The following is a 57,671-nucleotide window of genomic DNA, read 5'->3' on the forward strand; positions in this document are numbered from 1 at the left end:
TGTGTTCTCTCCGTTGAAGGAAGCAAACTGGCGGAGCAGGTCCTTCTGCTCATCGCTGAGCTTGCTAGGTGTCACTACGATGACGCGGACATGCTGATCGCCGACGCCGTTGCCGCGAAGATGCGGAACCCCTTTGCCTTTGAGACGGAAGAAGGTTCCGGTCTGAGTGCCTGCCGGGATCTTAAGCTTCACCTTCTCGGTCAGCGTTGGGATCTCAATCTCGTCACCAAGCGCCGCCTGAGCGAACGTCAAGGGAACCTCGCACATAATATCGTTGTTCTCGCGCTCGAAGAAATCATGATTCTTCACGCGGATCACAATGTACAGGTCTCCGGCCGGGCCGCCGCGTGTGCCGCCTTCGCCTTCACCAGTCATGCGCAGCTGCGCGCCGTCATCGACACCGGCAGGGATACGCACATGGATCTTGCGCTGTCTCTTCACTTTGCCTTGACCTGCACAGGTGGTGCATTTCTCTTTGATGATTTTGCCTGTGCCGCTGCAATGGGAGCAGGGACGGCGGTTACGCATCTGTCCAAGCGGTGTATTCTGCACGAATTCCTGTTGCCCGCTGCCATGGCAGACGGAACAGGTCTCCGGCTTCGTACCCGGCTTGGCTCCGGAGCCAAAGCAGGTATCGCAGGTCTCCGTGCGCGGAATGGTAATATCGGTCTCTTTGCCGAACACCGCTTCCTTGAATTCAATGGTCATTGTATACTGCAAATCGCCGCCGCGCTGTGGTGCATTCGGATCACGCCGTCCACCGCCGCCGCCGAAGAACATATCGAAGATATCACCAAGACCGCCGAAATCTCCACCACCGCCGCCAAAGCCGCCGCCCATTCCCTGATTAGGGTCAATATGCCCATATTGGTCATACCGCGCCCGCTGTTGTCCGTCACTCAGGACATCATAGGCTTCCTTAACCTCTTTGAACTTGGCCTCAGCATCACTGGCTTTATTCACATCGGGATGGTACTGGCGCGCCATCTTGCGGTAGGCCTTCTTCACTTCGTCTTCTGAAGCATCTCTTCCGAGGCCCAGAACCTCATAATAATCACGTTTATCTGCCACTGCTTTCACCTCCGTACATCGTTAATTTCCCCTATATACATGGTAAAAGGAAAGCCAAAACCCGGGATGCCCCGGTCTTGACCTTCCCTCTCACCACATTAGAATTTATCGTCTAAGGTTACCCTTGATTCTTCTCATCGTCAACCACTTCGTAATCCGCATCTACCACGTTATCCTTCTTGGCATTGCCTTCAGAAGCATCCTGACCCGCTTCAGCGGCCTGCTGTTCCTGTGCAGCCTGCTCATACAGTTTGACGGACAACTGCTGTACAATCTCATTCAGCGCCTCTGTAGCGGCAGTGATTTCTTCCAGGTTGTCGGTTTCCAGCGCAGCCTTCACCTTGTCCTTGGCTTCATTAGCTTTGTCGATCTCGGAAGCATCGACCTTGTCGCCCAGATCCTTGATTACTTTATCTGTGGAGTATACGAGCTGGTCAGCACCGTTCTTGGCTTCAACCAGTTCTTTACGCTTACGGTCTTCTTCAGCGTGCAGCTCGGCATCCTTCATCATCTGTTCCACTTCTGCGTCACTCAGACCGCTGGAAGAAGTGATGGTGATCTTCTGGCTCTTGTTGGTACCTTTATCTGTAGCAGAGACATTAACGATACCGTTGGCGTCGATGTCGAAGGTAACTTCGATCTGCGGTACGCCGCGCGGTGCCGGTGGAATCTCGTTCAGCATGAAGCGTCCCAGCGTCTTGTTGCCGTTCGCCATCTCGCGTTCACCCTGCAATACGTGGATTTCCACGCTAGGCTGGCTGTCTGCGAAGGTCGAGAACACCTGCGATTTGCTTGTAGGGATCGTAGTGTTGCGCTCAATCATCTTCGTGAACACGCCGCCTGCAGTTTCGATACCGAGGGACAGCGGAGTTACGTCGAGGAGTACTACGTCTTTTACATCCCCAGTCAGTACGCCCGCTTGAACAGCAGCACCCAGGGCTACTACTTCATCCGGGTTAACACCTTTGTGCGGATCTTTGCCTGTAAGTTTCTTAATCGCATCCTGTACGGCAGGAATACGAGTCGATCCGCCGACCAGTACGATTCTGTGCAGATCAGCAGGCGTCATACCAGCATCCTTCAGCGCTTGACGGGTAGGTCCCAGCGTGCGCTCAACCAGGCTTGCAGTCAGCTCGTCGAACTTGGCACGGGTCAGGTTGATCTCCAAGTGCTGAGGCACTCCGTCAACTACCGTGATGAACGGAAGCGATACTGTAGTTGTAAGTACGCCGGACAGCTCTTTCTTCGCTTTTTCCGCAGCATCCTTCAGACGTTGAACAGCCGCTTTGTCCTTGCTCAGGTCAATGCCCTGCTCTTTCTTGAATTCAGCTACGAGGTAATCCATAACCAGTTGGTCAAAATCATCCCCGCCCAGACGGTTGTCACCGCTGGTAGCCTTTACTTCAAAGAAGCCGTCGCCCAGTTCAAGAATGGATACGTCGAAGGTACCGCCGCCAAGGTCATAGACCAGGATGGTGTGATCTTCGGATTTCTCCAGACCGTAAGCAAGAGCAGCTGCTGTTGGCTCGTTGACAATACGCAGCACTTCAAGGCCAGCGATTTTGCCTGCATCCTTGGTAGCCTGACGCTGGCTGTCATTGAAATAAGCAGGAACTGTAATAACCGCCTGAGTTACCGTCTGGCCCAGATAGGCTTCAGCATCGGATTTCAGCTTCTGAAGAATCATAGCCGAGATTTCCTGTGCAGAATAGTCTTTGCCGTCAATGCTTTCTTTGTGGCCTGTACCCATGTGGCGCTTGATCGAAGCGATCGTACGGTCCGGGTTCGTGATGGCCTGGCGTTTTGCCGTTTCACCGACGATACGCTCGCCGTCTTTCTTGAAGCCTACAACCGATGGGGTTGTACGCGCGCCTTCCGGATTCGGGATAACGACGGCTTCGCCGCCTTCCATAACGGCAACGCAAGAGTTCGTGGTTCCTAAGTCAATACCGATAACTTTACTCACTGTAATGTGCCTCCTCAGAAATAATGTGAAGCCCGGGGCTTCATCCATTTTTTATTATCTTATATAGAACAGAACTACATGCTGACTTTGACCATGGCCGGACGAAGAACCTTATCCTTCAGGAGATAGCCCTTCTGGACCTCTTCCGTCACGATGCCTTCCTCGTGCTCCTCGCTCTCCACCTGCATGATCGCCTGATGATATTCAGGGTTAAATGGCTGTCCTACCACTTCCATGGCTGTAAGTCCTTCAGACATAAGGACTCCCTCCAGCTGCCGGAAAATCATATTCACGCCTTTGATGAACGCTTCAGCGTCTGCACCTGCTGCAGGAGTCGCCAGTGCGCGTTCAAAGTTATCCATTACCGGAAGCAGCTCGGTTACAAGCTTAGACGTTGCGTACTTCGCCAGCTCTTCCTTTTCTTTCTGGGTCCGGCGGCGGAAGTTATCGAAATCAGCCTGCACACGCAAAGTGCGCGCCTGATGTTCATCTGCAAGCTCCTGCAGCTTTCTGTATTCCTCATTGTCTGAAGCCGCCTCGCCGGCCTCTTCAGCCGTAAATGAGCCGCTGTCTGCTCCAGCTTCAGCCTCATCGGCCGCCTGGTTCTCATTCACCTTAGGATCATTCTTCTCATTCATTTCTTGAACCTTTTCCTCTTTCAAGTTGTCTTCACCTCCTTAATATCATTCACGATGGACTAGTACACTCTGTTCACTTATACCAGTGTGCCAGCATCGCTGTCAAATCCCGGGATAGAATCCCCAGAATACCCATTACTCGCGCGTACTCCATACGGGTCGGGCCGAGGATGCCGATGCTCCCAAGCGGCTTACCGTCCAGTGAATAGGTCGCGGTAATCAGACTACAGTTGGCAAAAGCCTCATGCTTATTCTCTGTACCTATGCGCACTTGCATTCCTGTTCCGCCGCTGGCCGGGGTAAGCATTTTGAGCAGGGTAGGTGTCTCTTCCAGCAGATCCAGAATAGTCTTCACCTTATCGACGTCCTTGAACTCCGGCTGGGTGAGCATATTCGTAGCTCCGCTTAGGTAGATACGCTGTTCATGGTCGCTCTCAAGCGCCGTATCCAGCACCTGCATTAATTCTTCATAGTGGGAGATGTGGCGCTGCATTTCTTCACCCAGCTCGGAATAGAGCTGACTCTTCAGCTTGTAGAGCGGTACATTGACCAGCTTGCTGTTCAACAGATTAACGACCTTCTCCATCTCGGATACTGATATCTCCGGAGGAAGGCTTACGGTCTTGTTCTCTACCTGCCCGGTGCTGGTAACGATAATCGCCACAGCGGTCTTGTCATCGAGCGGAAGCAGCTGGAAATGGCGCAATGAAGTATGAAAAACCTCCGGTCCAAGCAGGATGGAAGTATAATTCGTCATATTGGAAAGAATCATTGCCGCATGTTGGATGACCTGCTCCGTAGCATTCAGCTTCTCTGCGAAAAAAGCGCGGATCGTGCCCAGTTCGGCCGTTTCGGCGGAATTCCACGGTACCAGATGATCCACATAATAGCGGTAGCCCTTATGGGACGGGATTCTCCCCGCCGAAGTATGAGGTTGCTCCAGATAACCCAGATCCTCCAGATCGGCCATTTCGTTGCGGATCGTGGCAGGACTGTAGCCCACATCCCCGCGTTTCGAGATACTGCGCGAGCCTACCGGCTCAGCGGAAGAAATATAATCATCGACAATGGCATTCAATATCATTCTCTGGCGTTCAGTTAACATGTTATTCCCTCCTATCCGGCTGTGGCTCCGATTCGTTAGCACTCTAACGAGATGAGTGCTAACCACTAATACAAAAATACCAAACTGACCTCGGCATTGTCAAGTGAGTTCAGCAACTTGATTGCGCCTATTTTAGTTAAAGCAATATAACATCCATACATCCATCAGGCATCATTGTTGTACGTTGTGCTTGTATCTGCAAAAAACCACTGTCACCCTGAAGCATCAGCTTCCCGGAGAACAGTGGTTTCTTATTATATAGTTTACCGGGGCTATGGCCCGCCGGATTAGTCCAGTCTCTTCAGCACGGCGATCTCGTCGCAGGCATGCTGCTTCTTGCAGTTCACACAATCGGTCCAGACCTTCTCGGGGAAAATCTCCTTCTGCACCACATCGAAGCCGTTCTTAAGGAAGAAGTCCACGGCATAGGTCAGTGCCATAATCTTCGGGATTCGCTGCCGTCTGGCTTCTTCAACCAGCTTCTCCAGAATCATCGTGCCTACGCCCTTGCCCTTGCCTTCATCACGCAGTCCAATGGAACGGACCTCAACAAGATCACTTCCGAGCCGGAACAAGGAACCGCAGCCGACAAATTTGCCGCCGATCTCGGCGATCACGAACTGGTCGATCTGGCGGGTCAGTGCTTGCCTTGAACGGGGCAGCATAATCCCCTGCCTGGCATACTCCTCTATCATCAGATACAGCGGCTCTACATCTTCCACCGTAGCATTTCTGCATATCACTTGCTGCTCCCCCGCAGGAGAAGCCTTTTGGAAATGATCCGTTTTGACAAGCACCTTGACTCACCCCTCGTTGTTAATATGAATAAATATACAACAGAGTGAATTACAATTCAAGAGGTATTTCAAAATTAAACCTCTGTCAAAGCACCGACAAATTCCCCGAAAACATCGTTGCCAAACAGGATTCCCTGCTTGCTCAGGCGATAGGTGTCCCCGGCCTGCTCCAGCAGTCCTGCCTTCAGCATTTTATGCAGCGGTGCGGCAAAAACAGCCTCCAGCGGCTTCCCGAACTGCGAGCGGAACGCTGCATCCGATACCCCTTCGCGCATCCGCAGGCCGACCATCATGAAATCCTCCATCGCCTCCTGCTCGGAGATCTCAAAGCTGTCCAGACGCGGCAGCCCGCTGCGCGAAGCCTCGTTATACGGGTTCACGCCCTTGATATTCATGTGCCGCTGCCGGCCCACATATCCATGTGCACCTGCTCCAAGGCCATAATAATCCTCGTTGCGCCAGTACGTGATATTGTGGCGGCTCTCCAGCCCCGGCTTGGCAAAGTTACTGATCTCATACTGCGTATACCCTGCGGCCTCCATAGTAGACATAAGCAGCAAATACATCGCCAGCTCATCCTCTTCATTCGGCAGCGGAAGCTTGTTCTTGTTGAACAGGGTGTGGAACAGCGTGTTCTCCTCCACCTTCAGGCTGTAGATGGAATAATGCGGAAGATCCAGCGCCAGCGCCTTGTCAATGCTCTCTCTGAGCATATCCACCGTCTGGTTCGGCAGGCCGAACATCAAATCCAGCGACAGGTTATCCAGACCAACCGCACGGGCATTCTCCAGACTGCGGTATACGTCGTTCACATCATGAATCCGGCCGATTCCGCTCAGCAGCTCATTCTGGAAGGCCTGCACCCCAAAGCTGACCCGGTTGACTCCGCCTTCCTTCATGACTCTGAGCTTATCAATATCGGTAGTGCCGGGGTTAGCTTCCATAGAGAACTCAATATTCTCGTCCCACTGGGGGAAATGCCTGCGGACCGACTGGAGGAAATACGCCATCTCATCCGGCTTCAGTACAGTAGGCGTACCCCCGCCGACAAAAATCGTCTTGATCACACCAGGAGGCGTATGTTGCACGGTCAGTTCCATTTCACGGTCAAGCGCATGGAGATAGTCCATCACCGGCTGGTCCTTCAGCACATAAGAATTGAAATCACAATAGAAGCATTTATTGGTGCAAAACGGAATGTGAATATATACGGCCTCAGGGGGACGGCCATTGTGTGCAGTGTTCGTAGCTGTATTCATGAGCTGTCTCCTTTGTTCTATTAATATACAGGCCTTCCACAGCACCTGCTGCTGAAAAGCAAGAAGAAACGGCTGCACCGCCCTGCGTAGGACGGCACCCGTTTCTGCGATAAACCGAAAGCTCCGGGGGAGCTTATATGCTGCTACTCAATCTGAAGCACAGCCATGAACGCTTCCTGCGGCACCTCGACGCTGCCGACCTGCTTCATGCGCTTCTTGCCTTCCTTCTGCTTCTCCAGCAGCTTCCGCTTACGCGAAATATCGCCGCCGTAGCATTTGGCTAATACGTTCTTGCGCATCGCCTTAACAGTCTCACGCGCGACCACCTTCGTGCCGACGGATGCCTGAATCGGCACCTCGAACATCTGGCGCGGGATAATGCCGCGCAGCTTCTCACAGATGACCCGGCCGCGGTTATAGGCGCGGTCGCGGTGAACGATGAAGGACAGTGCATCGACCTGCTCATTATTCAGCAGGATATCCATCTTGACGAGATTGGACTGGCGGTAACCGGAGATCTCGTAATCATAGGATGCATAACCCTTCGTGCCGGATTTCAGCTGGTCGAAGAAGTCGTAGACGATCTCGGATAACGGAATCTCGTACGTAATGGTTACACGGTTGCTGTCCAGATACTCCATATTGACGAATTCGCCGCGTTTGTTCTGGCATAGCTCCATAACAGTACCCACGAAGTCGTTAGGCACAATAATTCCCGCTTTGACATACGGCTCTTCGATGAAGTCAATCGTCCCGATCTCCGGATAATGCGACGGATTGTCGATCTGGATGGTCTCCCCGTTGGTCAGCTTAATGCGGTAAATTACGCTCGGCGCGGTAGTAATCAGCGGCAGATTGAACTCGCGTTCGATCCGCTCCTGAATAATCTCCATATGCAGCAGTCCCAGGAAGCCGCAACGGAAGCCAAAGCCCAGGGCACTGGAGCTCTCCGGCTCGAAGCTCAGGGAAGCGTCGTTCAGCTGCAGCTTCTCCAGCGCTTCACGGAGATCATTATAATCGGAAGTCTCAATCGGATAGAGACCGCAATAGACCATCGGATTAATCCGGCGGTAGCCCGGCAGCGGTTCAGCGGTCGGATTCTTGGCATCCGTCACCGTATCCCCGACACGGGTGTCACCTACGTGCTTGATCCCGGCCACAATGAAGCCGACATCGCCGATGTTCAGCTCCGGCACAATGGTCATGCGCGGCATGAAGGCTCCGACCTCGATAACCTCAAAGGTCTTGTCGGTAGCCATCATCTTAATCTTGGAACCGGCACGGATACTGCCGTCCATTACACGGACATAGACGATAACGCCCTTGTACGGGTCAAAATGGGAGTCGAAGATCAGTGCCTTGAGCGGCTCTTCCGAGTTGCCTGTCGGCGCCGGAACCTGCTTCACGACCTGCTCCAGGATCTCCTTGATGCCGATGCCTGCCTTGGCGGAAGCCAGCACAGCTTCACTGGCATCCAGCCCGATGACATCTTCAATCTCCTGCTTCACGCGTTCGGCGTCTGCATTCGGAAGATCAATCTTGTTGAGTACCGGAAGAATCTCCAGATTGTTGTCGAGTGCCAGATACACGTTAGCCAGCGTCTGGGCCTCAATCCCCTGCGCCGCATCCACTACCAGCAGTGCGCCTTCACAGGCCGCCAGACTGCGGGATACCTCATAGGTGAAATCGACATGCCCCGGTGTGTCAATCAGATTCAGATAATAATCCTGTCCGTCATCGGCACGGTACGTCAGGCGTACGGCCTGCAGCTTGATAGTGATGCCGCGCTCGCGCTCCAGATCCATCTGATCCAGAACCTGCTCCTGCATTTCACGTGAAGTGAGCGCACCCGTATACTCCAGAATGCGGTCAGCCAGTGTCGATTTGCCATGGTCTATATGTGCAATAATCGAGAAATTGCGAATTTGTTGTTGTCGTTTCTGAACGTCAGTCATTCCTTACCCCCACAGACAGCCTAATGTTAATCCACTTATTATAACAGTACGGGCTTCGCCCATCAATCCCGCCAGCCACTGGAAAAGAAAGAAACCGCCTGGACCCTCTACAATCGCAGGCGGAATCCTGCAAAAAAAACACACAAACGGAGGCGGGCTTCCATCCTCCGCAACCGTTTGTGTCCTAAACCTCATTCCGGCCCGGGGGATTCCGGGCAATTCCCGCTCACTCCTCCGAAGAGTCGAAGAGTGAGACCACCCAGCGGATGCCCTTCTGCGAAGCCTGCTGAAGCAGGCCGGCAGTCTTATCCGCCAGCACATCCACAGTCGGCTTCTGCTCCTCCGGGATCAGAATCTGCTCGGGACTGAGCGCAGAGTAGTCCTTCACCTCCTGCTGCGGGAGACTGCCTGTGCCGCCAGCCGTCTGCGCCGGTGTACCTGCAACCGGCTGCTGTATGGGCAGTGCGGTGTAAGCACCCGTTACAGGATCAATAGTTACGGGCACGTATACATAAGCCTGACCACCCGGGGCCGTACTGGCAGCCGGAACATACGCTGTCCCGGCCGTGCCGTTCTGTCCAGCCGGAAGCTGCCTGCCAGCCGCGCTGCTCCCGGCTGGCTTGCTCCAGTCAGGCATGATGCCGGAGACTCCCGAACCGCCGCCGAACTGCAGGCCGACCAACAGCCCCACGCCCGCCCATATTCCGACCATTACCAGCTTTTTACCGAACCGTGTCATAGTCTCCGCTCCTTTTCAGTTATAATCCGTTCAGGAACCTGTTGATGTCTCTGCCCCGGTTCCCCCAGACTGCGTACCGCCCTGATCTGGCGCAGCCGCCTTCTCGGCATCCCGGCTGCTCCAGTACACATCAGCAATCGCATCCGCCAGAAGATCCGCCGTCCGCTTCAGCTCATCTGCGCTGTTGTCAATTCCGCCTACCTCAATCAGCACACTGTTTGGGGACAATGTCTGGTTATATTCCCCATTATTCCCGTTTCCGGACGATTTCCCCCATATCCCGCGTGAAATTCCAGGATAATTTTTCTCCAGCAGCTGATGGATTTTATTGGCGAAGGCCTCGTTTTGTTTCCAGTTTTTATTCGCATGCCCCAAAATAAAATACACCTGGGCATAATTTTTCCCGTTAATCACGGCCGTTGTTTTGCCGTGCCTTTGAGAATCGCGGTGGATATCAATCAGCTCACTCATCTTCTGATTGGAGGCCATGGCCGACTTCACGGTCATACGTGAATATTTATAAGAGAAGTTCCAGTTGTAGCCCGGCACCGCCGTAGCATAATCCTCCTGCGCATGGACCGTCCCGATCCCGCGTTCTTCCAGTCTCTTGGCAATATAGGAGCCTACCAGCATGACATTCTTGGAAGGAACCGCCGAGCTTGGGTTGTCGCTCTGTGCGCCAAGCAGTGGATTATACGCCTCCCGGGGATGGGAATGATAGACGAGAATACGCTTGACCGAAGTATCTCCCGTGCCGTTCTCGGCATCTCCGCTTCCGGAGTAACCCTCGTCAGGTTCTGTACCGGGCGGGTCTGGAATAGGCGAAGCCTCGGGCTGTACCACTCCTTCCCCTGGACTGTCATGGCCATTACCAGTCTCTGTACCATTCCCTGAATCCGGGAGGGCTCCAGGGTCGCCCCCTGCTCCCGGCTCTTCTCCGGTAGCCAGTTCATCTCCCCCCGGATGATAGTCCGCCGGCGCTCCTGTACTTCCTCCTGAGCCTTGCCGCAGCAGGAAGGGATCTTCGGCAGCTAGTCCGGGCATCTCACGCGAGACCAGACTCTTGGGATCACCGGGATCGACACTGGTCAGCAGCCGGAATACGAAGGAGGTCACCTTGTCCCCGGAGAAGGCTGAAGGCTCCTCGCCCTTCGGCAGATGGGGAACCTCCATGCCCAGCAGCTCCATGAAGAATCCGCTGGACAGCGAAGCAGCGAGACCCTTCATAGAAGGAATGGGTGAAGAGTTCAGCTTTTGCCCGGCCAATCCGCCAGCTCCAAGCAGCATGAACAACACAAGCGAACCTCCGGCCAGCAGCAGCATCGTCCTTCCCAGCGACAGAATATCCATCAGCCGTCCGCGCAGCCGCCCTATATTCCATAGCTGAAACCATTTTCTGTTCATGATTGTTATGTCCTCCTCTAAGCCCTCTGTAATCTCTCATACTCCAAATCTATGAGCGGAAGGGTTATGCTAGAACCACAGAATGAGAGATAGCAGGGAGCATAATAGAGAGGCGAAGCGTCGACACTTGCAAAAAGCCCGCAACCGGCTCTGCCTTGCGGCAGACGGTGCGGGCCAGGTGATAAGTTACAAATCAGTGAGTGTAAGCTCCGACATTGCCCGGATCTACCGCTTCATGCAGTGCAGCGTTAAGGCCGCTTGCCACAATATTGGCGATATCTTCAATAAATTCATCAATCTCCTTGGGGGTAACAATCAGGTCATGCCCCAGAGGTTCGAGCACTTCCTTCACCAGGGCCAGCCGCTCTTGCTCGGAGATATCATCAAGCAGTCCCATAATCTCTTTGGTGTGGGCACCCCCGTCAGCCATCTGCCCGAAATGCGTCCGCATCATCTCAAGCACATTGTTGACGATGGTGGAGGCATAGCAGACTGTAGGAACGCCAATGGCGATGCAGGGAACACCCAGAACTTCCTTGGTCAGCCCCCTGCGCTTGTTCCCGATGCCTGAGCCGGGGTGAATACCGATATCGGCAATTTGGATCGTTGTATTAATTCTTTCCAGCGAACGGGAGGCCAGCGCATCAATGGCAATAATGACATCCGGACGGGTCCGGTCCACAATCCCCTGAACGACTTCACTCGATTCAACCCCTGTCAGCCCAAGCACTCCGGGTGCTATCGCACTCACATTCCGGTAACCGGGCGAGATCTGATCGGGCATCAGCTCATAGAACTGCCGGGTAATCAGCGCATTCTCCACGACCAGCGGCCCCAGCGAGTCTGGCGTCACATTCCAGTTGCCGAGGCCTACGATCAGCACCTTGGAATCGCGGCCGATGCCGATTTTGTCCAGGAACTGCTCGAATTCACGGGCAAACACAATGGAGACCTTCTGCTGCAGACCGGTGTCCCCTCCGCGCAGACCAGGCACCTCAAGGGTCACGTAATTGCCGATGGCCCGTCCGATAGCCTGAGAACCGGCAGGGTCCGCTACAGAAAGCCTGGTAACCTTGATGCCATCCGCTTCTTCCACTTCTTCATTAACGCCGGGGATCGGAGCATTGGCGTGCCGCTCTGCCATTTCCTTCGCTTCCACCGCCAAATCCGTCCGTACCGAATACAGCTGAAGATCCAGTTCCATTCTTAGTTCAGCCTCCTTTTGCATATTGCTGATAGTGTGCGAGAGAAAGCCTCTGTTTATACAAACCGCTCTGAGGGAATTACAATGCTTTTTATATTGCTTTTTGCCACCCTTCATGCTAAACTATTTTAAGTTGTGAATCATTTGTTGATTTCGAATGTCTTTCAGGAGGTGAATGCAATGCCAAATATCAAATCCGCGGTAAAACGTGTCAAGACGATCGAGAAACGTCGTGCACTGAACGCTTCCCAGAAGTCCGCGCTTCGTACAGCTGTGAAAACTGCTGATGTAGCACTGACAGGTACGGAAGTTGAAACTGCTCACGCTGCTTTCCAAGTGGCTTCCAAAAAGCTGGACAAGGCTGTTTCTAAAGGTCTGGTTCATAAAAATGCGGCTGCCCGCAAAAAATCCCGCTTGGCTAAGAAATTGAACGCTCTTAAGGCTCAAGCCTAAGCCAAGGGCGACAATCATAACGAGCAATTGAAGAACCTGACCGCTATGCTGCATACGGTTAGGTTTTTTTATGCTCGTTATGTTCATTCATTGAATTCCGCCCTACAATCAAAGAGCCTGCCCGCCCGCGTCTATCACGGGATGGGCAGGCTCTTTGATTAACTACAGGAGATGCCGCCTTCGCTTTATTCAGGCTCCAAGGCGTAGCATGAACATCTCCAGCCCCAGCACCTTATCGATGGCCCCCGTCTTCATCTGATAATCCAGATCGGCCAGAACACTCAGGATCTGCCGCAGCCGCTGGCTTCCGAACTTATGGGCCTGCTCGCCGGCCAGTTTCACTGCATACGGATGCAGTCCAAGCTGGGAGGCAATCTGTCCTTGCGAATAGCTCAGGGCTGACAAATCCTTGACCTGCAGGATGATTCTGAACTGCCGGGCAATCAGCGAAGCGATCTTGATCGGCTCCTCCCGCTGCTTGAGCAGCTCATAGAGCGTATTCAGCGCCTTGTCCAGGCGCAGATTTGCAATATCCTCCACCAGCGTGAAAATGTTCTGCTCAGTCCCCCGGTGAACCAGACTCTCCACTGCTGCCGCATCCACCCGCCCGCCAGTACCGGCGAACAGGCACAGCTTGTCCATCTCCGCAGACAGGCCCTGGAGTCCGGTTCCGCTGCTTGCGATCAACGCTTCCGCCGTCCCCGGCGCAAGGGAGCAGCCGCGTTCGCGGAAGCCTTTCTCCACCCAGCGCAGCAGCTCCTCTGCACCCAGGGGATTGAAGGCCAGCACGGTGCCGGTGGCCTTGATGCTTTTGACGATTTTTTTGCGTTCATCCAGCTTATCGCCGTTCACCATAAATACAATCACGCTGAATTCGGCAGGGTGCTGCATATATTCGCTCAGCATCTCCACGTTATGTTCCAGCTTGGCCTTCTCCTTACCTGCCGTGAACAGGGCCGCATCCCGCACCAGCAGGAGCTTGCGTTCTACCATGAACGGAACCGTCTCCGCCTCTTCAATGACAGCCTGAACCGGAGTTTCGGAGAGATCGAACGGGATTACCGCGAAATCGCGGTCTTCTTTGGCTATCAGGTGTTCCTCCAGCATGGCCGCGAATTCATTCATCCGGAACTTCTCACTGCCGTACAGCAGGTACAGCGGGGAGACCTTTCCTTGCTTGATGTCTTTGGCCGCCGTTTTGGCATCCATCCTGCCACTTCCTTTTTTATTTTCTTGAGTGATACATTCGTACATTTTAACAAAAAAACGGCTGAAAACATAGGCATCTTTATCACGCTGCCCAGCCTCACGGCGCAAGCAAAAACGGAGCAACCTCGGCAGCCAGGGCCAAAGTTACTCCGTTTCAGCGGCGCATCTATATAAACGACGGAGGGAGCAGCTCTAGAAACTCTCCCGGCCGCCGGTCATACCGATGATGATACTCGCAAAGCCTGTAATTCCTGTCCTCTTGCCTTAGCATATTCCGCAGGCCGGAAGAACGTTCCGGTTATTTAACGGACGTTGCCGCGTCCGGGGAGATAGCCGGGCTGGGGATGGATGAAGGAGAAGCCGCCGGAGAAACTGTTGGCGCCGGGGAAGCGGCCGGGGCCGGAGAAGCGGATGGAGCAGGTGTTGCAGCCTCTGCCGGAACCGTGTATACGTTAGTCGCCTGCGTACCATCCTCAAGCTGTGACACATAAGTGAACTGGGTGCCATCCTCTGACCAAACTCCTGAGACCCAGGTGCCTTCTATAGGAAGAGAGGTCAACGCAGTCCGTTCTCCCGCACTCTCTGCGGGCGAGCTGTAAATCACAACCTCTTGGCCTGCCAGCTCAGCCGTATGCTGCCCGTCGGGTGATGTCCACGAGGACTCCGCAACCATCAGCGACATGGCTCCTGACTCTGCCGGGGATGGAGTCGGCGCCATCCGCACATCGCCCGCAGCTGCCCTATCGTCCGCCGCATTCTCTTGTGTTGGCGCACTCGACTTCATACTATTGGAATCTACCGACCGGCTATCCGCTTTCTTGGTGCTCTTGGGGCGATCCGCCGGAGGCGCAGTAGCAGTACGCTTGCTGATCGGAGCTTCGCTTACCGCAGGCTCCTTGTCTGAAGCCATACCGCCGCCGGCTGCGGCTGATTGATCAGCGCCCTCACTGGGAGCAGGCGGTGCAGATTTCAAATTAACGTCTGCAGATTCACTAGGCGTGGCCTGGTCCATCTTATTAAGATCACTGCTGCTGCCGCTGTTATTCTGTCCGTCCGCCTGCGGGGTATCTGCACTGTCTGCACTGCTCTCCGTACTCAGGCTGGAGTTCGCCGCTCCGCCGCTCATTAATTGGGATGACATATCCACATCCGCGCCCGGCAGGCTCTTCGGCATATTGAATACGGCGATGAGCAGAATCACCGCTGCCGCCGCAGCACCAATGCCTGTCCGCGAAGCCAGTGAAGCGCCCTTGGACTTCTTGCCCCGGGTGCTTGCACGTGTAAAGGGAATAATCTTCGGATCTTCCGGCTCCATTACCGCAGGCTCTTCCGGAACACCACGGTCCAGCAGTTCAAGCTGAGGCAGGATAGAGTCAACCAGACTGAAGGGGGGCTTCACATCCGGAAGCTGCTCCAGCTGCTGGGAGAGCAGCGTCAGCCGGTCCAAGACTTCCGCGCAGGAAGGACAATCGTCGATATGACGGAACATTTCAAGCATTTCTTCCTGACTGAGATCATGATCTAAATAGCGATGCATCCATTCCATCACCTCCGCGCATTTCATCCTGACACACCACCTTTCTGATACTCCTGAAGTCTATTCTGCAGCTGCTGCCGCGCCCGGAACAGGTACGATTTCACCGTGTTCAGAGGCAGATCCAGACAGTCTGCAATCTCGTTGTAAGAAAAATCCTGTAAATAGCGGAGCACGATTACCGTCCGGTGATGCTCCGGAAGCTGGTCGATGGCCTCACGGATATCCTCCGCCAGATAACCCGACATCACTTCGCGCTCTACGTTATGTTTTTTATCCTGGAACACCATTTCGTGTTCATCGATAGAAACGGTAGGCTTCGTTCTCCGGAATTTGTCTATACATATGTTGGTTACTATTCGCTGAACCCATGTTTTGAACTGCGCCTTCTCCTCATAGGAGCCGATCTTGGTGTACACCCGGATCAACGCTTCCTGGGAGGCATCCAGTGCATCCTGTTCATTATGCAGAATGTAGAAGGCCGTCTTATATACATGCCCTTCAATTTCTCGCAATAGGGTGATTAGAGCGTCGCGATCGCCCGCTTGAGCGGCTCTGATGAGTCCCTGCTCCACCACGAAGGTTCCCCCTCTCTATGCAATCTTACTGACGCGCAAGACTGCGAATTTGTTGCAAGCTGTAATCATTTTTTTATAGTCCACAATCCCTACTAAGCATACAAGGGATGCTGCAATCATTCAAATACTCTTTTTATAGAAGTTAGTTACAGAAATGACATGACAAGCCGTCCGCTCCGTACCAGACCTGGCTAGGAAGAAGACGGCTCCTTCAATGTATATAATGTTGTGGCACACAGCAAGAGCACGGTATAATTCTCTCTGAAATCATCATCAAGCACATATACTTCACCCTGCTCAAAAAGTTGCGGATGACTATAGTTACGGTGCAGTTGATAAATCGCTCCCACGCTCACCCTGCAGCCGTGCACTGTAGTTCTGATTCCCACATAATCGGCTTCTTCCATTATTAGTGTCGGGTACAGCTTGCTGCGAAGCTCATCGCCGGTCATGGCATCACCTTTCAGGTCAACTTCTCAAATATTGGCAGGCGCTTAAGCACCCTCCCTATAGGCTAAGTATTGCCCTGATCGGCAGCAATTCCATCATTTACAGCCGCTGTTTATCTCCTCCGCCCGGAGGCTCGTCCAACGGTGAGAAACAGCAACCCTTGAGAAACGGAAGGAGACACAGCCCCCCGGCAACAAGCAAATGGAAAAACGTATCTTAATTCCCTGATTTCCGAGCATGATAGGTAAGAAAGTGGAAAAAGAGCACCTATTGTTATTGATTTTACCCTTTCAGCATAAATCATGAGAAATTAAGTGCTGTTTATCCAACTGCTGTCCTATCAGAGTTCTTCCATTCATCAGCAAGTGTAGAAAATCCAACTACTGCCCGCTTCCTTAGCTCTCACGAACAGTCAAGTGGAAATGGCTTTGCCGTCCTTTAATGGATGGTACCGTTTCAACAAAAAATGCCCTGCCCCATAAGGCAAGACATTCCTATTATAGATGAGTCACCAGATCCGCGAACGAGTCCGGCTCAGTTCTAGGTTACAGGCCTTTGATCTCCTTGAACTTCGCTACATACTGTGCAGCCAGCTCTGTGATCTGGTCATAACGGCCTTCCTTGGCCGGTGCGGTCAGGTTGCCGCCGATGCCGACAGCGATGCAGCCGTTCTTGATCCATTTCTCCATATTGTTCAGATCCACGCCGCCGGTAGGCATAATGTTCACATGCGGCATCGGCCCCTTAACCGCCTTGACATAGTCCGGTCCGAACGCACTGCCAGGGAACAACTTCAGCACATCCACACCCAGCTTCAGGGCTTCCTTCATCTCATTCAGCGTCATGCAGCCCGGCATATAAGGAATGCCGTACAGATTACACATCTTGGCGGTATCCTCTTCAAAAGAAGGACTGACCACAAATTCCGATCCTGCCAGAATAGCAATTCTTGCTGTCAACGGGTCAAGCACGGTACCGGCACCAATCACGGCGCGTCCTCCATATTCAGCCACTAGGCGCTTGATCGCTACATCGGCTCCTGGCGTCGTAAAGGTAACTTCGATATTGTTCAGTCCACCCTCGATACAAGCCACTGACATGGCATAAGCATCATCGGCATTATCCGCACGGATAACAGCTACTACACCAACAGAGGTAATATTCTGCAAGACTTTGATTTTCTTCATGGTAGTTACTTCCTCTCTGATTATATTCCAGTTAAGAATATTTATTTAGATAAACTAATTTATCTATTTTACTAACATCAGGCTTTATCCTGCTAATAAAATAGTAATAATATTGCCGCTAACAGTCAATATATATTTATTCGGGAAGCGGTAATAAACTCTAAACACTCGCCAAAAATGCCTATTTATCAACGATTTTCGAACCACACCGGCTATATACCGTACAAAATAAGCCCGCTGAATGAGCATTGCTATATTGTACAAAACCGTTTTATGTGATAATTTCAACTTATATTCTATCCCAATACCATAATAACGTGTTCATTTTAGGAGGAACTATTCATGAATAAACAGCTGGATGCAGTCACCTTCGGGGAGCCGATGGCTATGTTCTACGCCAATGAAGCCGGGCCCCTGCATGAGGTCACTTCCTTCTCCAAGGCGCTGGCAGGTGCGGAGAGCAATGTAGCCACCGGATTATCACGCCTGGAGCATCTGACCGGTTATGTGACTAAGCTTGGCGAAGACAACTTCGGCCAGTTCATCACCTCGGCGCTGAATAAGGAGAAGATTGATACCGCGAGCATCACAACGACCAAAGAATTCTCCACCGGCATGCTGATCAAATCCAAGGTACTGAGCGGAGATCCCAAGGTTGAATATTTCCGCAAAAATTCCGCCGCCTCCAAGCTGAATCTCGCCGACTTCGATGAAGATTACTTCGCTTCCGCCGGCCATCTGCATGTGACCAGCATCTCTTCCGCACTCTCGGCCTCATGTCACGAATTCTCGCTGCATGCCATGGAGTTCATGAAGCAGCACGGCAAGACTGTATCGCTCGATCCGAATCTGCGCCCGACCCTGTGGCCGGACACTGAAACTATGGTTAATACAATCAACGACCTGGCTACCCGCTGCGACTGGTTCCTGCCCGGCCACGGAGAAGGCAAAATCCTCACCGGCCTTGAGACTCCGGAGGAGATTGCCGGGTACTATCTGGAGCGCGGCGTATCCCTTGTAGTCATCAAGCTCGGTCCTGAGGGCGCTTACTATAAGACCTCCGCTGGTGAAGAGGATTATGTGGACGGCTTCAAGGTCGAGCAGGTTATCGATACAGTCGGCGCCGGAGACGGCTTCGCGGTTGGGGTGATCAGCGCCATGCTGGAGAAGCTCAGCGTAGCGGAAGCCGTGAAGCGCGGCAATGCGATCGGCGCACTCGCCGTGATGTCGCCTGGCGATATGGACGGACTGCCAACCCGCGACGCGCTGGAGGAGTTCATGAGGGCAGGCGTATAGCCAATGGTGCTCTGCTGCCGGCAGCGCCAGGCTTCAGCATGAACACATATTAGCACAGCAAAAAGGGTGTCCCTGAGCCGACAGACGGCTGGGACACCCTTTTGCATATGTAGCATGAGAGAGGTGTGGCTGAATTGCAGGTAGTACAGCATGGTTATGGCTCACTTATGGCTCACTTATGGCTCAGTTACAGCTCAGTTACAGCTCAGTTACAGCTCAGTTACGATAAGTCAGTTTCATCCGAGCATTGTTCCTGCGAACCGGCAAGTCGTCATTCCCAGCAGTTCGCGCGGCAAAGTACATAGTCTTGCTCAATGTACATAATCCTGCTCTCAAACTATAGACTTACGGACCGGAGAGCCGTTATTTGGGGAATTGCTGCACTATAGCAAGCCTAACGGACTCAGATGACGTTAAGCCGCACTTCACGGGCATCTAGCGCCCTAAACAGCAATTTAACGGCTCCTGAGTCCGTAAAACTAACAAAACCCTTCTTTTCCGCACAATAACGGCCCCTGGGTCCGTAAAGCCGTGGATTCCTGAGCAGATTTCCTATAAGTTGTCACCACGATGGACCTTTCGCCGCCCCGACCTGCTCTATTCCGGCTTAGCCGGCGGCTGCACCGACTCCCCCTGCTGCAAGGAAGGCGGGAACCTGTAGGTGATGGGCATCGCGCTGTCCGCATCGTTGATCAAAGAGAGCATGATCTTGGCCGCCTGCATCCCCATCTCGTAAGCCGGCTGGCGGATCGTTGTAATATCAGGATTATAGATCCGGGCGAATTCGGCATCGTCGATGCCGATGACCGACAATTGTCCGGGGATGAAGATGGCCTTGCGGTTCGCATATTTAAGAATCTCGCCCAGCACCAGATCATTGGCGGCAAGCAGCGCTGTCGGCGGCTGGGGCAGCTGTAACAGCTCATCCAGTGCGGAAGCGATATCTTCGCGCGACACACTGCGCATATACGAATCCTGCAGCGGCAGACCTGCTTCCTCCATCGCTTTTTTGTAACCGCTCATTCGCTCTTTGCGCGGGGTGATCGCATGGACGCCAAGCGGCAGAGATAGAATAGCAATCGCTTCATGGCCGTGGTCCGTCAGCTCCCGTATGGCGGTCTTCACCGCCATTTCGTTATCCAGCAGCAGGCTCTGGGTGGTAATCCCGTCAACCAGCCGGTCCATGAACACCAGCGGATATTCCGCTTCAATTAACCGGGTGTAGGGCGCAGGCTGATCACCAGCTGGAAAAATAATCAGGCCATCCACCTGCCGGGCGACCAGGGTCTCCACATAAGTATTCTCCTTATCGGCGTTCTCGTCCGAGTTGCAGATAATCACCTGTATCCCATGGCGCTGCAGCTCGTTCTCAATGGCCCGGATACACTGAATGGACAGCGAATAATCTATATTGGCCACAATAATGCCAACCATATGCGTGCGGTTCTGCTTGAGGCTGCGGGCAAGTCCGTTGGGCTGGTAGTTCAGCTCATCGATAACCTCGGCAATGCGGTTTTTGGTCGCCTCACTCATATACTTGAACCGTTTATTCAAAAATTGCGAGACTGTGCTTTTCGATACGCCCGCCTTCTGGGCCACATCCTCAATAGTCAGCTTCTTCATTAATCCCGCTCCACTCTTCGATATCGAACTCCAGAAGTAAACACAAACCAAGTTTACTTAGAGATATTATCAAAAAGTATAGCTTTTTTTTAGTAAATTATCTATAGGAATTGGATTGGAGGCTTCTTTAATGTCATCTGCTAAATTTTTTGATGGTACTGTCATCAATTTTTTCACCGTATTCCTCATACCACCAGTCGTAGAACCACTGGCCGCCCGTCTTCATATCAACCTCTGTGCTCCGCTGCTCTCCGTTAACTTCGTAATGGACAATGGTCACCAGATCTTTAGAATCAAGGGTAAGCGCTCCATAATGGAGCTTGGAGGGTCTTTCTGCATTTTCAGTAGTGATTTCGCCCGAAAGTACCTGAGCACTGCCAGTTGCAATATCATACAGCTTATTATGCTGTGTATAACTGCCCCTTCCATCATCCGTATAATAAACAACCAAAAACTCTCCTTTTTCGGGATTAACGGCCATAAAAGATTTATAGACCTGATACGTTTCATCTAGGGGCAGTAATTCTCGGGGAACAGGAATCTTACCCTCTCCTGCCTGTCTGACATCCATCACATGCAGCTTGGCCCCTGACCTTTTCTCATTCTCTCCAATAGTATAGCTGCTGCTGAAAAACAAAAGATAATCTCCCGCTCCAATTAAGCCTCCCAGCGACAAATAAGACTGCGCACCTCCGGCATACAAAGGAAAGACATACAAGCGTTGTGCTGAATCCGCAGATAGCTCTGCATGCCCTTTTGGAGTCAAGTAAAGAGTATATGGCTCTGTATTGTGTGTGTATTTAGGCTTTAGATAGTCAACCACTGGCGGCGGAGGCGACCAGACGATTCCGGCGGAAGTCTCAACAGCCATCGCAGCACTCTTATTACGGTCTAGCGGAAGGGGCATATAATACTTAAGCCCGCCTAGTTCAAATTCTGCCGATATCTTGTACAGGCCCAGTCCTGGCGGAGAAGCCGAAGGAGACACCGACGGCGTAACCGCAGCAGCTCCCGAGCTAGGCTTAAAGACCGCTGCCAGCCTCCCTGACGGATCAAGCCCGGCTCCTGGGCCAAATGGCCAGACCAGTGCGCCAAGCAGCAAGATGGCTGCCAGTCCGCCGAGGGCGGCCATACGGCTGAAGCGGCGGTGTAGTCCGCTTGTCCGGGTAGAGGTTTCATTAGCAGCCTCTTCAATCCGCGCCATGAGCTGTGGCGTGAATCCCGGCTCTACAAGCGGGTTGCGCCCGGCTCGCTTATACCAGTCCTTCTCCCCGCTCATCACCTTCACTTGTTCATCCTCATATCTCGTCTTCACAGGTCTTCCTCCTTTATCGCCGTTCTCACTTTCTCTCTGGCCCGTCCCAACCGGGATTTGACCGTGCCTTGCGCAATACCGAGCAGCGCGGACAGTTCAGAGACCGACAAATCCTGCTGGATATCCAGCACCAGTATCTCCCTGTACTTGTCAGGCAGCTCCATGATGATCTCCCAGATGCGGTTGGCGTACTGATTGCCGATAGCCTCTTGTTCTGCGGACAAGGTGCCTCCCTGATCCTGATGGCTTCCCAGCGGAGTGAATCTCCGCCAGAAGCTGCTCTTCCGTAAGCTGAACGCGGTGTTGCGGGTAATGGTAAGCAGCCAGGTTTTCAGAGTGGACTGCCCCCGGTACTTGCCGATGCTCTTGTAGGCCTTGAGGAATACCTCCTGGCTGATATCGTTCGCCTGCTCCCGACTGCGGGTTAAGAAAAAAGCATAATTCCATACATCCGGTCCGTAAGTCTCCATCATCTCGCGAAGCGATACCGATGAGGCACAGGTCATGCTATACATTAGTTCTTTACTTTGCATGTTCTCTCCCCTCTCGCCCAATAAGACTCACGCGGGCAGAAATGGTTCCCAAGGATTCTTATTTTATTTCCAAAATGTATGATGCAAAAAAACATGAACACGATCGCTCTTAAGTTTACGTTAAAAAATAAACTTTTTTTACGTGGTTTTTTTCGTTTTTTATCGTAGATTCAAAATTAGTGGGTGATTATAATAACAGTGCCAGGAACAATATGCTGCGGCAGCACGATAAAGAGGGGGATTCTTCTGAAGACAAAAAAGGTAACCATTACACATATTGCCGAGGCTATGGGACTCTCACCCGTATCCATCAGCCGGGCACTCAGCAATCAGGCAGGCATCAGCGATGAGCTGAAGGCAGCTATTGTGAAAAAAGCGGCGGAAATGGGCTATATCAAGCCCAAAAAGCATACGCCTGCACGAATTCTCGTGCTGCACCAGAAGCCCTATTCGCATGATAACAGCAATTTCAGCTATATGGTACAAGGGATTGAGCTCTTCTTACAGAAGGCGGAGACGGATTACAGCATCGAATTTCTGGATAAGGACCATCAGAATAAGCTGATCCTGCCTTACCGTCTGAGCCGGGGCTTCAAGTTCGACGGGGTGATTCTGATCGGCAGATTTAATCTGGAGTATGCCGCCTTTATCCAGGAGCAGATCGCGAATCTGATCTTCTATACCGGCTACTCTCCGGCCTATGACTATGACAGTGTATGGTTCAGCTTCCTTCATGCGGGCTATAAGGAGTGCAAATATTTGCTGGACCGGGGGCACCGCCGGATCGGCTTCATTGTAGACCAGGGTACCTACCGCAATAAGGAGATGAAGACAGGCATCATCTCCGCTCTGGAGGAGCATGGGGTGGCTGTGGAGGAGGAGCTTTTTGTACAGAGGGATGAGACTCTTCGCACAAGACTGTCTAAACTGATTAGCGGCGGTCAGCTTCCAAGCGCCTTCCTCTGCGATCATGACTTCACCGCGGTCGAGCTGATCCGTGAGCTGCAGGAGTATGGCATCAAGGTCCCTGGAGAGGTGTCGATTCTCAGCATCGGCAATAGCGAGGTCTCAGCCTTCTCCTTGCCAGCGCTGACCACAATGGATCTGAATATTGATTATTCATGCCGCACCGTCGTCGCCACGCTCCTCAAACGAATCGCCGAGCCCGGCAAGCCTGCGGAGAATATCGCCATTCTAGGCACACTGGTGGAGCGGGATTCTGTACGTGAGGTGTAAACTGTAACTTTTGGAAACTCGGGTACTTTATTTAACAAGGGTACTGTAAAGGTGGGGAATCGATCGATGAATTCATCTGTATTACTGCGTTTCTTCAAGTCGCGCAAGCTCAGCTACAGTATAGGCTTTGCCTTCATGTTCGCCGCTTCCTTCATTCAGACGTTATTTCCCAAAGTGTTGGGGGGTGCGGTCGATCTGATGAAGGATAATGGTTTTGAGCCGGAGCAGGTGCTGACCCGGGTGCTGTGGATGGTGCTGATTGCGGCTGTCGTCTTCCTCTGCACCTTCCTCTGGAGAAACATCATTATCGCGAACGGCCGGAACCTGGAATGTTACATACGGGAGGAGCTGTACCGGCATTTCCTCAGACTCTCCCCCGGCTTCTTCAGCAGCCGCAAGACCGGCGACCTGATCGCTTATGCCATCAATGACATCTCAGCGGTGCGCATGACCTTCGGTCCGGCCACGGCGATGTCTTTTAACGGAATTGTTATCTGTATCTCCTCGGTCTACTTCATGTTCGCGTCAGTCAGCCCCAGTCTCACCCTGATTACCCTCTCCCCGCTCCCCTTCATCATCCTGCTGATGCTCTTCAGCGGCCGCAAGGTTAAGACCCGGTTCCGGATCGTTCAGAAACAGTTCGGCACTGTCTCTGACAAGGTTCAAGAGAATATTTCCGGCATCCGCGTCATCAAGGCTTATGTGCAGGAACGTCCGGAAATGGAGAAATTCAGTGAGCTGAGCAGCCGGATGAAGCAGGCCAACCTCGATCTGATCAGAATCTCCGCCGCTCTGCCCGCGATGGTCGAGTTCGGCTTCGCCGTCTGTTTCGTAATAAATCTGATGTTTGGCGGCCGGATGGTGCTGCGGGGAGAGATCAGTATCGGTGACTTTGTCGCTTTTAACGGGTATCTCAGCCTGATTGTAAGTCCCATAGTGTCGATTGGCCGGATCATCACCATTGTTCAGGGCGGGGTCGCTTCCCTCGGAAGACTGAATGACATTCTGCGGGTTCAGCCGGAGATTCTGGAGTTGCCACACGCTGTACGCACGCAGCCGGAAGGCTCCCTGGAGCTGCGCAATCTGACTTTCTATTATGAAGGCTCTGAGGTTCCGGCGCTGCAGGATATCTCGCTTGTTCTGCCTAAAGGCCACACACTGGGCATCATCGGCCGCACCGGCTCCGGCAAAAGCACCCTGGTCTCCCTGCTCTTCCGCTTCTTTGGCGTGAAGCCGGGGCACATCCTGCTGGATGGACGGGATCTTAACGATTATGCGCTGGATAGCCTGCGGGAAGGACTCGGTGTTGTGCCGCAGGATACCTTCGTGTTCGCCGCTTCCGTGACGGACAATATCGTCCTGTTCAAAGACGGCTATACAGACGCGGATGTGCAACATGCCGCAGCGCTGAGCCAAATCGCCGCAAGTATCGAGAAGCTCCCGGATGGCTATGATACCCAGCTGGGTGAACGCGGCGTGAACCTGTCCGGCGGGCAGAAGCAGCGGCTGGCCATTGCAAGAGCGCTGATCCGGAAGCCGGCGGTTCTGATTCTGGACGATGCGCTGTCAGCAGTCGATGCCGTAACGGAAGGACAGATTCTGAACAGCCTGCGGCAGACCCGCAAGGGCAAGAGCAATATCCTGATCTCGCACCGGGTCTCAGGCATTATGGAAGCCGACGAGATCATTGTGCTCGATAAAGGGCGTATCGCCGAACGGGGCACCCATGAGCAGCTACTGAAGAAAGGAGGGATGTACTATGACATCTATACCGGACAGCTTGACGAAGAAGAAGTCTGCGAGACGGAAAAAGTCTGAAGCGGGCGCTATGAAGCTGCTGTTGCGGTTATCCGCCCCTTATAAGTTCCAGCTCCTCCTTGCATGTCTGTGCGTGGTGATTGTAAACGGAGCTTTCCTGATCCAGCCGCTTATTCTACAGCGTGTCATCGACCACTTCCTGATTGGACGCGCCGCTCAAAGCGGATTGGATTCGATTGGAGGCTTAGCGCTGCTCTATGTGGCGGTAGCTTCGGCCGGGGGAATCTTCTCGTATCTCCAGGCGCTGATTGCCGGAAAAGCGGGACAGAGCCTGATCCATGAGCTGCGGGTACGGGTATTCTCTATCATTGAACGGCTACCGCTTCCGTATCTGGACCGTACCTCCTCCGGAAGGCTCATTACGCGGGCTACCAACGACACCGCTGAGATCAGCGAATTATATACGGATGTGGTCATCTCGCTGGTCAAGGACGTACTGCTGCTGCTGGGGATCATCTACGCCATGCTGCTGCTAAGCCCGCCGCTTACGCTGGTTTCGTTTACCGTCATTCCCGTGATGGCCTTCCTGGTCCTCTTCATTAAGAACAAAATTAAAAAGAACTTCTTCCATATGAAGCACTATATCGGACAGATTAACGGTTTCTTTGCCGAGAGTCTCTCCGGGATGCGGGTCATTCAGAGCTTCCGCGCCGAAAAGGAAAAAGAGGATCAATTCCTGAAGCTGAACGGGGAATATTTCAAAACCACCCTGATTCAGGTGCGCCTTAACAGTGTACTGAAGCCGGCTTCGGATATGTTCCAGAGTCTGGCCGTGGCCATTCTGGTCTGGTACAGCATTGGCCGAATCTCCGGCGGCACCCTGCAGATCGGCGTACTGTTTGCATTCACCACGTATATCAGGCAGTTCTTCGCGCCCATCTCCGATCTGGCTGACAAATATACGTCTATACAATCTGCCCTTGTATCCACCGAGCGCATCTTTGAGCTGATCCGTGAGGAGGACCGCCTGGAGCAGCCGGACCGCGGCTTGCCGATGGAACGCCTGCACGGAACCATTGAGTTCCGCCATGTCTGGTTCTCTTACAATGATGACGACTGGGTGTTGAAGGATGTAAGCTTCGTGATCGGTAAAGGACAGACTGCCGCCTTCATCGGAGAGACCGGAGCGGGCAAAACGACAATTATCAGCCTGATCAACGGCTTCTACCGCGTGCAGAAAGGCGAAGTTCTGATTGACGGCGTCAATGTGAACGACATCCGGCTGAATGATCTGCGGCGGAACATTTCCGTCGTCCTCCAGGATGTTTTCCTGTTCTCCGGCTCGATCCGCGACAACATCACCCTCGGTGATGACATCGCGGAGGAGAGCGTGCAGGAGGCGCTACAGGCCTCCTGCGCAGAAGAGTTCGTGCTGAGTTCGCCTGGAGGCCTCGACGAGCCTGTAACCGAGCGGGGCGGCACCCTGTCCGCAGGCCAGCGCCAGCTCATCTCCTTCGCCCGGGCGATCGCCCATAATCCTGCGATCTTCGTGCTGGATGAAGCTACCGCCAACATCGACACGTATACTGAGAAGCTGATTCAGAAGGCGATCGACAATGCGGCCAGCGGCAGAACAACACTGATTATCGCCCACCGGCTATCCACCATTGCCGAAGCGGATCTTATCCTTGCGATGAAGGAAGGCCGGATCGCCGAAGCTGGCCCGCCCAGCGAGCTGCTGAAGCGTGGCGGATATTACGCCGAGCTGCTGGAGGAGAGCAGGAGTCATATTATGACCTCCTGAGGCATTTTAAGCAGGGGGGATGGCTGGCAGCCTATTGCTTGGGAGATGGTCTGCGCAATTATTCGGGTGTCCCTTGGCTGAGAATCAGCGGCTGCAATGGATGGTTCCTCGTCCTTGAGGAACCCAATTCCCGCAGGACAGAGGCCTAGCAAAATGCTTAAAAAAAATACTAATTAATTATAAGAGAATAGAATGCAGGCGGGGCGTGGGATTGGCGGTTTTCACCGGCAATTTGAGAGGCTGGAGAGGGCTGTTCATCTCTTGACTTTTCAATATATGGTAGTAAAATGATTAAACGTTACTAAATATAGTGTATATAAGTGAAAAGCCAATAAATCTAGTGAAATGGCCCATCATCATTTGTCAAGTAGAATGGGCTACATGTTATAGGAGGTTAGGGACCATGTTGATTGCTTACGATTCCAAGACCGGCAACGTTAGAAGGTTCATCAATAAGCTGAAGCTTCCCGCTGTTCAAATCGAAGAACATATGATGATCGACGAGCCTTACGTGCTTGTTACATACACCACCGGATTTGGACAGATTCCAGCGAAGGTGGCTACGTTCCTTGAGCAGAATCATTCCAGACTCAAGGGTATTGCCGCGAGCGGCAACAAAAACTGGGGTGAGCTATACGCGCACAGCGCAGATCTGATTGCACAGCGTTACAACGTACCTGTTGTCGGCAAGTTTGAATTGTCGGGAACATTTGGTGATGTACAGCGCATAAAACAGGAGGTGGACCGGGTTGCGGCATATTGAACTGAACAACATGTTGATGAAGAGAGACGAAAGCGGCTTTTTCCAATTGGATAAGGACCAGGAGGCGGTAGCCGAGTTCATGCGGGATGTGGAGCGGCGCAGCCTGACCTTCACAACTACCAAAGCGAAGATTGATTATATGATTGCCAATGATTACTACGAGGACCTGTATGACCGTTATTCTGCGGCTGAGATGGAGGATGTCTACCGGATTGCCCACGAATATAATTTCCAGTTCCCTTCCTATATGGCGGCTTCCAAGTTCTATACGGACTATGCTGTCAAAAGCAATGACCGCAAGCAGTACCTGGAGCATTACCCGGACCGCGTAGCTGTCGTAGCCTTGCATCTGGGACGCGGCAATGTCGAGACGGCCCGTACACTGGCCCGCTCGATGATGGAGCAGCGCCTGCAGCCTGCTACGCCAACCTTCCTCAATGCCGGCAAAAGCCGCCGCGGTGAGATGGTCTCCTGCTTCCTGCTGGAGATGGACGATTCGCTGAATTCGATCAACTATGTGCTGAACACCTGCATGCAGCTGTCGAAGATCGGCGGCGGTGTTGCCGTCAATCTGTCCAAGCTGCGCTCGCGCGGTGAGACGATTAAGGGTGTAGAGGATGCAGCCAAGGGCATCATGCCTGTCCTGAAGCTCATGGAAGACGGCTTCTCCTACGCCGACCAGATGGGTCAGCGCAAAGGTTCGGGCGCGGCTTATTATAATATTTTTGGCTGGGATGTACTCGAATTCCTGGACAGCAAGAAGATCAACGCCGACGAACGGACACGCCTGAAGACGTTGTCTATCGGCCTGATCGTGCCTAACCGCTTCTACAAGCTTGCACAGGATAATCAGCCGCTGCATGTGTTCGCTCCTTACACAGTCTATCAGGCGTATGGTACGCACCTGGATGACATGGATCTGGACGTCATGTATGACACCCTGCTCGCTGATCCGCGCGTGAAGAAAAGAATCGCCATGAGCGCACGCGACATGCTGACCAAAATCGCCATGATCCAGCTTGAATCGGGCTATCCATATATTATGAACAAGAGCAATGCCAACGCTGCTCATGCCCTGCGGAATGTGGGTCAGATTAAGATGTCCAACCTGTGCACCGAGATTTTCCAATTGCAGGAGACTTCGGAGATTAACGATTACGGACAGCAGGATGAGATCCGCCGCGATATTAGCTGCAACCTGGCTTCCCTCAACATCGTGAACGTGATGGAGCACGGTAAGATCCGTGAATCCGTACATGAAGGTATGCTCGCACTGACGGCTGTCAGCGATATGACAACTGTCTCCAACGCTCCAGGCGTGGCTAAGGCGAACAAAGAAATGCACTCCGTGGGTCTGGGCGTAATGAACCTGCATGGTTATTTTGCCAAGAACAAGGTGGCTTATGAGAGTGAGCAGGCCCGTGATTTCGCACGCACCTTCTTCATGACGATGAACTATCATTCGATTGAGAAAAGTATGGAGATTGCCGCCGAGACCGGTGAGACCTTCTATGGCTTCGAGCAGTCCGACTACGCCAGTGGCGTGTATTTCGACCGTTATCTGACTACAGACTACCGTCCGGTTACGGCAAAAGCGCAGGAGCTGTTCGAGGGGATCTACATTCCTACCCCTGAGGACTGGAAGCAGCTGCGTGAGAAGGTTATGCAGAACGGATTGTACCATGCCTACCGTCTGGCGATTGCGCCTACAGCGAGCATCTCGTACATCCAGAATGCCACCTCCAGCGTCATGCCGATTGTAGAGCAGATCGAGACCCGCACGTATGCCAACTCGACCACCTACTATCCGATGCCTTACCTGCGTCCGGACAATGTGTTCTATTATAAATCCGCCTACCAGATGGACCAGTTCAAGGTAATTGATCTGATTGCGGAGATTCAGCCCCATATCGACCAGGGCATCTCGACGGTCCTGCATGTGAACAGTGATGTAACGACCCGTGAGCTGGCACGCTCTTACCTGTATGCGGCGCACAAGGGACTGAAATCCCTGTACTACACCCGGACCAATAAACTGTCTGTCGAGGAATGCCTGTCCTGCTCTATCTAAGAGCGGGCACGGGTACAGAAAGGGAGAATATACGATTATGAGCGCAATCCAAGCCGTGAACTGGAACCGTCCCGACGACGATTTCTCGCTGATGTTCTGGAATCAGAATATTATGCAGTTCTGGACCGACGACGAAATTCCATTATCCGATGACAAAATGTCCTGGCTCACGCTGAGTGAGATTGAAAAGGACTCCTATATGAAGGTGCTGGGCGGATTGACCCTGCTGGATACGATTCAGGGCGGCGTAGGGATGCCGCAGATTATGGAGCATGTGGACGGCTTGCAGCGCAAGGCGGTCCTCGGCTTCATGGGCATGATGGAGCAGATTCATGCGAAATCCTACAGCAGTATTTTCACCACACTGGCTTCCACCGAGCAGATTGACGGGATCTTCCGCTGGGTGGAGGACAACACGTTCCTGCAGTTCAAGGCAGCGACGATCTCTGAATATTATTCTAAGATTGAAACGAAGAAAGACCTCTATCTGGCGATGTCCGCATCGGTTCTGCTGGAGAGCTACCTGTTCTATAGCGGCTTCTTCTACCCGCTCTATCTGGCCGGACAAGGCAAAATGACCTGCAGCGGCGAGATCATCGACCTGATCCTGCGGGATGAGAGCATCCACGGCGTCTATGTCGGCGTGCTTGCCCAGGAGATTTTCGAGGAGCTGTCCGAAGAGGACCAGAGCGATGTCTACCAGACCCTGGTGGGTCTGCTGCGCCTGCTGCATGCGAACGAAGAGCAATACACCGAGCAGATCTACGCGCCGATTGGTCTGGTGGAGGAAGTGAAGACCTTCCTGCGCTACAATGCCAACAAGGCGATGATGAACCTCGGCCATGATCCGCTGTTCGATGAAGAAGAGATCAACCCGATCGTGCAGAACGGGATCAGCACCCACACGAAGCAGCATGACTTCTTCTCGAAGAAGGGCAACGGTTATGTGCGGGCTATGAATGTGGAGCCTTTGCAGGATGAGGATTTTAAGTTTTAAGTGGGTAGATTGAACTTGTAAATACCGATTCCGGGATAATCGTGACTCCAGAGAAGTTTTGGACTTCCGGCCGCTGTTAGGTTTGGATTTCCTGATTTTAAACCGCTGTTCGCGGTAGAAATCCAAACCTAAAGGCGAACGCTATCGCTCCTACAGTTCCAAAATTCCCTTCCACCACTCACCCTTTATTTGTAATTAACAAGTTCAACTTATTGGATGGTATGTAGAATAAGCCCCCGGCAGCTTGGACAAGCTGCCGGGGCTTTTTTTGTGATACACCTTTTCTGTCCCCTCAATGGTCCTGAGTAAACATCGAAACCCAAGCTCCACTCTCCCCAGAAACGGTACCGTCCCCAAAAGGAAAGCAAAGCCGAATCTATATATGAGACCATACGGGTGTTGAGACGTAGGAGTAGGGATGGTTATTTTAGAGGAATGAGGTGTGCGGAGTGGCTATACATATTCAGGAGTACGGAGACCCGGATGGGGATTGTCTGATGGTCTTCCTGCATGGCGGGGGCGTGAGCGGGTGGATGTGGGATAAGCAGGTGGCGGCGTTCGCTGGTTATCACTGTCTGGTCCCGGATCTGCCGGGGCACGGGTTCAGCCGGGAGGATAAGGAGTTCACGATCCGCAGCAGTGCGGAGGAGCTTCTGTTGCTCATTGAGGAGCGGGCTAATGGACGAAAGATTGTTGTTACCGGATTCTCGCTGGGCGCACAGGTGTTGGTTCAAATGCTGGGCATGAGGCCGGAGCTGATAGATCATGCCATCATCAACAGCGCATTAGTGCGGCCGATTCCCTCTGCCAGCAGGCTGATCGGCCCGGCGGTCAGGCTCTCTTTTCCGCTGATTAAGTACAGATGGTTCGCGAAGCTACAGGCCAAGACGCTCTATCTGGATGAGGAGTATCTGGAACGGTACATTGATGAGAGCCGGCAGATGGAGCTGAAGACACTGATCCGGGTGCTGGAAGAGAATATGTCGTTCCGCATTCCAGCCGGGTTCAGTGAGGCCGCAGGCAAAATACTGGTTACTGTAGGTGAACGTGAGAAGTCTGTCATGAAGTCATCCGCCCGGGATCTTGTGGCAGCGAATCCCCGCTCCATGGGCGTGGAGATTCCCCGGATCGGACACGGCCTCTCTCTGGCGAAGCCGGAGCTGTTCAATAAGCTGGTCGGGGCATGGATTCAAGGCGGGGAGCTGCCCGGGGAATGCAGAAGAATTTGATTCCCTCAGGCATGGAGTGACGCTAGGTTAGATCCTCCCTGATTTTATACCGGACAGCAACATAGCTAAGGAATAGAATCGCCGCAATCGCCACTCCAAACATGTGAATCAGGTCAGCCGTGCTTCCTAAATCCTTGACCCGCACAAGCGTGTTGATCAGCAGATATTTTGTCAGATGAATGTCCGTAAACAGCTTTTCCAGTGCCTCCAGTACCATCCCGATCACATTCAAAGCCAGAACGATGCTGGCACTTAAGCTAACTAACAGGTTCCGGGTAACCATAGCTATACAAAGAATCAGCAGCGAGAACGCCCAGTGCAGCAGGAATTGGCCCGCCAGCAATGTAATGAACGTCCCCGGGTCTCCCATATCTGTCTGGTCCCATAACAGTTTTCTCGCGATTCCGTCTGCAACCAGCAGAGTCAGGAACATCATCGCCACGAAAAGGGCGAGAATCGTCATTTTGGAGAACACGGAGTGGCTTCTGGCCTGCCGCATGGAGATATAATTCTTGGAGAAGCCGGAGTTCCATTCGCTCATATAGAAATAGATAGTGAATACGGCGATATAGATCAGCATCCAGGAAGGCGGCTGCGAGATGGTATACTGGATGAATTCGCTCTCGGTTAAGCTGCTGAGTATCGGATGGCCCTCCACTGGCTGCTCATATTGCTTCATCATATAGATGCCGAAGATCTGAAAAGCACAGAACAAGAGCAACAGCAGGTACATAATCTTGTTCCGCGTGAAGCGGTAAAGGTCCATTTTGAACAGGTTAATCATGGCGTTCACCTGCACTTTCCGTGCGTTCCAGGAAATACTGCTCCAGGCCCTGCTTATGTCTTGAGATGGAATCCACCATTATCCCATGCTGCGCCAGTTCCTGGACGATCTGCCGGATGCGGATATGCTCGTCGTATACATACACCGTCCGGCTGTCCACCACTTTGTATTGTGTAATCTTCAGCTCGCGCTCCAGCACCGGGAGAGCCTCCCGGGCTTCCTCCACGCTAATCTCGATCCGTTCCTCACAGCGCTGCTGCAATTCTTCCTTGGAGATCACCTCGGCAAATTCTCCCTGATGGATGATGGCATACTTGGTGGCGATTTTGGAGAGCTCCTCCAGAATGTGGCTGGAGATCAGAATCGTCAGACCCGCTGCGTTCAGCTCCAGGATGAGCTCCCTAATCTCTACAATCCCCTGCGGATCAAGCCCGTTAATCGGCTCATCCAGAATCAGCACATCGGGACTTCCGAGCAGAGCCACCGCGATTCCCAGCCGCTGCTTCATGCCCATGGAATAGCTCTTAACTTTGGCGGTATTCTTAGGGTCCAGTCCTACGAGCCGCAGTAATTTCTCTATCGTGGTATCCCTATCACTTAGACCATATGCAATGGCGAGCAGCTTCAGGTTCTCATAGGCCGAGACGTTCGGGTATAGCCCGGGCTGCTCAATCAGCACCCCCATCCGCTCGAAAAAAGACTGGTCCCCCGCCGCCGCACGGTTGAAGAAATGCAGCTCTCCCGAGGTCGGGTACACGTGTCCGCTGATCATTTTGAGCAGGGTAGATTTGCCCGCCCCGTTCTTCCCGATGATGCCGACAATCTCTCCTCTGTAGATTTTGAGATTGGCATTCCGCACTGCCGCTTTCGATTGGTACATCTTGGTCAGTCCGCATAGTTCAATGATGCAATCTGTCATGTCTGCCACCTCCTTACCCTAAGTTAACAGGATGAAGACTAATAGTTCGCCAACAAAAGGTTAAGAAAGTTCAAAGTTCATCATGGACTCAGCCGGAAGCCGATGCCCCAGACCGTATCGATATAGGCTTCGCTGTCATGCGCTTTGATTTTATTACGGATATTGCTGACATGTACCGTTATTGTCTTATCCTCGCCCAGATAGATCTCCTCCCAGGCCAGTTCATAGAGATCCTGCTTCGTGAACACACGGGAGGGATTCCTGACCAGCAGCTCGACAATCCGGTATTCCTGGCGGGTCAGAGCAAGCACGCTGCCATGAATCCTGACACTGTAGGCCGTGCAGTCCAGTACCAGATTTTTATGCCTGAACTCCTTCACCGGCTCACCGGCAGCTGTCCGCTGGATATGGACATGGATGCGGGCAATCAGCTCCTCCAGCTCAAAGGGCTTGGTCACATAATCATCAGCGCCCAGCGTGAACAGATCCAGCTTATGATCAAGCTGATCCTTGGCTGAGAGGACAATTACCGGAACCCGGCACTTCATCTCCTCACGCAAACGGTGCATGAACGCCTCGCCGGACAATCCGGGCAGCATCAGGTCCAGCACAATCAGATGATACTCCTGCTCTGCCAGATTCAGCATCCCTTCACTACCAGAATAGGACTGGGTGCACTGATACCCTGCGGCGGTAAGCGAGTCATGCAGAATTGCGTTAATATGCTCGTCATCCTCAACGATGAGAATTCTTCTGCGCTGCCCGTTATCCTTGAGATGGGTGCTCATCGCTATGCTCCTCCCCCCTTTTTGAGAATCCGATTAATATACTGAAGGTATCCGCTGTACACCCGGCCTCAGCATGCCCGTTCATTTTCTCCATCAGCGCCTTCACAATCGAGAGTCCAAGACCTGAGGAATGCCGGGTACGCGACGGATCTTCTTTGTAAAAGCGGGTAAATATCTTCTCCGTATCCACCCTGCTGCCTGCCTTAAGCCGGTTGGTGAAGCGTATACACAGCATCTCTTGCCTGTCTTCAACCTCTATGGCCAACTGGCCTTCGCCATGGATGAAATAGTTGCCGATGATATTGGTAAAGATTCGTTCCAGCGCATGGATATCCCCCATCACCCGGGGAGAATACTCCGGCAGCCGTAGCTCGGGCTCACTCTCCGATCCGGCGAAGGCATCGATGAAGGTGAACAGATTCCGCTTCAGCACCTCCATAACGTCTACAGGCTGCAGCTCCAGGCTGTATTCGGGATTCTGCAGCTTGGTATAGAGGAACAGCTCATCCACCAGCTTGATAATCTGCTGTATTCTGGACTGGGCAAGCGCTACGTACCGCCCCTTCTCCTGCTCCGCCTCTGTCCGCAGTGCCAGTTGAAGGTAACCATCCAGCGAAGTGAGCGGCGTCCGGATATCATGCGACAGACTGGTAATCGCCAGATTCATCTCCTGATTCTTGCGGCTGAACTGTTCTCCCATCGCTCGCTGGCGGCTTAACAGGTTATTGCACTTCCGCACCAGCCTGCCGATCTCCCTCGGCTTCAACTGTGTAGCTACCAGCTTACGGGATTCATGCTCCATGATAAAAGACAGCTGGCTGCTGATCTGACTGACCTGTCTCCGGTAATTCAGCAGGTAGATCGTCTGGCCGATCAGCAGCAGCAGGAGTCCTGCCAGAACAATAAGGATACGATCAACTCCTCTCATATGGTTTTATTATATACGATTACAGAGTCTTAGTCCGGGGCGGGGGTGAGCTTGTGGCGTACGATGATGCCCTCCTTGCCCACTCTGAGCTGAATCTCCCCCTGCTGGTCAGTCCGGTAGATTCCAGCGTTTGCATCTGCCAGCCGTTCCAGCACACCGCCATTGGGATGTCCGTACAGGTTATTCACACCGGCTGAGATGACAGCGGCGCCGGGGGTCCAGAAGGCGAGCCAGTCTGCGCTGGTGGCGGTTTTGCTGCCGTGGTGGGCGACCTTGAGGACGTCGACGGGCCTGCCTGGGCTGATCCCGGCTTGCTGTGCAGATTGCAATATCGCTTCCTCTGCCGCCTGATCCATATCTCCTGTGAAAAGAAAGCTCCGGCCGTTCATCTCCAGCCGGAACACCACCGATTCGTGGTTCTGGTCCTCCACTTCCTCCGGTATGGTCTGTCGATCCGCTCGCGGCTCCGGCCAGAGGAAGTTCAGCCGCGTGGCCTCGTCCGGGACCAGCGTCATACCCTGCTGCACCGGATACATCCGGACACCCGCGTCCAGTGCAGTCTTCATCAGCTTGGTGTACGGCTCCGTGGCAGCTAATGTTCCGTTAAACAGCATTGCCGATACCGGCATCCCTTCCAGCACAGCCTGCAGCCCTCCGGCATGGTCCTGATCGCCATGCGTCAAGATAACCGCGTCCAGACGGTGGATACCCCGCTGCTTCAGGAGCGGCAGCAGCGTCTTCGCCCCGACCTCGAACGGGCTGCGGCGGATGCGCCATTCCTCCCGGTTGCCGAAGCTAACGGTCCCGCCGCCGTCCACGAGGATATGTGCTCCGCCCGGCGTGGTGATCAGGCTGCTGTCCCCCTGACCTATATCCAGGTAGCTGATGGAACCGGAGCCGTCGCGTATAACTTCGGCGTTATAGCCTTTGTAGAGCAGAAGAGTCAGGCCTACGGCACACAGTATGGCTGCGGAATTGCTCCAGCGTGATAGGCCTGATTGAGGATAGGCTTGAAAGGTCAGCGCGGCTCTTCCGCTGTTCGCAGCCCCTGCCGAATTCAGAACGTTATTGCGGCCAGCTCTGCCACGGATGTTACCTCGCGGTTCCGGCCTATCCAGCTCCGCCAGCGGACGGGTCTCATCATCCATGAACTGGGGAACAAGCATGGCCTCAGTCCTCCGTTTCAACATGTGTAACAAACCATATAGCAGGCAGTAGTAGAGGCAGATCCACAGGATTGACGGCGAAGCCCAGATCATTACCCCGGCGGTGATTCCGTTCACCCACTCCACTGCCGCAAAAGTGATATTATTCAGTATCTCTGCAAGCTGCGCAGTCAGGAGGGCGCCTGTATTCCAGACCCGCCCAAGGAGCAACGCCAGCGTTCCTAAAGGAAGCACCAGGAAGGTGATGAACGGAACCAGCAGCAGATTGGCGGCGACGGACAACAATGAGAATTGGTTGAAATAATAGATCGTCAGCGGAAACGAGACCAGTTGAGCAATAATCGTTACGGACAGACTGCTGCCTAGCCAGCCCGGTAACCGCCTGAATAGCGGCGCAGCGAGCGGTGTGTATACCATGAGTCCTGCTGTCACCAGAAAAGACAGCTGAAAGCTGACACTAAGCAGCAGATAAGGGTTCCAGATCAGCATCATCAGAGCGGATGCAGCCAGAATGTTTAGCCCATCCTTGAGCATGCCGAGCCTTGCCGCCAGCAAGGCAATCATGCTCATGATCCCGGCGCGGATCACAGACGGTCCAGCCCCGGACAGCAGCACGTAGACCGGAACCAGCAGCAGGGTCACCGTCAGTGCGGTTTCTCTGGTCAAGCGGCAGCGGCGCAAAAGAACCAGGATTACTCCGACGTACACCGCCACATGCATCCCCGAGATGGCGAGAATATGAGTGAGCCCGAGCTGAGAGAACTGTCTGAAGGTCTCCGGGTCCAGTTCCTTTTGGATACCAATGACGAGGCCCTTCATATAACCCGCATGAGGCTCCTGAAATAAGCGGCTCATTTCTGCACCGAGCACGGATCTTGCCTTATCATTCCAGCGCAGAATAGTGGACGGCTCCCACGAGACTTGGGAGTTAACCTTTACACTGGCTGTCCCTGTTCCTTTGAGCAGCCAGTGAATCTTTTGGGTGAGCAGATAGGCACGGTAGTCGAATCCGCCGAAGTTACGCGCTATCTGGGGCTGTATCAATTCCCCCTCAATGACCACCCGGTCTCCGCGCTGCCACAAGGCAGCCTCAGCTATCTCACTCTCCTCCTGGAGCTTGATCTGTACGGCGACTCTCTCACCTCTGGCTTGAACTTCTGCCTCTGTTCCTACCACCGCCGCTGTCTTTTTCGCTGCACCTGCGCCTGTATTTACTTCTGTTTGCATTTCAACTTTCGCTTCGTCTGCGGCGGCCTGGCTTTCTAGCTGATTCTGCCCGATCCCTGATAATTTCACGACAAAATCAACCCGGTCCCCGTCCCGCTCCACCGGAGAAGCGATAACGCCTGCGGCTGTTACATAGGCCTCATTCACTTCGCTCACAGGGTGCCCCAGCACCTTAGGCAGCAGACTCACATTGCGTACCTCACTGTATTCCCAGTATAGGGCTGCCACAATCAGTGCTGTCAGCAACACCCCAGCCGTCCTCCAGCGTATTCCGCCGCTCACCGCCCAGACTACAGGCAACAACAATAGCCCTGCGAGGCAGAATAGAAGACTGCGGCCAGAGAACAAACAACCTGCGGCACTTCCCGCCACCCAGCAGACCGTAAAGCTTAAGAGCGGCCTTCTGTTCATTGTTTTTACTCCTTCCTGATTATATTTCCACGCCAAAAAACCTCTGCATACGCATACATACTACATGCGTGTACAGAGGTTCTTCCTCTGAAGTCAAACCATATTCTATTGGGTTCTTGTTCACTCGAACTATAACTGAATCCCGCCGGTGTATGCCGTTATTCAGATACTGAAATCATCGTTTCTTTAGGCGGCTCATAGTTCTCCAGTTGACGGAACACAATGCCTTTGGAGGAGAGCATCGCCTGTACCTTCTCCATATCTTTCTTGTAAGGACGCAGGTAGACAATCTCCACGATTCCGCTGTTAGCCAGCATATTGGCACAGGTCCAGCAGGGTTCATCCGTCACATAGACTGTACTGCCTTCCCGGTCGCTCCGGTCTGTGAACAGCAGCAGATTCTGCTCGGCATGGATCGTGCGGATGCAGCGCTGCTTTTTGACCATTGTCTCTACACCGTCTATCATCTCACGCTCGTATTGCTCAGAGACCATGCAGCCTGCTTCCGAGCAGTCAGGAACGCCCATCGGCGCACCGTTATAGGCCGTACCCAGCAGCTTCTTCCCCTGCACCAGCACCGCGCCGACATGGCGGCGGGGACAACGCGAACGGGTAGAGACCATGCAGGCAATATCCATGAAGTATGTATCCCAGTTCTTGCGGTAAGCCACAGTCATCAGCAATCTCCACTTTCTCTTCAATAGTTGTTCATTATTGTAGCATACCTGGCTGCGTTTTCACTAGGATATTGATAGCCCGCAACAACCTACATTTCGCCTATCTCTCGCTTAGATCTCCCGCAGGAGAGGAGTGATTGCACTTCATACATCAGAAATTGCATTCTCAGCTCTTAAGTAACGTTCTGCTGTACTTCATACAATTGATTCTCTCATTTAGTCTCTAAAGACTCGCTTTTGCAAAATTCTAATGTACGAAGTGCAGCAGATTCAGTTTTTAGGCAGATTGAGGTCTAATCTAATGTACAGAGTGCAATTGCAACTTACTCTGTCTCGGCAGACAGGCTGTTCGTTGATAATCAGGACTTCGGCCTTAAAATGCCACCAGCGGCTTCAGCTTCTCCAGCAGCTTGGGGCCAATGCCCTTCACCTTGCCCAGCTCGTTCGCGCTGCGGAAGGCTCCCTTACTGGTGCGGTAGTCGATAATCGCCTGCGCCTTCTTCTCCCCGATGCCCGGCAGGTCCATGAGGGCTTTGGTGTCGGCTGTGTTCACATTGATCCGGCCGTCAGCCGCTGCCGGGGCTGCAGTGCCAGCTGCTCCAGCTCCAGCTGATGCAGCCGCCGTTCCACTTGCACCGCCGCTTCCTGCCGCTCCTCCGGGTCCTCCTGAGTCCGCCGCACCCGCTATCCCGGCACTCGCCGCTCCAGCGCCTGCTGTTCCATCACCGGTGGCCGCACCGCCAACAACTCCGCTACCCGCCTCGCCTACAATATTCGCGCCAGCAACTCCATTACCAGTCACACTCCCGGCAGCTCCTGTGTCCACTGTTGCACCACCCGTAGCTGCGTTGCCAGTTACTCCATTTTCCACCGCACCTACCACACTCTCGCCAACCGCCCCATCCCCCGTCTTACCGCCACCCGCCGTACCGCCACCCGATACCTCGCCACCTTCCGCTCTGCTCCCTGCCGCACCAACCGCACTCCCACCATCAGCCCCGCCCGCCGCACTCCCGCCGTCAGTCCCTTCGTCCACCACTCCCAGCGCCTGCGCCATTCCGGCGTTCAGCGTCGACCACCCGGCGATGCCGGTTTCCTGTGCTCTGTGGTCTGCGGCCCACACCAGACTGCCGCCCAGCAGCGCGGCGGTGATGGCGCAGATGATCATTCTTTTATCCATCAGGATGTCCTCCCTCATCGAACTGGAATTTTATTCAAAAATCCGATTAAAACCTGTCATTGGTCCAAGTCTGGCGTGCATACATTTAACGAAGAGTATTCCTGTAAGCCAGCAGCATAAGAAAGGAGGTACCACAGGATGAAAGTGGGATTTATCGGAACAGGCAGCATGGGAAGTCTGCTGATCGACACCTTCCTTCGGTCGGGAGCCCTTGAGCCATGCGATGTGATGGCCAGCAACCGCAGCCCGGGCAGGCTGATGGAGCTGAAGAAGCTTCATCCCGGAATCACCCTATGCTCCGGCAATATCGAAACCGCCTCGGAGAGCGATCTTGTGTTCCTGTGTGTCAAGCCTTTGCAGTTCAAGCGGGTAACCGATGAAATCGCCCCTTATCTGCGCAGCGACCAGATCGTTGTATCGATTACAAGCCCTGTGCAGCTCTACCATCTGGAATCGGCCCTGCCCTCCAAGGTCGCCAAAATCATTCCCAGCATCACCCATTCCGTCCGAGGCGGGAGTTCGCTGTGCATTTTCGGAAGCCGATTAAATAAAAAAGACAGGCTGTTGCTGCTCCAGTTATTCTCCTGCATTGGTGTTCCGGAGGAGATTCCTGAGGGTCATACGCGGATTGCCTCAGATTTCTCCAGTTGCGGTCCGGCCTTTCTGAGCTATTTCCTGGAGCGGTGGATTGAAGCGGCTGTAGAAGCAACAGGCATCGACGAAGCCCTGGTCACCCGGCTGGCGGGTGAGATGCTGCTGGGTACGGGCAAGCTGCTGACGGAAGGCTCGTTCACCCCGCAGGAGCTGCAGGAACGGGTAGCCGTCCGTGGAGGCATTACCGCGCAAGCCCTGAATCACTTGCAGACCAGTCTGGAGGGGGTATTTGAACGTCTGATTACCACCACACATGACAAGTATGATGAGGATGTGGAAAAGCTCGACGAGCTGTTCGGGCTGAGCAGTATCGCGCAGAGCCGACTCGACCGCTAGCAAAATAGTATCCATTAGCAGGGCCATTTCCTCCATAGGGCAATCAGCGGTCCCCTCCACCTCCGCAGAAAGCGCCCCGAAACCAAGAAAGCCCGCAGCACGGAAACCTCCGTTGCTGCGGGCAGAATTGCGTTCTTCGCTTAACCCACTACGATATTTACCAGCTTGCCGGGAACGGCAATGATTTTGCGTACGGTTTTACCTTCGACAGCCGCCTTCACATTCGGCAGGGCCAGGGCGTGGTCCTGCATCTCCTGCTGGGCCATATCTGCCGGAATCAGCGCGCGCTGGACAATTTTACCGTTCACCTGCACTACGATCTCAACCTCAGCATCTATGGTCAAGGCTTCATCATAGGCCGGCCAGGCGACATAGCTGATGCTTCCTTCATGGCCCAGCAGCTGCCACAGCTCTTCGGCAATATGCGGTGCCAGCGGGGACAGCATCTGCACGAACTGTTCCGCCGCTTCGGTGGACAGGCTCTCCTGCTTGTAAGCATCGTTGATGAAGATCATCAGCTGGCTGATCGCCGTATTGAAGCGCAGATGCTCGAAGTCCTCAGTAACCTTCTTCAGCGTCTTATGCCAGGTGCGCTTGAATTCATCACTGCCGCCGCCTGCTGTAATCTTCGCGCTGAGGCTGCCGTCTTCATTCACGAACAGGCGCCATACGCGGGAGAGGAAGCGGTGAATGCCTTCGACACCCTTCTCGTTCCAAGGCTTGGTGGCCTCCAGCGGCCCCATGAACATCTCATAGACGCGCAGGGTATCTGCCCCGTAAGCTTCCACGATCTCGTCCGGGTTAATGACATTGCCGCGCGATTTACTCATCTTCTCGTTGTTGTTCCCCAGGATCATTCCCTGGTTAACCAGCTTGTGGAACGGCTCCTTGGTATCGACTACGCCGATATCATAGAGTACCTTATGCCAAAAGCGGGCATACAGCAGGTGAAGCACCGCATGCTCGGCTCCGCCGATGTACAGGTCAACCGGCAGCCATTCCTTCTGCTTTTCCGGTGAACACAGCTCCTGATCGTTGTGCGGATCGATATAACGCAGGTAGTACCAGCAGCTGCCGGCCCATTGCGGCATAGTATTAGTCTCGCGGCGGGCCTTCATGCCGGTCTCGGGATCAATTGTCTCCACCCATTCGGTCACATTCGCCAGCGGGGATTCACCGGTGCCCGAAGGCTTGATGGCATCCACATCAGGCAGGAGCAGCGGCAATTGATCTACAGGCACGGTCTTCATCGTGCCGTCTTCCAGATGCAGAATCGGAATCGGTTCGCCCCAATAACGCTGGCGGCTGAACAGCCAGTCGCGCAGGCGGTAGGTCACTTTGCCCTTGCCGCTGCCCTTCTCTTCCAGCCAGGCGATCATCTGAGCGATTGCTTCAGTATTGGACAGACCGTCGAGGAATCCCGAATTGACATGCGGACCGTCACCGGAGTAGGCTTCTTCTTCGATATTGCCGCCCTGCACCACCTCGACGATGTTCAGGCCGAACTGCTTGGCGAATTCCCAGTCGCGGGCATCATGGCCCGGAACGGCCATAATTGCTCCGGTTCCGTAGCCTGCCAGCACGTAGTCGGCAATCCAGATGGGCACCTGCGCGCCGTTCACCGGATTAATGGCATACGCGCCGGTGAATACACCGCTTTTCTCCTTAGCCAGATCCGTGCGTTCCAGATCGCTCTTGCGGGAAGCCTTGTCGCGGTATTCGGCAACGGCTGTCTTCTGCGCCTCTGTGGTAATAGCATCCACCAGCTTATGCTCTGGTGCGAGTACGCAATAGCTTGCTCCGAACAGGGTATCGGGACGGGTAGTGAACACTTCAAGCACAGCCTCATGCCCCTCAATCGCAAAGGTCACCTCAGCACCGGTCGATTTGCCGATCCAGTTGCGCTGCATATCCTTGATGCTCTCTTCCCAGTCCAGCTCCTCCAGATCCTCCAGCAAGCGGTCGGCGTATTCGGTAATCTTCAGAATCCACTGGCGCATCGGTCTGCGGACAACGGGATGGCCGCCGCGCTCGCTTTTGCCGTCGATGACTTCTTCGTTCGCCAGAACGGTTCCCAGCGCCTCGCACCAGTTCACCGATACTTCGGCCACATAAGCCAATCCACGGTTATACAGCTGGATGAAAATCCACTGCGTCCACTTGTAGTACCCCGGATCTGTCGTGCTGATCTCGCGGTCCCAGTCGTAAGAGAAGCCCAGCGACTTGATCTGGCGGCGGAAATTGTCAATGTTCTTGAAGGTAATATCACGCGGATGCTGGCCGGTATCCATTGCATACTGCTCGGCCGGAAGTCCGAAAGCATCCCAGCCCATCGGGTGCAGCACGTTGTAGCCGCGCATCCGTTTGAAGCGGGACACGATATCGGTGGCGGTATAGCCTTCCGGGTGGCCTACGTGCAGTCCTGCGCCGGAAGGATAGGGGAACATATCCAGGGCGTAGAACTTCGGCTTGCCTGATTCTTCACTTGTCTTGAAGGTCTTGTTCTCGTCCCAGAATTTCTGCCATTTCGGCTCGATGGTCTGGGCGCGGTAACCAATATTGTCGCTCATCTTGTGCTCCTCCTTGGAGTGTTGCTGTAATAGGTGGTACTGCTGCTGTCTTAAAAAGTTAAGAGATTAGCTCCACTACAAAAAAGTTTTGGGCTTCCGATCGCTGTTATTCTCTGATTTCTTGATTTGATCCGCTTCTGGCGGTAGAAATCCGAGAATAAAGGCGAACACTTCGTTTCTCCAGCTCCAAAATTTCTTTCCGTTCCGTTTCTCTATAACTTAGGTTAACATCATCTGTTCCCCGGGCGGAACAGCAAAGCCCAAGAGCCGCCCATGATTCGCTGGGCCGTAAAAACCACGGCAATGTACCCGCCCATGCTTCACCGGGCCGGGAGACGGAACGAGTCAACATAATCGCCCCTGCCTGCTCAGGACCAGCTGCTCCGCCGGGCTAACCGCAAAAAAACCTCCCATCCCTAGCGTATAATCGCTAGGGACGAGAGGTATGAATTCCCGTGGTACCACCCTAGTTAGCGGCAGACATTCTTTGTCCGGCGCTCACTTTGACACCCTGTATCGGGGGTGAGGCGACGGCGGTTCACTCGCTGGCCCCTCTAAAGGAACCTGCGGCTCGCGCCATTACTCGGAGGTGAGTTCACTGCGGCCCGTTAACCGGCTCGCACCTGGGGTGCCGGCTCTCTGCAATAACGGTCTCACGAATTAATACTCCTCTTCATCGCACTGCTATGATGACTCTTCTTATCGTAATATTCACCACATTATAACCAAAAGATACATGTACCGTCAATCCTTTCACCCGAAGTAGCGCAAGTCCCCCCGGTTCCTGCAAGTGACGGGATGAATTACGGCTGCTTCACGCTGGCCTTCTGCGGATATAATAGCTGAAGATATGCTGAATGACCACCTTGGCGGCAGCGAAGAAAGGGACGGCCAGAATCAGTCCGATCATTCCGGCGATCTCGCCGCCGACCAGCAGCGCGAAGATGATCAGCAGCGGATGCAGATGCAGCTTCCGTCCTACAACCTGCGGAGAGATCACGTTGCTCTCCAGCATTTGGCACAGGGTATTCACCACCGCCACCAGCAGGACAAGGCGCCACGACAAGGTAGAGGCCATCACAATAGCCGGGGCCGCCCCCAGAAACGGACCCATATACGGAATAATGTTGAATACCGCGACAACACAGGCGAACAGCAGCGCATAAGGCATGCCTATAATCGCGTAGCCGATATAAGCGAGCACGCCGATGATGATGCAGACGAGAAACTGCCCGCGGATATAGTTACCGAGCGCTTCATCAATGTCTTTTAACAGCATCACAATCGACTTGCGGCGCGAACGGGGCAGACAGGATACCACCATCCGTTCGAACACCTCGAAATCCTTCAGAATATAGAACACGAGAAAAGGCACAATGAATGCGTTGAACAGCAGGCCAATGGTCGAAGCGATATTATTAAGGAAGTGGGAGATGCCTTCGGCCAGGCGGTTCTCCAGCTGATAGAACCAGTTATTCATTCCCGTCTCCACCCCGGGCGGAATCAGTCTGGAATTCATGCCCTTCATTAACCCCTGCGCATGCAGCGTCATCTCCGGCAGATGCTCGTTCAGCTCCTCCAGCTGTTCCATAAACATCGGGATCAGGTTGATCAGAATCACCGCAAGCGAGGTCAGGAACACCGCATAGATCAGCAGGACGGCTATGCTGCGCGGCATTTTTCTCCGGGAGAGCATGGTGACCACCGGATTCAGTACATAGGAGATAATCATGGCGGCCAGGAACGGGGCCAGAATCGCTTTTAGAAACAGGAATACCCCATTCAGCATCGGACGGAGCAGCCAGACGAAATATAGAATAATCAGTGAGAGCAGCACGCCGATCATCCAGCGGAGCCATTTACTGCGGGACCACTCCTCCATAATACCCCTCCTGAACGTGTACAGCCCTTAACCATCATGCCATATTAGTATGTGTGGGAGGGGAATGAAATACTCCGCTCTGCAAAAAATTGGTTTTTTGTTATTTTAATTCGCAGGTTGGTATAGTGGCCGGGTTCAAGGTTCGCTACAATCATATTGTAAAACGCTTACATTATGAGGAGGGTATTGTATATGAGGAGAAAGCTACACAAGTTATTCGGTGCAGGAATGACCCTGCTGCTTGCCGGTCTGCTGACAGGAGCTCCGTCCGTTTCGGCGGCAACCGTCTTTAATGAGCCTCTGACTTACTTCAACCCCGCAACCTGGCAAAAAGCAGACGGCTACTCGAATGGCTCCATGTTCAACTGTACCTGGCGTGCGAATAACATCTCTTTCACCAGTGGCGGACAGCTTCGTCTGGCCCTGACCAGTCCCAGCAACAATAAATTTGACGGCGCGGAGTACCGCTCTGTGAACAAGTACAGCTACGGCAAATACGAGGTCAGCATGAAACCGGCCAAGAACAGCGGGATCGTCTCCTCCTTCTTCACCTACACCGGGCCTTCAGACGGCACACCTTGGGATGAGATTGATATTGAGTTCCTTGGCAAGGATACCACGAAGGTTCAGTTCAACTATTACACGAACGGTGTTGGCGGACATGAGAAGATTGTTAATCTCGGCTTCGATGCTTCCCAGAGCTATCATACGTACGCCTTCGACTGGCAGCCGGGTTATATTAAATGGTATGTAGACGGGGTCTTGAAGCATACGGCAACCAGCAACATCCCCTCCCGGGCCGGTAAAATCATGATGAACCTCTGGAACGGAACGGGTGTGGATTCCTGGCTCGGTTCCTACAACGGGGCGAACCCGCTGTACGCCTATTACGATTGGTTGAAATACACAAGCAACTAACTTGCAGGCAGGTGATGGACCCCGGCGATGCGCAAGCGGCATCCGCCGGGGTTCTTTTGTCTATGCGGATCATGGCAGCTCATCTTCAATATTTGTTATCCCAATCGCCACATTGGTATGGCGGCTGCGGCCGTCCTTCTGTACGATATATAGAAAGAATACCGTACAAAAGGAACAGATTTGATGGAGCCGCCGCCAGGCAAACAGGCAGAGGCCTTGAGGCTTATCTACGACAAGAAACCGCCTTATTATAGAGGCGGTTTCTTGTCCCTGCGGTATTTAGCGGCTGCTGCGGTCCCAGGTATTGACCTCCATGGTTTCGGTAAGTCCGCCGTAGGTGTTCCACTTGTGCACGAATTCGTCGAATTCATCAAGCGGGCTGTCCGCGAAGATGATTTTGATGAAGCTTTTCTGCTCCAGCTTCTTCAGCAGCTCGCCGTCACGCTTCATCGTCGCTGTCGGAGGTCCCGTGAACTGCTCCTTGCGGGAAGCCTCCTTCTGGCCCAGCAGCACAGGGGCAATGTCCTTCGGGATCTCCCGGATGACCCCGGAGGGAATCCGGGCCCCGTCGAAGGTCAGCGTGTACGAGGCTACCCGGATGCCGCCCAGCGGCAGCGCCGAAGACTCGGCGCTCGGCTGGCCGCCCGCCATGGACCAGTCATAGCCCTCCGCAAGGCCATGGGCGAACTCGCCGGTCGAGGTAGCGTATGAATCGAACAAATAATTCTGATACGTAAAAAAGATTTCAGGATGCTTCATCTGCTTATTGATCAGGATGGCACCGTTGACAGGCAGGGTCCCTCTTCTCATGGTGAGGCCGCCCGGCCCCGAAGGGATGGCAATTGCCCGGACACGCGCCTCAGCGTCACTCTTGGTCAAGGAGGACAGGGGCCAGCCGCGCATCCAATAGGGTCCGGCAATGATGCCCGCCTTGCCGGAGATGAACTGGTTCGCCGCTCCCTCTTCATCCAGCCAGGCACTGTCAGCGCTCAGATAACCGCGCTGTACCCATTGCTTCATGAGCTGGACAGCCTTCCTTGCCCCGGGCTGGATGGAGCCGTATTCCAGGGTGCCGTCACTCCGGCGGTTCCACTGCTCAGGAACCGTACCGTAGGCGCCGAACACCCAGCTGCTGTCTCCCATCCAGGTGCTGGCGCCGTTGCGGAATCCAACCGACAGACCGTAGGTATCCTTGATTCCGTTGCCGTCCGGGTCCCGGTTGACGAAGGCGTCCATGACCTGCTCCAGCTCATCCAGGGTCTGCGGGGCTTTCAGATGGAGCTTGTCCAGCCAATCCTGGCGGACCCAGAGCAGCGGATCGGAGTTATATTCATAATCCATAATGGGAATGGCATACCGGTGCGCGCCGCGCACGAAGGGGTTCCATGCCGAAGCATCCTCGGCAACAGCCTTCTTCCACACCTCGGACGCATGCTGCTCGAACAGGTCGCCGACTTCCATGAATTGTCCTGAATCAATCAGCTCCTGGATAATATCGGCATCTCTGGTCGTTACGATGTCGGGCATATTGCCTTTGGCCAGCTCCAGCCTCAACTTGTTGGCGTAGGTCTCTGAGGTGCCGGAGATCGTCCAGAGATAACGGATACGGATGCCCAGCCGCTTCTCGGCCCAGACCGTATGTACGTTATGCTCCAGGCTCTCCCCTTTGATAAAGTTCAGGTTGGGGTTCACAGAGCCGACCGTATACAGGTCTACCGGAGGATCATATTTGCCTTGCTTAACATCGAAGTGAGGGGCTGTACTCTGCGGTGAAGCGGGCGGCTGACTATCGCCAGTGCTGTGCCAGGAGCACCCTGACAGGATCAGGAGCAGCAGGAACAGCGGTGAATGGACCTTCATGAAACCACCTGCTTTTCGTAGAGTTCGGTGTGACGAACAGATTGTATTGTAATCGACCTCATGATCTTATGATACACTTCTCCATATTACAGCAAATGTCTTGAAAAGGATGATCTTTATGGTGGCATGGCGTCCCAACCTGTTCATTAAAATGGTAGCAATCCTGCTCTCGCTGATTGCCGCTACACTCTTGTTCTACGGAATGTCCTACCGTAAGGATGTCGGAGTCATTACCAGTCAGATTAAAACCACCGACCTGAATCATCTGGAATTCCTGACCCAGCAGATGGATGACAATATCAACCAGCTGGCGGGCAGCATGTATGCCCTGCAGAGAGATCCCACCATCCGCGATTATGAGCAGATTACGCAGCTGGGCCATCTTATTGATCCCGCCCAGACGATTATGACGGTGCTGGAGAAGCTGTCCCTACAGACCAGCTCCAGTACGTGGGAGAACCGGATTGTCTTGTACAAGCCCTTCAGCGGGGAGACCTTGGGCTCGGATTCCTCGCTGTCCTTCGATGTCTCTGTCCTGCACAAGCCGCTGCCGGCAGGCTGGGAGTATATCTCGGCGGACAGGGCCGGCGCAGAGGCAGGCTTCCGGCTGCTTTTGTCGGACCCTGCCCAGGCAACAAGCCGGCCGCGCGAGGCGCAGCTGCTGATGTCCATGTATTTACCAGTCTCCAATATTGAACGGATGTTCGAGGCCTACCAGTCGCAGAACACGGGGGACACCTTCTTGTACCATCCAACATTCGGGGTCATCCTCTCGCGGAGTTCGGACCGGCAGATGGCGGAGCAGGTCACCGCGGCACTGAATATCACGGCCGGGAAGAGTACCTCCGATATCTTCAACCTTAAGCAGGGCAGCTTCCTGGTCAGCTCAGTGCCCTCCTCGGCCATCGACTGGCAGGTCGTGCATTATTCACCGCTGAAGGAGATTCTTCAACCGATCCGCAGCAGCCGCTCTTCCTTCCTGACAGGATCGGCTATTCTGCTGGTGATGAGCCTGCTCTTCTCCTTGCAGCTCTACCGCCAGGTGCAGCGTCCGGTGAGCCTTCTGCTGCGTTCGCTCAACCGGATGAAGGAAGGGCGCTGGTCTACCCGCATTCATACCCGGACCAATCAGGAGTTCACGCTGCTTAATGAGGAATTCAATGACATGGCCGAGAAGATTCAGTCGCTGATCGAGCAGGTCTATCTGGAGCAGCTCCGGGCCAAGGATGCCCATCTGAAGCAGCTTCAATCACAGATCAATCCGCATTTCCTGTACAACTGCCTGTTCTTCATCAAGAGCAAGGCCGCCATAGGAGATACGGAATCCGTCGAGGCGATGGCACTCAGCTTGGGCGAATATTACCGTTATATTACCAGGGTCGACCATTCCCTCACCACCCTTCAGGATGAGCTGAAGCTGCTGGAGAATTACCTGAAGATCCAGAATTTGCGGAAGCAGCGTATCCGCTATGAGATGGATATGGAGACTGAACTGCTGGACCTGAACATTCCGCGGCTGCTGATTCAGCCTCTAGTAGAGAATAGTATCATCCATGGCATTGAGCGAAAAATCGGCCCCGGCTCCATCCGGATCACCGGCCGCCATACCCGGGAAGCCATTCTCATTACCGTTGAGGACAACGGCGCCGGTATGACAGAGGAAGCCATTGCCGCGCTTCAGGCGCGTATTAACGAAAACACGCGTGAGGATGGAGGCTGCGGGCTATGGAATGTCCAGCAGCGTCTCAAATTACATTACGGCGAGGCTTCCGGCCTGATGATTGCCCCTTCACCGGAAGGCGGTCTGATAACAACTCTCCATATGGAGAAGAAAGAGGAACCTGATGCACCAAATTCTATTGGTTGACGATGAACCCTATGTGGTCGATGATCTGTCCATTTCGATTCCCTGGGCGGAGATGGGCTTCGGACAGGTCCACAAAGCTTATTCCGGGTATGAGGCGCTGGAGCTGCTCCAGCGTTATCCCATTGATATTGTAGTCACAGATATCAATATGCCGGAGCTGTCCGGCACCGAGCTGATTGCCGCCATCCGCAAGCGCTGGAAGCATATCCGGGTGGTGATGCTGACCGGCTATGCGGAGTTTGAATATGCCCGCAAGGCTATTGAGGAGCAGGCCAGCGCCTATCTGCTCAAGCCGATAGCGAACGACCAGCTGATCGCCGTCATCGGCAAGCTCCAGGAGAAGCTGCGCAGTGACTGGGAGGCCTGGTCCTCCCACCAGCGGACGATGCAGACCTTCCGCGAGCATCTGCCAATCCTGCGGGACCGCCTGCTCGGGGAACTGCTGCAAGGTCGGAAGCTGCCCGGGCCGCAGCTCCAGGAGCGGCTGGACCAGTTCGACCTGCCGTTCAGGGCCGGACTGCCAGTCTGTCTGGCCGTGGTCCGTCCCGAGGAATTCTTCCGGCGTCAGGATATGCACAGCATGCTGCTGTTTGAATATGCAATCATTAATATCGCCCAGGAGCTGTTCCAGGACCGCTTCCTGATCTGGTCCTGCAAGGATGTTCATGATTATCTCGTATTCCTGCTGCAGCCCAGGGAGGATGTTGAACACGACGGCAATCCGGGAAATGGGGTGGCTCAGGCTGCCTATCAGCTGCAGAATCATGTCAGCACCCTGATGGGAGGCGGCCTGTCCGTGGTGACCACCGGCTGGGGCGACTTCCCGGATCAGGTCTACACTCTCTATCAATCCGCCATCTCCGCAATCCGCCAGCATATCGGCAGTGAGACCGGCATCTATCTCGATACCACGGATAACAGCAGCTCCCAGCCCGTGGAGATTCTCCAGCCGCTCTATGAGCCTCCTCTGCTGTTCCACATGTTCGAAGCGAACAACTGGCAGGGCATTGAAGACAAGCTGAACGCTATTGTCTCGGAACTGGTCCACAGTCCGGAGCGGTCACTGGAGCATATCCAGGAAGCCCGTCTGCACTTGGAGACGGCCTTCTATTATTTCGCCCACAAGAATAACAAGCTGCTGAGCGAGATTGTCGGCAATCCGCTGCTGGAGCAGGCTCCCTTTCAGACGCCGGACAAGCTGCGGGAGTGGGCCATGGAGGTTATCCTTCTGCTGAGAGAGCATACGGATTCCGAACGGCGGAACAGCCGGACCGTGCTGATCCGCAAGGTACATGAGTATATCAACCGCAATCTGCACTATGTCTCCCTACAGGCCATCGCCGACCATGTCCAGATGCATCCGGTCTATCTCTCCAAAATGTACAAGCTGGAGACCGGCAAGCGGATCAGCGACTATATCAGTCAGGTAAAGATGGAAAAAGCGGCGTATCTGCTAATCCATACGCCGCTCAAAATTTATGAAGTTTCCTCGGAGCTCGGGTACTCCAACGCCCATTATTTCATTAAGCTCTTCAAGGAATATGCGGGGATGACCCCGCATGAATACCGTGACCGGGCGCTGTAATTCCGTCAGTTACGCGAAGATAAGCTCTACCTCATGGGCGAAGCCGTCATCTACGGCCGGTACCAAGCCGTCCTCCAGTACCCGGCCGTCCAGCGTCAGGCGGGCTGCCCCGTCCTGCATGCGGTGGAAGCCCTCCGGCTTGCGGACCTGAATCCGGTAGGAGGAACTGCCCAGCTTCAAGGTATAGGTAAGCTCCGTCTGCTCTTCCCGCAGCACCGGACTCAGTGCTATGCCCTGCTCCGTATATTCAATACCCAGCGCTTCCATCAGCGAGAGGGTGAGCCAGGTCGAGGTGCCGCTAAGCATTGGACCGATGTTCTCACCAGTCTCGCTGTTGTTGTATTGGGTGCAGAACCGCGGATTCCCGCAGACGGCAAACGGATCATCCATCGTCTTGAACGGCATAATCCGGTCCAGCAGCCAGTAGCCCAAGCGGGAGAGCTCGGCAGCCAGATCCGGACTGGATACTTCCTTGGCCCCCTTGAACATAGCCGCAGCAGCCATCATGCAGGCATGCTTGAATACGCCGCCGTTCTCGCGGTCACCCGGGAAATATTCATCCGAGGCCGTGTGCGTGGATACCCGGCCCAACGCCACCGGCGAGACCAGCTTCATGCCGTAAGGCGTCATCAGATGCGCCTTCATAGTGTCCAGCATCACCGCGATCTGCTCCTCATCCGCACAGCCCGCCAGAATGCTCCAGCTGAACGAATTCAGGAAGTACGAGCCGTCCTTCGCCGGATCGGAGGACATCCCGTCTCCGGCAGCGCCGAGATACGTATATTCTCCGTTCGGATAGCGGTTGAACAGCACACGGGCGAAGAAATCGCCCTTCCAGGCATGTTCCTGGATGCGTTCGCGCAGCTTAGCTCCGAAGCCCGTCAGCTCATCTGCATACGCCTGCTCGCCTTTGCGGGCGGCCAGGGCGGACAATTCATCAACCGCCACCTTCAGCAGGAAGGCGTTCATGACGCTCTCGGAATAATCACTCTCCAGCGAATCCCCGAAGACACCGCCAGCCTCCAACTGCTTCCGGTAGAGTGCTTCCTTGGCCGGGCCGTTCAGATAGGTGTCATCGAGCTTCAGACAGTCGTTCCAGTCTGCGAAGTCGAGCAGCGGCAGGCCGTGACGTCCGATCGAGATCTGTCCGGAATAGACAATAATCGCCTTCAGGGTCTCGAATACCGGCCGTTCTGTATCTGTGCCTGCTACCGGACAAGCCTCATCCAGGAACTCCGCATCCCCGGTCAGCATGACATAACGGTAGACAGCCTGGATCAGCCATAGCGCATCATCGGACCATTTGCCCGGCTCTTTGCCGGCCCAGAAGAAATTGTGATACGCATACCCCAGCTCAAATACCATGCTGGTCCATTCTTTCAGCAGGCTCTTGACGAGGCCGCCCCGGCCCATCCCGACGAAATAATACATCGAGGCATACATATCCTGAATTTCACGGAAGCCGATCTCCCGGTAGCCCTTCTGGGTCTGACAGAAGGAGCGGGAGACAAAGCTCTGGTAGAGCACCTGAAACGGCAGATTGCGGTTCACGAACTGGTCGAAATCCGCGTCCCCGGAGGATACCTGCAGGAACCTGGAGTAATTCCGCACGAACTTCAGGGATTGTGCCAAGGCTTCTTCGGCCGCGCTGCGGCTTGTGAAGCGGGCGATCAGCGCGCCTACCTCTTCCTCCAGTACCGTATCGCTCCAGGTTGCTCCGCTCTTGTCGGAGACAAGGCCCGTCAGCTGGTCAACCGCTGTCGTGGCTCCGGCAGGAACCTGAATATCGCCCGCTACCGCGAAGAATCCCGGCCCCTTGCGGTGCAGAATGCTGCTCAGCTTCAGCGCGCCGGATGGCCGGTGGAGTGAGCCGGTGCCGACGAACTCATTGTAGCTGACGCAATATTCACGCGGCAGCACCGGTCCGTCTTCCCCGTGGATAATCATCGTGTGGAAGCGCAGATCATGGCGCCCGCCTTCCGGGTAATAGTCAGGGCTGATTGCAGCCACGGCACCATCAGCGTCCTGCAATACGCCGCCTTGCATAATAACATTGCTATACAGCACATCCTCGAACAGAGCGCCCGGTGCTGCCGAGCCGAACATGCCCGTATACACCAGACGAAGCTGGCGGCTGCTCTCTCCATGGTTCGTAATCGTAACCCGCTGCATCTCGGTCGCCAGCGGCAGACCTTCAGCATGCGGCAGAATGAAGATAGTACGTATAATCTCAAGTCCGCCGGACAGGCGGTACGTGATGATGGTTACATTCTGTGAATGGCGGCAGACCGCCGATTCAATGCCTTCTCCGCCCGGATCAGCGGAATAGAAGATCTGCTTCCCGTCCTCAAACAGATAGAATTGACGGTTGGCCGGGAAGCCGTTCTCCTCCTGGCGCATATCCCAGCGGGTCGCCAGCACCTGGGTAGCCGCATGGGAACGGAAGCTGCCGCCGCCCAGGCGGTCGACCACGCTCTTCGGTGTAGTCTGAAGCGGATGAGGGAACTCCAGACGGTTGCCCAGCAGCAGATTGACCGCGAAGTGCGGCCCCGGAACGGGGGAGCGCAGGTCAATCACATGCTCGCCTTCAGCGTTAAGGGCACCGGCCCAGCCCGGTGCAGCCTGAAGCTGCGCCAGCGCCGCGCTTGCAGCCGCCTCCGGTATAGCTGTTGTCTGTTCCTGTCTTCCGGCATGGCGGATATGCAGGGACAGTGCCGTACCTGTATCATTCACGGTGAACAGCGCGGATGCGCCAGCCTCCTTCGGCAGCAGCGTTGCCACCTCCGGGAGCTTCAGCAGCTCCTGAATGGCCGGCAGCCGGAGCGGAAGGCCCGCTACGCCAACAGCCCCGATACACTTGGAATCCGTGAAGACGGCGCTTAGCTGCCCGCCTGCATCCATCCGGTCTGCGAATGCTTGTCTCAGGATATCCTCAGGTGAAGCAGCCGCTGCTCTTGCGGTATTGAATTTCAGCATCATGAATGGTTCTCCTCTTTTCCTGTTTTCTATTGGACGATACTCATTCCCTGTTATGTATACTCATTGGGCCGAAGAATTGGGGGAAGGTTCTTAACAAGCACGGAGAACGGTTGCCCGTCCTCCATGTAATGATTATAGAAGTGTCTGCGTCCAGTCTAAATACCAAATCGTAAGCCTGAATAACAAAATCCAAAGCATGTTCAAGGTGCCGCTGCTGTTCCGTTATTCGTGAGCACAATATCATCCACGTTCACCGTCAGATGCCCGGTGCCGCCATCCTTAATATCTCCCAGCTCGAAGGAAATGCGGCCGATGGAGGTGCTGCCTCCGGCAACATCGAATTCTACGGTATATTCCTGATAATCGCTGCCCAGATCAACAATTTTGCTCGTATATCCGTGCCAGTTGTAGTTGTCCGCCACATCCAGCCAACCGATGCTGATATTCATTTTGCGTTCAGCTGATGCCTTGGCCTTGAAGGTGAGTGTATAATGATTGCCTTCGTTGTAAGCGATTCCCTCATAAAAGACCTGCCGGTCCCAGGTGTTCGTTCCGGTGGAGCCCACCTTAATCTGCAGCGCTTCATTCACATTATCAATAGTTAACTCCCCGTTGTCGGAGGAGTAGCTGCTCCAGCCCTTAAGCGGCGCCGAGAAATCGCCGTTTGGAATCAGATTCTCCCCGTAAGCCTCACCATCCAGCACCGGGCTTACCTGAAGCAAGGAGATATTGCCCAGGTTGACCGTATGCGCTCCGAGCTCTTCGGAAATCTTGCCCAGACTGAACTGGAGCACCGCTGCGGAATCCGTTGCCGGGGCAGTAAACAGATATTCATAGTGTCCTCCGGCTTCGCTGAGTCTCAGCTCCTGTTCCAGATAAGGAGTCCAGTTGCCATCGTCAGTCCCGTCATGCTGAACCAGCGCTTTAATATCCCGGGCCACCGAAGCATCCGCATCGAAGCGCAGCAGATATTTCTTGCCCTGCTCTACCGGGATGCCCGGCTGCTTCACCTGTACATGCCAAGCCTCCGTTCCCGTTCCGCCGAGGCTAACCTGCAGTGCTCCATACACCGCCTTCATTACAGTGCTCTTCCCCGGGTCATTGTCATCCCAGTCCTTCTTGTATAGCGTCCAGTTGTCGGTGGAAGCATCCTTGAAGCTGCCGTTCATCACCAGCTCACGGGACAGATCCAGCCAGGCCAGATTGTAGCCGCTGCCGCCAAGACGGATATAATAGCTTCCCGCAGGCAGCGCAAGCGGGGCTCCAACGATCGCCCGGTAGGATTGAAGACCTCCGGTGTTGCCAACTGCCGCGCTGTAGACAGATTCCGTCACCACATTCTGCTTGCCGGCATCCAGTACTGACAGCGTAAGCTCGGAATCCGCGAGCACACTAGATACTCGGGTAACCGGAACAATGCTTCCTGCCTGAGGCAGTACCACCTTATATTCCACATAGTCACCGTTGTCCATATCCGTGATATCCTTGCCGCCTTCACCGCTCGGAATCAGGCCGGTTCCTGAAGTTCTCCAGAACTGATCTCCCCGCAGATGCAGGTAGTTAGTGAGCACTGGCGGATCGGTCATCCGTACCAGTCGCACATTGTCAATCTCGGTCTGCCCCACAGCCGCGCCCAGAAGGAACGATAACGCAGCTTCTGTGCCGGACCCGCCGGACAGCTCAATTTCTGCCGTATAGCTCTTCCACTCCGGTGACAGAGTAAAGGTGGTTCCGTCAGGATAGACCGTCTGTCCACCGCTGCTGGCCAGCTTAATGCCAAGCGGCTGCGCCTCGGCCGATCTCGCATCGAAGGCAAGCTGGTAGACGGCTGCTGCGGACACAGGAATTCCTGCCTGGGTCAGCGTCACATCCTCCGGCGATCCTCCGGCCTTCTGCACATCCGCCCGGAACTCCCGCTTCATCATCGGCAGGGCAAGTGTATTGGTAACACTGGCCTTCGCCGCTGCTTCCGAGCCCTGCTTAACGGCAAAGCTCCAATATCCAAGCCGTGCTTCTCCCAGATCGAAGCCTCCGTTATAGATCAGGTTGCCGTCAGCAAGCGGAGTGCGTACTACCGGCGGCGCTTCTGTCTCTACCACCCTTACATTCGCGAAGTAGGCGGATATGTTGTTCAGACCCAGGTTAAACTCAAAGCGGGCATTATTGTCCGAAGCCTTCGCCATCGTAAAGCTGTACTCATACGATTGCCAGTCCGGTGTAAGCTGGAAATTGCGCTCCCCGGAATACGCCGTCCATCCGCCGCCGAATTCGGTCAGCTTGCTCATAAGCGGCCGGGCTGCGTCCGCTTTGGCATCGAAGGTTACCTTGTAGGCTTTGTCCCGCTCCAGAAGCAGCGGCTTCTGCGCAAGCTGAATGGAATAGTTCTGGGTTCCGGCCTCATGGACAGCAACCTTCACCGCCTTGCCCTTATCCTGATCCTCAATGACCGAGACGGTTCCGCTTCCGCTCTCATTCTCAATCAATTCCCAATATTCCGGCTGACCTTGGGCTGCTACAGCACCCTTGAAGTCCCCGTTGTAGATCTGATTCCCGTCTGCCAGGGCAGGACGCTGCGGGGTCGACAGTCCCGGATCCACCGGCCGCTTCCCTGTTACATCCGGCCATTGATCCAGGTTCTTGTATTTGTAGACCCGTACGTAGTCTACATACATTTTATCCGACTTGAAGTCGGTCTTCGGATTGCCCGGCCAGTCTCCGCCCACGGCCAGATTCAGAATCATATAGAACGGCCGGTCAAACGGAGCA

General features: G+C 54.1%; 43 protein-coding genes (1 of these 43 running past the window's edge). 13 read left to right on the forward strand and 30 right to left on the reverse strand.

Annotated elements, in window-relative coordinates; all coding sequences use genetic code 11:
• The 10 genes from dnaJ to gpr form a co-directional block, all read right to left on the reverse strand.
• A partial coding sequence (dnaJ, locus tag ACFSX3_RS20310) for a molecular chaperone DnaJ (protein ID WP_379313197.1) occupies window positions 1–1,071 on the reverse strand: 1,071 nt, incomplete at its 3' end.
• A 118-nt stretch (window positions 1,072–1,189) separates the two neighbouring features.
• Window positions 1,190–3,037: a molecular chaperone DnaK gene (gene dnaK / locus ACFSX3_RS20315; protein ID WP_209987736.1), complete on the reverse strand. Its 1,848-nt coding sequence runs from the start codon at window positions 3,035–3,037 to the stop codon at window positions 1,190–1,192.
• Window positions 3,038–3,111: 74 nt separating this feature from the next.
• Window positions 3,112–3,675 (reverse strand): nucleotide exchange factor GrpE, encoded by a 564-nt coding sequence (gene grpE / locus ACFSX3_RS20320; RefSeq protein WP_209988481.1) that lies wholly within the window; start codon window positions 3,673–3,675, stop codon window positions 3,112–3,114.
• A 73-nt stretch (window positions 3,676–3,748) separates the two neighbouring features.
• On the reverse strand, window positions 3,749–4,780 hold the full coding sequence (gene hrcA / locus ACFSX3_RS20325) for a heat-inducible transcriptional repressor HrcA (protein ID WP_209987733.1): 1,032 nt from the start codon (window positions 4,778–4,780) through the stop codon (window positions 3,749–3,751).
• 287 nt (window positions 4,781–5,067) lie between these two features.
• The gene (locus ACFSX3_RS20330; protein WP_209987730.1) at window positions 5,068–5,577 is read right to left on the reverse strand and encodes an N-acetyltransferase; all 510 of its coding nucleotides are present in this window, start codon (window positions 5,575–5,577) and stop codon (window positions 5,068–5,070) included.
• A gap of 74 nt (window positions 5,578–5,651) precedes the next feature.
• Entirely contained in the window at window positions 5,652–6,836 is a 1,185-nt protein-coding gene (gene hemW, locus ACFSX3_RS20335) for a radical SAM family heme chaperone HemW (RefSeq protein WP_209987727.1), read from the reverse strand.
• Window positions 6,837–6,979: 143 nt separating this feature from the next.
• A complete protein-coding gene (gene lepA / locus ACFSX3_RS20340; protein WP_209987723.1) occupies window positions 6,980–8,791 on the reverse strand; it encodes a translation elongation factor 4 in 1,812 nt (603 codons plus the stop codon).
• 226 nt (window positions 8,792–9,017) lie between these two features.
• The gene (locus ACFSX3_RS20345) at window positions 9,018–9,530 is read right to left on the reverse strand and encodes a hypothetical protein (RefSeq protein WP_209987721.1); all 513 of its coding nucleotides are present in this window, start codon (window positions 9,528–9,530) and stop codon (window positions 9,018–9,020) included.
• Between the two features lie 30 nt (window positions 9,531–9,560).
• Entirely contained in the window at window positions 9,561–10,934 is a 1,374-nt protein-coding gene (locus ACFSX3_RS20350) for a stage II sporulation protein P (protein WP_209987719.1), read from the reverse strand.
• Between the two features lie 193 nt (window positions 10,935–11,127).
• Window positions 11,128–12,138, reverse strand: coding sequence for a GPR endopeptidase (gene gpr / locus ACFSX3_RS20355; protein ID WP_209987717.1), 1,011 nt, complete (start codon window positions 12,136–12,138; stop codon window positions 11,128–11,130).
• A gap of 180 nt (window positions 12,139–12,318) precedes the next feature.
• On the opposite strand from gpr, the gene rpsT reads away from it, so the two are divergent.
• Entirely contained in the window at window positions 12,319–12,591 is a 273-nt protein-coding gene (gene rpsT / locus ACFSX3_RS20360) for a 30S ribosomal protein S20 (RefSeq protein ID WP_209987712.1), read from the forward strand.
• A 189-nt stretch (window positions 12,592–12,780) separates the two neighbouring features.
• Here the strand turns inward: rpsT and holA are convergent, their stop codons facing one another.
• The 5 genes from holA to ACFSX3_RS20385 all read right to left on the reverse strand — a co-directional run bounded on the left by holA (window position 12,781) and on the right by ACFSX3_RS20385 (window position 17,549).
• On the reverse strand, window positions 12,781–13,800 hold the full coding sequence (gene holA, locus ACFSX3_RS20365) for a DNA polymerase III subunit delta (RefSeq protein WP_209987711.1): 1,020 nt from the start codon (window positions 13,798–13,800) through the stop codon (window positions 12,781–12,783).
• A gap of 298 nt (window positions 13,801–14,098) precedes the next feature.
• Window positions 14,099–15,364, reverse strand: a complete 1,266-nt coding sequence (locus ACFSX3_RS20370) for an anti-sigma factor family protein (RefSeq protein WP_209987709.1) — start codon at window positions 15,362–15,364, stop codon at window positions 14,099–14,101.
• The gene (locus tag ACFSX3_RS20375; RefSeq protein ID WP_036690462.1) at window positions 15,361–15,912 is read right to left on the reverse strand and encodes an RNA polymerase sigma factor; all 552 of its coding nucleotides are present in this window, start codon (window positions 15,910–15,912) and stop codon (window positions 15,361–15,363) included. Before ACFSX3_RS20375 ends, ACFSX3_RS20370 begins: the two co-directional genes overlap by 4 nt.
• Before the next feature lie 191 nt (window positions 15,913–16,103).
• A complete protein-coding gene (locus ACFSX3_RS20380; protein ID WP_209987706.1) occupies window positions 16,104–16,364 on the reverse strand; it encodes a hypothetical protein in 261 nt (86 codons plus the stop codon).
• A gap of 543 nt (window positions 16,365–16,907) precedes the next feature.
• Window positions 16,908–17,549 carry a bifunctional 2-keto-4-hydroxyglutarate aldolase/2-keto-3-deoxy-6-phosphogluconate aldolase gene (locus ACFSX3_RS20385; RefSeq protein WP_209987703.1) on the reverse strand — a complete coding sequence of 214 codons (642 nt, stop codon included), beginning with the start codon at window positions 17,547–17,549 and terminating at the stop codon, window positions 16,908–16,910.
• Between the two features lie 342 nt (window positions 17,550–17,891).
• Here ACFSX3_RS20385 and ACFSX3_RS20390 point away from each other — a divergent pair, with 342 nt between their 5' ends.
• Window positions 17,892–18,845 (forward strand): sugar kinase, encoded by a 954-nt coding sequence (locus ACFSX3_RS20390; RefSeq protein WP_209987701.1) that lies wholly within the window; start codon window positions 17,892–17,894, stop codon window positions 18,843–18,845.
• 597 nt (window positions 18,846–19,442) lie between these two features.
• Here ACFSX3_RS20390 and ACFSX3_RS20395 read toward each other — a convergent pair.
• From ACFSX3_RS20395 to ACFSX3_RS20405, 3 genes are all read right to left on the reverse strand, one after another.
• Window positions 19,443–20,468, reverse strand: coding sequence for a LacI family DNA-binding transcriptional regulator (locus ACFSX3_RS20395; protein ID WP_209987697.1), 1,026 nt, complete (start codon window positions 20,466–20,468; stop codon window positions 19,443–19,445).
• Window positions 20,469–20,601: 133 nt separating this feature from the next.
• The gene (locus tag ACFSX3_RS20400; protein WP_209987694.1) at window positions 20,602–21,783 is read right to left on the reverse strand and encodes a hypothetical protein; all 1,182 of its coding nucleotides are present in this window, start codon (window positions 21,781–21,783) and stop codon (window positions 20,602–20,604) included.
• Window positions 21,780–22,316, reverse strand: coding sequence for an RNA polymerase sigma factor (locus ACFSX3_RS20405; protein ID WP_209987690.1), 537 nt, complete (start codon window positions 22,314–22,316; stop codon window positions 21,780–21,782). Before ACFSX3_RS20405 ends, ACFSX3_RS20400 begins: the two co-directional genes overlap by 4 nt.
• A 198-nt stretch (window positions 22,317–22,514) precedes the next feature.
• Here ACFSX3_RS20405 and ACFSX3_RS20410 point away from each other — a divergent pair, with 198 nt between their 5' ends.
• From ACFSX3_RS20410 to ACFSX3_RS20440, 7 genes are all read left to right on the forward strand, one after another.
• Entirely contained in the window at window positions 22,515–23,552 is a 1,038-nt protein-coding gene (locus tag ACFSX3_RS20410; RefSeq protein ID WP_209987687.1) for a LacI family DNA-binding transcriptional regulator, read from the forward strand.
• Between the two features lie 66 nt (window positions 23,553–23,618).
• Entirely contained in the window at window positions 23,619–25,370 is a 1,752-nt protein-coding gene (locus ACFSX3_RS20415; RefSeq protein WP_209987684.1) for an ABC transporter ATP-binding protein, read from the forward strand.
• Window positions 25,312–27,114 (forward strand): ABC transporter ATP-binding protein, encoded by a 1,803-nt coding sequence (locus ACFSX3_RS20420; protein ID WP_209987681.1) that lies wholly within the window; start codon window positions 25,312–25,314, stop codon window positions 27,112–27,114. The genes ACFSX3_RS20415 and ACFSX3_RS20420 overlap by 59 nt, the downstream gene beginning before the upstream one ends.
• A 403-nt stretch (window positions 27,115–27,517) precedes the next feature.
• Window positions 27,518–27,877: a class Ib ribonucleoside-diphosphate reductase assembly flavoprotein NrdI gene (gene nrdI / locus ACFSX3_RS20425; RefSeq protein WP_209987678.1), complete on the forward strand. Its 360-nt coding sequence runs from the start codon at window positions 27,518–27,520 to the stop codon at window positions 27,875–27,877.
• Entirely contained in the window at window positions 27,864–29,948 is a 2,085-nt protein-coding gene (gene nrdE, locus ACFSX3_RS20430; RefSeq protein ID WP_209987675.1) for a class 1b ribonucleoside-diphosphate reductase subunit alpha, read from the forward strand. The genes nrdI and nrdE overlap by 14 nt, the downstream gene beginning before the upstream one ends.
• Window positions 29,949–29,985: 37 nt before the next feature.
• On the forward strand, window positions 29,986–30,945 hold the full coding sequence (gene nrdF / locus ACFSX3_RS20435; RefSeq protein WP_209987672.1) for a class 1b ribonucleoside-diphosphate reductase subunit beta: 960 nt from the start codon (window positions 29,986–29,988) through the stop codon (window positions 30,943–30,945).
• A gap of 449 nt (window positions 30,946–31,394) precedes the next feature.
• Window positions 31,395–32,174, forward strand: a complete 780-nt coding sequence (locus ACFSX3_RS20440) for an alpha/beta fold hydrolase (RefSeq protein WP_209987665.1) — start codon at window positions 31,395–31,397, stop codon at window positions 32,172–32,174.
• Between the two features lie 22 nt (window positions 32,175–32,196).
• On the opposite strand, the gene ACFSX3_RS20445 is transcribed toward ACFSX3_RS20440, so the two are convergent.
• The 7 genes from ACFSX3_RS20445 to ACFSX3_RS20475 all read right to left on the reverse strand — a co-directional run bounded on the left by ACFSX3_RS20445 (window position 32,197) and on the right by ACFSX3_RS20475 (window position 40,254).
• Window positions 32,197–32,958, reverse strand: coding sequence for an ABC transporter permease (locus ACFSX3_RS20445; RefSeq protein WP_209987662.1), 762 nt, complete (start codon window positions 32,956–32,958; stop codon window positions 32,197–32,199).
• A complete protein-coding gene (locus ACFSX3_RS20450; RefSeq protein ID WP_209987658.1) occupies window positions 32,951–33,877 on the reverse strand; it encodes an ABC transporter ATP-binding protein in 927 nt (308 codons plus the stop codon). The genes ACFSX3_RS20445 and ACFSX3_RS20450 overlap by 8 nt, the downstream gene beginning before the upstream one ends.
• 80 nt (window positions 33,878–33,957) lie before the next feature.
• The gene (locus ACFSX3_RS20455) at window positions 33,958–34,665 is read right to left on the reverse strand and encodes a response regulator transcription factor (protein WP_209987656.1); all 708 of its coding nucleotides are present in this window, start codon (window positions 34,663–34,665) and stop codon (window positions 33,958–33,960) included.
• The gene (locus ACFSX3_RS20460) at window positions 34,643–35,593 is read right to left on the reverse strand and encodes a sensor histidine kinase (RefSeq protein WP_209987653.1); all 951 of its coding nucleotides are present in this window, start codon (window positions 35,591–35,593) and stop codon (window positions 34,643–34,645) included. Before ACFSX3_RS20460 ends, ACFSX3_RS20455 begins: the two co-directional genes overlap by 23 nt.
• Before the next feature lie 29 nt (window positions 35,594–35,622).
• Window positions 35,623–38,397 (reverse strand): ComEC/Rec2 family competence protein, encoded by a 2,775-nt coding sequence (locus ACFSX3_RS20465; RefSeq protein ID WP_209987649.1) that lies wholly within the window; start codon window positions 38,395–38,397, stop codon window positions 35,623–35,625.
• 158 nt (window positions 38,398–38,555) lie between these two features.
• Window positions 38,556–39,074: a deoxycytidylate deaminase gene (locus ACFSX3_RS20470; protein WP_076082103.1), complete on the reverse strand. Its 519-nt coding sequence runs from the start codon at window positions 39,072–39,074 to the stop codon at window positions 38,556–38,558.
• A gap of 373 nt (window positions 39,075–39,447) precedes the next feature.
• A complete protein-coding gene (locus tag ACFSX3_RS20475) occupies window positions 39,448–40,254 on the reverse strand; it encodes a ComEA family DNA-binding protein (RefSeq protein ID WP_379255498.1) in 807 nt (268 codons plus the stop codon).
• Window positions 40,255–40,392: 138 nt separating this feature from the next.
• Between ACFSX3_RS20475 and comER the strand changes: the two genes are divergently transcribed.
• Window positions 40,393–41,244: a late competence protein ComER gene (gene comER, locus ACFSX3_RS20480; RefSeq protein WP_209987646.1), complete on the forward strand. Its 852-nt coding sequence runs from the start codon at window positions 40,393–40,395 to the stop codon at window positions 41,242–41,244.
• A 140-nt stretch (window positions 41,245–41,384) separates the two neighbouring features.
• Here comER and leuS read toward each other — a convergent pair whose 3' ends face one another.
• Both leuS and ACFSX3_RS20490 read right to left on the reverse strand, forming a co-directional pair.
• Window positions 41,385–43,814, reverse strand: a complete 2,430-nt coding sequence (leuS, locus tag ACFSX3_RS20485) for a leucine--tRNA ligase (protein ID WP_209987643.1) — start codon at window positions 43,812–43,814, stop codon at window positions 41,385–41,387.
• An 814-nt stretch (window positions 43,815–44,628) separates the two neighbouring features.
• Complete coding sequence (locus ACFSX3_RS20490) at window positions 44,629–45,696, reverse strand: AI-2E family transporter (RefSeq protein WP_209987640.1); 1,068 nt, start codon at window positions 45,694–45,696, stop codon at window positions 44,629–44,631.
• Between the two features lie 228 nt (window positions 45,697–45,924).
• Here ACFSX3_RS20490 and bglS point away from each other — a divergent pair, with 228 nt between their 5' ends.
• Complete coding sequence (bglS, locus tag ACFSX3_RS20495; RefSeq protein ID WP_379313219.1) at window positions 45,925–46,614, forward strand: beta-glucanase; 690 nt, start codon at window positions 45,925–45,927, stop codon at window positions 46,612–46,614.
• Window positions 46,615–46,893: 279 nt separating this feature from the next.
• Here the strand turns inward: bglS and ACFSX3_RS20500 are convergent, their stop codons facing one another.
• Window positions 46,894–48,474 (reverse strand): extracellular solute-binding protein, encoded by a 1,581-nt coding sequence (locus ACFSX3_RS20500; protein ID WP_209987633.1) that lies wholly within the window; start codon window positions 48,472–48,474, stop codon window positions 46,894–46,896.
• Window positions 48,475–48,592: 118 nt separating this feature from the next.
• Here ACFSX3_RS20500 and ACFSX3_RS20505 point away from each other — a divergent pair, with 118 nt between their 5' ends.
• Both ACFSX3_RS20505 and ACFSX3_RS20510 read left to right on the forward strand, forming a co-directional pair.
• Complete coding sequence (locus tag ACFSX3_RS20505; protein WP_209987630.1) at window positions 48,593–50,341, forward strand: sensor histidine kinase; 1,749 nt, start codon at window positions 48,593–48,595, stop codon at window positions 50,339–50,341.
• Window positions 50,319–51,926, forward strand: coding sequence for a response regulator (locus ACFSX3_RS20510; protein ID WP_209987627.1), 1,608 nt, complete (start codon window positions 50,319–50,321; stop codon window positions 51,924–51,926). Before ACFSX3_RS20505 ends, ACFSX3_RS20510 begins: the two co-directional genes overlap by 23 nt.
• 9 nt (window positions 51,927–51,935) lie before the next feature.
• On the opposite strand, the gene ACFSX3_RS20515 is transcribed toward ACFSX3_RS20510, so the two are convergent.
• Entirely contained in the window at window positions 51,936–54,905 is a 2,970-nt protein-coding gene (locus ACFSX3_RS20515; RefSeq protein ID WP_209987622.1) for a GH36-type glycosyl hydrolase domain-containing protein, read from the reverse strand.
• A 200-nt stretch (window positions 54,906–55,105) separates the two neighbouring features.
• Window positions 55,106–57,671 carry the 3' portion of a carbohydrate binding domain-containing protein gene (locus ACFSX3_RS20520; protein WP_209987619.1) on the reverse strand. The gene runs 1,988 nt beyond the window's last position, so 2,566 of the gene's 4,554 nt are visible here — the last part of the coding sequence; its start codon lies off the right edge, out of view — the gene reads right to left on this strand; its stop codon occupies window positions 55,106–55,108.

The organism is Paenibacillus rhizoplanae, from assembly GCF_042684125.1.
In the GTDB taxonomy this organism is placed as follows: Bacteria; Bacillota; Bacilli; order Paenibacillales; family Paenibacillaceae; genus Paenibacillus_AQ; species Paenibacillus_AQ rhizoplanae.

Excerpts from the sequence above, each read along its gene's own strand:
- ACFSX3_RS20420 (WP_209987681.1), top strand. The coding sequence starts at position 25,312 with ATGACATCTATACCGGACAGCTTGACGAAGAAGAAGTCTGCGAGACGG.
- ACFSX3_RS20505 (WP_209987630.1), top strand. The coding sequence starts at position 48,593 with ATGGTGGCATGGCGTCCCAACCTGTTCATTAAAATGGTAGCAATCCTG.
- gpr (WP_209987717.1), bottom strand. The coding sequence starts at position 12,138 with ATGGAACTGGATCTTCAGCTGTATTCGGTACGGACGGATTTGGCGGTG.
- ACFSX3_RS20390 (WP_209987701.1), top strand. The coding sequence starts at position 17,892 with ATGAATAAACAGCTGGATGCAGTCACCTTCGGGGAGCCGATGGCTATG.
- ACFSX3_RS20500 (WP_209987633.1), bottom strand. The coding sequence starts at position 48,474 with ATGAAGGTCCATTCACCGCTGTTCCTGCTGCTCCTGATCCTGTCAGGG.
- ACFSX3_RS20345 (WP_209987721.1), bottom strand. The coding sequence starts at position 9,530 with ATGACACGGTTCGGTAAAAAGCTGGTAATGGTCGGAATATGGGCGGGC.
- ACFSX3_RS20470 (WP_076082103.1), bottom strand. The coding sequence starts at position 39,074 with ATGACTGTGGCTTACCGCAAGAACTGGGATACATACTTCATGGATATT.
- ACFSX3_RS20455 (WP_209987656.1), bottom strand. The coding sequence starts at position 34,665 with ATGAGCACCCATCTCAAGGATAACGGGCAGCGCAGAAGAATTCTCATC.
- bglS (WP_379313219.1), top strand. The coding sequence starts at position 45,925 with ATGACCCTGCTGCTTGCCGGTCTGCTGACAGGAGCTCCGTCCGTTTCG.
- ACFSX3_RS20450 (WP_209987658.1), bottom strand. The coding sequence starts at position 33,877 with ATGACAGATTGCATCATTGAACTATGCGGACTGACCAAGATGTACCAA.
- ACFSX3_RS20370 (WP_209987709.1), bottom strand. The coding sequence starts at position 15,364 with ATGAAATGCGCGGAGGTGATGGAATGGATGCATCGCTATTTAGATCAT.
- rpsT (WP_209987712.1), top strand. The coding sequence starts at position 12,319 with ATGCCAAATATCAAATCCGCGGTAAAACGTGTCAAGACGATCGAGAAA.
- ACFSX3_RS20460 (WP_209987653.1), bottom strand. The coding sequence starts at position 35,593 with ATGAGAGGAGTTGATCGTATCCTTATTGTTCTGGCAGGACTCCTGCTG.
- nrdF (WP_209987672.1), top strand. The coding sequence starts at position 29,986 with ATGAGCGCAATCCAAGCCGTGAACTGGAACCGTCCCGACGACGATTTC.
- ACFSX3_RS20515 (WP_209987622.1), bottom strand. The coding sequence starts at position 54,905 with ATGATGCTGAAATTCAATACCGCAAGAGCAGCGGCTGCTTCACCTGAG.
- ACFSX3_RS20380 (WP_209987706.1), bottom strand. The coding sequence starts at position 16,364 with ATGACCGGCGATGAGCTTCGCAGCAAGCTGTACCCGACACTAATAATG.
- leuS (WP_209987643.1), bottom strand. The coding sequence starts at position 43,814 with ATGAGCGACAATATTGGTTACCGCGCCCAGACCATCGAGCCGAAATGG.
- lepA (WP_209987723.1), bottom strand. The coding sequence starts at position 8,791 with ATGACTGACGTTCAGAAACGACAACAACAAATTCGCAATTTCTCGATT.
- ACFSX3_RS20395 (WP_209987697.1), bottom strand. The coding sequence starts at position 20,468 with ATGAAGAAGCTGACTATTGAGGATGTGGCCCAGAAGGCGGGCGTATCG.
- ACFSX3_RS20415 (WP_209987684.1), top strand. The coding sequence starts at position 23,619 with ATGAATTCATCTGTATTACTGCGTTTCTTCAAGTCGCGCAAGCTCAGC.
- ACFSX3_RS20465 (WP_209987649.1), bottom strand. The coding sequence starts at position 38,397 with ATGAACAGAAGGCCGCTCTTAAGCTTTACGGTCTGCTGGGTGGCGGGA.
- hemW (WP_209987727.1), bottom strand. The coding sequence starts at position 6,836 with ATGAATACAGCTACGAACACTGCACACAATGGCCGTCCCCCTGAGGCC.
- grpE (WP_209988481.1), bottom strand. The coding sequence starts at position 3,675 with ATGAATGAGAAGAATGATCCTAAGGTGAATGAGAACCAGGCGGCCGAT.
- ACFSX3_RS20445 (WP_209987662.1), bottom strand. The coding sequence starts at position 32,958 with ATGATTAACCTGTTCAAAATGGACCTTTACCGCTTCACGCGGAACAAG.
- ACFSX3_RS20350 (WP_209987719.1), bottom strand. The coding sequence starts at position 10,934 with ATGAACAGAAAATGGTTTCAGCTATGGAATATAGGGCGGCTGCGCGGA.
- comER (WP_209987646.1), top strand. The coding sequence starts at position 40,393 with ATGAAAGTGGGATTTATCGGAACAGGCAGCATGGGAAGTCTGCTGATC.
- holA (WP_209987711.1), bottom strand. The coding sequence starts at position 13,800 with ATGGATGCCAAAACGGCGGCCAAAGACATCAAGCAAGGAAAGGTCTCC.
- ACFSX3_RS20490 (WP_209987640.1), bottom strand. The coding sequence starts at position 45,696 with ATGGAGGAGTGGTCCCGCAGTAAATGGCTCCGCTGGATGATCGGCGTG.
- ACFSX3_RS20405 (WP_209987690.1), bottom strand. The coding sequence starts at position 22,316 with ATGCAAAGTAAAGAACTAATGTATAGCATGACCTGTGCCTCATCGGTA.
- ACFSX3_RS20475 (WP_379255498.1), bottom strand. The coding sequence starts at position 40,254 with ATGGATAAAAGAATGATCATCTGCGCCATCACCGCCGCGCTGCTGGGC.
- ACFSX3_RS20510 (WP_209987627.1), top strand. The coding sequence starts at position 50,319 with ATGCACCAAATTCTATTGGTTGACGATGAACCCTATGTGGTCGATGAT.
- nrdI (WP_209987678.1), top strand. The coding sequence starts at position 27,518 with ATGTTGATTGCTTACGATTCCAAGACCGGCAACGTTAGAAGGTTCATC.
- ACFSX3_RS20385 (WP_209987703.1), bottom strand. The coding sequence starts at position 17,549 with ATGAAGAAAATCAAAGTCTTGCAGAATATTACCTCTGTTGGTGTAGTA.
- hrcA (WP_209987733.1), bottom strand. The coding sequence starts at position 4,780 with ATGTTAACTGAACGCCAGAGAATGATATTGAATGCCATTGTCGATGAT.